The 57671-nt window shown below is 71.5% G+C and carries 41 protein-coding genes and 1 other RNA gene (1 of these 42 only partly in view); 18 read left to right on the forward strand and 24 right to left on the reverse strand.

Features of this window, described 5'->3' with window-relative positions; genetic code table 11:
• Positions 1 to 66: 66 nt before the first annotated feature.
• The 5 genes from ssrA to ftsE all read right to left on the reverse strand — a co-directional run bounded on the left by ssrA (position 67) and on the right by ftsE (position 4113).
• Positions 67 to 472, reverse strand: a transfer-messenger RNA (tmRNA) gene (gene ssrA / locus ACPT94_RS22570).
• 130 nt (positions 473 to 602) lie between these two features.
• Complete coding sequence (smpB, locus tag ACPT94_RS22575; protein ID WP_360345716.1) at positions 603 to 1145, reverse strand: SsrA-binding protein SmpB; 543 nt, start codon at positions 1143 to 1145, stop codon at positions 603 to 605.
• 80 nt (positions 1146 to 1225) lie between these two features.
• Positions 1226 to 2395 (reverse strand): S41 family peptidase, encoded by a 1170-nt coding sequence (locus tag ACPT94_RS22580; RefSeq protein ID WP_360345636.1) that lies wholly within the window; start codon positions 2393 to 2395, stop codon positions 1226 to 1228.
• A gap of 68 nt (positions 2396 to 2463) precedes the next feature.
• Entirely contained in the window at positions 2464 to 3381 is a 918-nt protein-coding gene (gene ftsX / locus ACPT94_RS22585) for a permease-like cell division protein FtsX (RefSeq protein WP_360345638.1), read from the reverse strand.
• Positions 3382 to 3423: 42 nt separating this feature from the next.
• The gene (gene ftsE / locus ACPT94_RS22590) at positions 3424 to 4113 is read right to left on the reverse strand and encodes a cell division ATP-binding protein FtsE (RefSeq protein WP_004000799.1); all 690 of its coding nucleotides are present in this window, start codon (positions 4111 to 4113) and stop codon (positions 3424 to 3426) included.
• Between the two features lie 244 nt (positions 4114 to 4357).
• Here ftsE and ACPT94_RS22595 point away from each other — a divergent pair, with 244 nt between their 5' ends.
• Positions 4358 to 4549 carry a hypothetical protein gene (locus tag ACPT94_RS22595; protein ID WP_189943196.1) on the forward strand — a complete coding sequence of 64 codons (192 nt, stop codon included), beginning with the start codon at positions 4358 to 4360 and terminating at the stop codon, positions 4547 to 4549.
• A 90-nt stretch (positions 4550 to 4639) separates the two neighbouring features.
• Here ACPT94_RS22595 and ACPT94_RS22600 read toward each other — a convergent pair whose 3' ends face one another.
• From ACPT94_RS22600 to ACPT94_RS22615, 4 genes are all read right to left on the reverse strand, one after another.
• Complete coding sequence (locus tag ACPT94_RS22600; RefSeq protein WP_425246680.1) at positions 4640 to 5596, reverse strand: hypothetical protein; 957 nt, start codon at positions 5594 to 5596, stop codon at positions 4640 to 4642.
• Positions 5597 to 5907: 311 nt separating this feature from the next.
• A complete protein-coding gene (gene prfB, locus ACPT94_RS22605; protein WP_425246681.1) occupies positions 5908 to 7014 on the reverse strand; it encodes a peptide chain release factor 2 in 1107 nt (368 codons plus the stop codon).
• Positions 7015 to 7161: 147 nt separating this feature from the next.
• Positions 7162 to 8415: a serine/threonine-protein kinase gene (locus tag ACPT94_RS22610; RefSeq protein WP_360345642.1), complete on the reverse strand. Its 1254-nt coding sequence runs from the start codon at positions 8413 to 8415 to the stop codon at positions 7162 to 7164.
• Between the two features lie 372 nt (positions 8416 to 8787).
• Positions 8788 to 10479, reverse strand: coding sequence for a serine/threonine-protein kinase (locus tag ACPT94_RS22615; RefSeq protein ID WP_360345644.1), 1692 nt, complete (start codon positions 10477 to 10479; stop codon positions 8788 to 8790).
• 392 nt (positions 10480 to 10871) lie between these two features.
• On the opposite strand from ACPT94_RS22615, the gene ACPT94_RS22620 reads away from it, so the two are divergent.
• From ACPT94_RS22620 to ACPT94_RS22650, 7 genes are all read left to right on the forward strand, one after another.
• The gene (locus tag ACPT94_RS22620; RefSeq protein ID WP_425246682.1) at positions 10872 to 14489 is read left to right on the forward strand and encodes an FHA domain-containing protein; all 3618 of its coding nucleotides are present in this window, start codon (positions 10872 to 10874) and stop codon (positions 14487 to 14489) included.
• Between the two features lie 333 nt (positions 14490 to 14822).
• The gene (locus ACPT94_RS22625) at positions 14823 to 16202 is read left to right on the forward strand and encodes an ABC transporter substrate-binding protein (RefSeq protein WP_425246683.1); all 1380 of its coding nucleotides are present in this window, start codon (positions 14823 to 14825) and stop codon (positions 16200 to 16202) included.
• Positions 16203 to 16209: 7 nt separating this feature from the next.
• Positions 16210 to 17553: a carbohydrate ABC transporter permease gene (locus ACPT94_RS22630; protein WP_425246684.1), complete on the forward strand. Its 1344-nt coding sequence runs from the start codon at positions 16210 to 16212 to the stop codon at positions 17551 to 17553.
• The gene (locus tag ACPT94_RS22635; RefSeq protein ID WP_425246685.1) at positions 17550 to 18431 is read left to right on the forward strand and encodes a carbohydrate ABC transporter permease; all 882 of its coding nucleotides are present in this window, start codon (positions 17550 to 17552) and stop codon (positions 18429 to 18431) included. The genes ACPT94_RS22630 and ACPT94_RS22635 overlap by 4 nt, the downstream gene beginning before the upstream one ends.
• A gap of 163 nt (positions 18432 to 18594) precedes the next feature.
• Positions 18595 to 20844, forward strand: coding sequence for a bifunctional glycosyltransferase/CDP-glycerol:glycerophosphate glycerophosphotransferase (locus ACPT94_RS22640; RefSeq protein WP_425246686.1), 2250 nt, complete (start codon positions 18595 to 18597; stop codon positions 20842 to 20844).
• A 63-nt stretch (positions 20845 to 20907) separates the two neighbouring features.
• Positions 20908 to 23115, forward strand: coding sequence for a bifunctional glycosyltransferase/CDP-glycerol:glycerophosphate glycerophosphotransferase (locus ACPT94_RS22645; protein ID WP_425246687.1), 2208 nt, complete (start codon positions 20908 to 20910; stop codon positions 23113 to 23115).
• A 4-nt stretch (positions 23116 to 23119) separates the two neighbouring features.
• Entirely contained in the window at positions 23120 to 25369 is a 2250-nt protein-coding gene (locus tag ACPT94_RS22650; protein ID WP_360345658.1) for a bifunctional glycosyltransferase/CDP-glycerol:glycerophosphate glycerophosphotransferase, read from the forward strand.
• Between the two features lie 92 nt (positions 25370 to 25461).
• On the opposite strand, the gene ACPT94_RS22655 is transcribed toward ACPT94_RS22650, so the two are convergent.
• Together ACPT94_RS22655 and ACPT94_RS22660 are read right to left on the reverse strand one after the other, a co-directional pair.
• Positions 25462 to 26811 (reverse strand): hypothetical protein, encoded by a 1350-nt coding sequence (locus ACPT94_RS22655; protein WP_425246688.1) that lies wholly within the window; start codon positions 26809 to 26811, stop codon positions 25462 to 25464.
• 268 nt (positions 26812 to 27079) lie between these two features.
• Positions 27080 to 27493 (reverse strand): organic hydroperoxide resistance protein, encoded by a 414-nt coding sequence (locus tag ACPT94_RS22660; RefSeq protein WP_360345662.1) that lies wholly within the window; start codon positions 27491 to 27493, stop codon positions 27080 to 27082.
• A 121-nt stretch (positions 27494 to 27614) separates the two neighbouring features.
• Here ACPT94_RS22660 and ACPT94_RS22665 point away from each other — a divergent pair, with 121 nt between their 5' ends.
• Positions 27615 to 28112 (forward strand): MarR family winged helix-turn-helix transcriptional regulator, encoded by a 498-nt coding sequence (locus tag ACPT94_RS22665; protein ID WP_360345664.1) that lies wholly within the window; start codon positions 27615 to 27617, stop codon positions 28110 to 28112.
• Here ACPT94_RS22665 and ACPT94_RS22670 read toward each other — a convergent pair.
• Entirely contained in the window at positions 28060 to 29589 is a 1530-nt protein-coding gene (locus ACPT94_RS22670) for a glycosyltransferase family 39 protein (RefSeq protein WP_425246689.1), read from the reverse strand. The genes ACPT94_RS22665 and ACPT94_RS22670 overlap by 53 nt on opposite strands.
• Before the next feature lie 116 nt (positions 29590 to 29705).
• On the opposite strand from ACPT94_RS22670, the gene ACPT94_RS22675 reads away from it, so the two are divergent.
• The 3 genes from ACPT94_RS22675 to ACPT94_RS22685 all read left to right on the forward strand — a co-directional run bounded on the left by ACPT94_RS22675 (position 29706) and on the right by ACPT94_RS22685 (position 33046).
• Complete coding sequence (locus tag ACPT94_RS22675; RefSeq protein ID WP_425246711.1) at positions 29706 to 30974, forward strand: glycosyltransferase 87 family protein; 1269 nt, start codon at positions 29706 to 29708, stop codon at positions 30972 to 30974.
• A 141-nt stretch (positions 30975 to 31115) separates the two neighbouring features.
• Entirely contained in the window at positions 31116 to 32096 is a 981-nt protein-coding gene (gene galE, locus ACPT94_RS22680; RefSeq protein WP_425246690.1) for a UDP-glucose 4-epimerase GalE, read from the forward strand.
• Positions 32097 to 32116: 20 nt separating this feature from the next.
• Positions 32117 to 33046: an ADP-ribosylglycohydrolase family protein gene (locus tag ACPT94_RS22685; RefSeq protein ID WP_425246691.1), complete on the forward strand. Its 930-nt coding sequence runs from the start codon at positions 32117 to 32119 to the stop codon at positions 33044 to 33046.
• A 129-nt stretch (positions 33047 to 33175) separates the two neighbouring features.
• Here the strand turns inward: ACPT94_RS22685 and ACPT94_RS22690 are convergent, their stop codons facing one another.
• Together ACPT94_RS22690 and ACPT94_RS22695 are read right to left on the reverse strand one after the other, a co-directional pair.
• Positions 33176 to 33820: a LuxR C-terminal-related transcriptional regulator gene (locus ACPT94_RS22690; RefSeq protein ID WP_360345672.1), complete on the reverse strand. Its 645-nt coding sequence runs from the start codon at positions 33818 to 33820 to the stop codon at positions 33176 to 33178.
• Between the two features lie 39 nt (positions 33821 to 33859).
• A complete protein-coding gene (locus tag ACPT94_RS22695; protein ID WP_425246693.1) occupies positions 33860 to 34486 on the reverse strand; it encodes a TetR/AcrR family transcriptional regulator in 627 nt (208 codons plus the stop codon).
• Positions 34487 to 34825: 339 nt separating this feature from the next.
• On the opposite strand from ACPT94_RS22695, the gene ACPT94_RS22700 reads away from it, so the two are divergent.
• Positions 34826 to 35743 carry an ABC transporter permease gene (locus ACPT94_RS22700; protein WP_360345676.1) on the forward strand — a complete coding sequence of 306 codons (918 nt, stop codon included), beginning with the start codon at positions 34826 to 34828 and terminating at the stop codon, positions 35741 to 35743.
• On the forward strand, positions 35736 to 36572 hold the full coding sequence (locus ACPT94_RS22705) for an ABC transporter ATP-binding protein (RefSeq protein WP_360345678.1): 837 nt from the start codon (positions 35736 to 35738) through the stop codon (positions 36570 to 36572). Before ACPT94_RS22700 ends, ACPT94_RS22705 begins: the two co-directional genes overlap by 8 nt.
• Before the next feature lie 146 nt (positions 36573 to 36718).
• Here ACPT94_RS22705 and ACPT94_RS22710 read toward each other — a convergent pair whose 3' ends face one another.
• Positions 36719 to 41665, reverse strand: a complete 4947-nt coding sequence (locus ACPT94_RS22710) for an NAD-glutamate dehydrogenase (protein ID WP_425246694.1) — start codon at positions 41663 to 41665, stop codon at positions 36719 to 36721.
• A 584-nt stretch (positions 41666 to 42249) separates the two neighbouring features.
• Between ACPT94_RS22710 and ACPT94_RS22715 the strand changes: the two genes are divergently transcribed.
• Positions 42250 to 42816, forward strand: coding sequence for a DJ-1/PfpI family protein (locus ACPT94_RS22715; protein ID WP_360345682.1), 567 nt, complete (start codon positions 42250 to 42252; stop codon positions 42814 to 42816).
• A 57-nt stretch (positions 42817 to 42873) separates the two neighbouring features.
• On the opposite strand, the gene ACPT94_RS22720 is transcribed toward ACPT94_RS22715, so the two are convergent.
• Both ACPT94_RS22720 and ACPT94_RS22725 read right to left on the reverse strand, forming a co-directional pair.
• The gene (locus ACPT94_RS22720) at positions 42874 to 43536 is read right to left on the reverse strand and encodes an HAD family hydrolase (protein ID WP_360345684.1); all 663 of its coding nucleotides are present in this window, start codon (positions 43534 to 43536) and stop codon (positions 42874 to 42876) included.
• A 77-nt stretch (positions 43537 to 43613) separates the two neighbouring features.
• A complete protein-coding gene (locus ACPT94_RS22725) occupies positions 43614 to 44129 on the reverse strand; it encodes a DUF6912 family protein (protein WP_425246695.1) in 516 nt (171 codons plus the stop codon).
• A gap of 342 nt (positions 44130 to 44471) precedes the next feature.
• Here ACPT94_RS22725 and ACPT94_RS22730 point away from each other — a divergent pair, with 342 nt between their 5' ends.
• Entirely contained in the window at positions 44472 to 45086 is a 615-nt protein-coding gene (locus tag ACPT94_RS22730) for an Rv3235 family protein (protein WP_425246696.1), read from the forward strand.
• Between the two features lie 113 nt (positions 45087 to 45199).
• On the opposite strand, the gene secA is transcribed toward ACPT94_RS22730, so the two are convergent.
• Positions 45200 to 48013, reverse strand: coding sequence for a preprotein translocase subunit SecA (secA, locus tag ACPT94_RS22735; protein ID WP_425246697.1), 2814 nt, complete (start codon positions 48011 to 48013; stop codon positions 45200 to 45202).
• Positions 48014 to 48295: 282 nt separating this feature from the next.
• Between secA and ACPT94_RS22740 the strand changes: the two genes are divergently transcribed.
• Positions 48296 to 48895: a GNAT family N-acetyltransferase gene (locus tag ACPT94_RS22740; RefSeq protein ID WP_425246698.1), complete on the forward strand. Its 600-nt coding sequence runs from the start codon at positions 48296 to 48298 to the stop codon at positions 48893 to 48895.
• 147 nt (positions 48896 to 49042) lie between these two features.
• Positions 49043 to 50212: a winged helix-turn-helix domain-containing protein gene (locus ACPT94_RS22745; protein ID WP_425246699.1), complete on the forward strand. Its 1170-nt coding sequence runs from the start codon at positions 49043 to 49045 to the stop codon at positions 50210 to 50212.
• A 105-nt stretch (positions 50213 to 50317) separates the two neighbouring features.
• On the opposite strand, the gene ACPT94_RS22750 is transcribed toward ACPT94_RS22745, so the two are convergent.
• The 6 genes from ACPT94_RS22750 to mtrA all read right to left on the reverse strand — a co-directional run.
• Positions 50318 to 51064, reverse strand: a complete 747-nt coding sequence (locus ACPT94_RS22750) for a response regulator (RefSeq protein WP_360345696.1) — start codon at positions 51062 to 51064, stop codon at positions 50318 to 50320.
• A 205-nt stretch (positions 51065 to 51269) separates the two neighbouring features.
• Positions 51270 to 51962: a ribosome hibernation-promoting factor, HPF/YfiA family gene (gene hpf / locus ACPT94_RS22755; RefSeq protein WP_360345698.1), complete on the reverse strand. Its 693-nt coding sequence runs from the start codon at positions 51960 to 51962 to the stop codon at positions 51270 to 51272.
• A 315-nt stretch (positions 51963 to 52277) separates the two neighbouring features.
• Entirely contained in the window at positions 52278 to 53216 is a 939-nt protein-coding gene (locus ACPT94_RS22760) for a ComF family protein (RefSeq protein ID WP_425246700.1), read from the reverse strand.
• A 132-nt stretch (positions 53217 to 53348) separates the two neighbouring features.
• A complete protein-coding gene (locus ACPT94_RS22765) occupies positions 53349 to 55181 on the reverse strand; it encodes an LpqB family beta-propeller domain-containing protein (RefSeq protein ID WP_425246701.1) in 1833 nt (610 codons plus the stop codon).
• Complete coding sequence (mtrB, locus tag ACPT94_RS22770; protein ID WP_360345704.1) at positions 55171 to 57234, reverse strand: MtrAB system histidine kinase MtrB; 2064 nt, start codon at positions 57232 to 57234, stop codon at positions 55171 to 55173. Before mtrB ends, ACPT94_RS22765 begins: the two co-directional genes overlap by 11 nt.
• Before the next feature lies 1 nt (position 57235).
• Positions 57236 to 57671 carry the 3' portion of a two-component system response regulator MtrA gene (gene mtrA, locus ACPT94_RS22775; RefSeq protein ID WP_187283109.1) on the reverse strand. It continues 254 nt past the right edge of the window, so only the last 436 of its 690 coding nucleotides appear in the window; its start codon lies off the right edge, out of view — the gene reads right to left on this strand; the stop codon is at positions 57236 to 57238.

Consider the following 57671-nt stretch of genomic DNA (forward strand, 5'->3'; position numbering starts at 1 on the left):
CCCCCGCGGGGTGGGGGGGGGGGGGGGTGGGGGGGGGGCCCCCCCCCCCCCCCCCCCACCTCCATCTCGTGGAGATGGCGGGAATCGAACCCGCGTCCAACGGTGCGGAACCAGGGCTTCTCCGTGTGCAGTTCGCTGTGATTTTCTCGGCCCCGGCGATCACGCGAACAAGTCGCCGACGGGCCCAGTCACTGTTTGGTTTCCCTCTTCACCCCGTGACCGGGATCAAGGTTTAGTTCCCTAGCTGATGCCAGGATCCGGGTCGGGAACGAGCCCGGGCTGACACTCCCTTAAGTAAGGGGCAGTTGCCTAGCTACCTGAGATCAGGCGGCGAGGGCGAACTGCGTCGCCTTGGGAGAATCGCTCTTGATAGTGGCGATTATTTTTTTCGGCCTGTGGTTTACGAGATCATGGCCGCTTCCTCGACACGCTTCCCCTGCTTCGACAGCCGCTGTCGAAACCGATCATCCCCATGTTGATTTTTCAATCCCTCCGCAGAGGGCCCGCACCCGCTGTGGAGTGCAGGTGCCATCGTACGTGACCAACGCACACCGATGCCAGCGTATTCCCGGGTGCCGGGATCCGCCTGCCGGGCGACCGGCCTACGCGCCCCGCTGCCGCCGCTTCGCCGCCGCGATCGCGCGGTCCGTGTCCCGGCGGTCCTGCTTCTCGCGCAGGGTCTGCCGCTTGTCGTACTCCTTCTTGCCTCGCGCCAGCGCGATCTCGGCCTTCGCGCGGCCGTCCTTGAAGTACAGGGCGAGGGGCACGATCGTGTGACCCGTCTCCTCCGCCTTCACCGCCAGCTTGTCGATCTCCTCACGGTGCAGCAGCAGCTTGCGCTTGCGGCGCGCGGAGTGGTTGGTCCAGCTGCCCTGGCTGTACTCGGGGATGTGGGCGTTGTGCAGCCACGCCTCACCCCGGTCGATCTGGACGAAGCCGTCGGTCAGCGAGGTCCGCCCCTGACGCAGCGACTTCACCTCGGTGCCGGTGAGGACGAGCCCGGCCTCGTAGGTGTCGATGATCGCGTAGTCGTGCCGGGCCTTCTTGTTCTGGGCGACGATCCTGCGCTTGCCGCCCTTCTCGCCGTCCTTGGCTTTGGCGGCCGCCCCGCCCTGCTTGGGCTGGGACTCCTTCGGTACGTACATTCCCTTGCTCATAGTCCCGCCATTTTCGCACCTGGAGGGGGCTGGAGGGAAAGCCGATTACGCCATGGCCGCAAGGTCGCTCAGGACGCGTCGCCGAGCCCGCTCAGCACGGTCTCGGCCCGCTCCAGCGCCCCGTCGTCGGCCTCCAGGTCGGGGGTGATGCCGGTGCCGTCGACGCCGTGGCCGGAGGGGGTGCGGTAGTGGCCGACGGTCAGCTCGGCGACGGAGCCGTCGGGCAGCCGGTTCGGCATCTGGACCGAGCCCTTGCCGAAGGTGCGGGAGCCCACGACGACCGCGCGGCCGCGGTCCTGCAGGGCGCCGGTGAGCAGTTCGGCCGCGCTCATCGTGCCGCCGTCGACCAGCGCGACCAGCGGTCTGGTGGTGTCGCCGCCCGGCTCGGCGTGCAGGGCGCGCTGCTCGCCCTCGACGTCGTAGGTGGCGACGAGGCCGCCGTCGAGGAAGGCGGAGGCGGTGGAGACGGCCTCGGTGACCAGGCCGCCGGAGTTCCCCCGCAGGTCGAGGACGATCCCGGATCCGGCCGGGGCCCGGCGTACGGCGGTACGGACGGTGTCGCCGACGCCCTTGGTGAACGCGGCGATCCTGATGACGGTGACGCCGTCGGCGAGGCTGCGCACGGTGACCGAGCCGGTGGACAGCCGGGCCCGGCGCAGCGTCTCGGTCCACGCGCGCGTGCCGCGCTCCAGGCCGAGACGGACGGTGGTGCCGGCGGGCGCGTCCTCGGCGTCACCGCGCAGTAACGAGACGACCTCGGTGACCGGGCGCCCGTCGACCGCCTGCCCGTCGACACTGCGCAGCCGGTCACCCGCGCGGATCCCGGCGACGGCCGCCGGCGACCCGGACTGCACCTTGGTGACCTCGATCCGGCCGTCCCGCTCGCGCCGCGCCTCCAGGCCGACGCCGGTGTACCGGCCGTCGAGGGACTCCGCGAACTCCTCGTACTCGCCCTCGGAGTACACCGCGGCCCACCGGTCCCCGCTGCGGCTGACAGCCCGCTCGGCGGCCTCCAGGGGCGACTTCCCGTCGGCCATCGCCTCCTCGGCGGCCCTGGTCACCGCCTCGGGATCACTGAGGGAGGCGGCGGCACGAGCCTCGCCGGACGCCCTCCCGCGACCGTCCCCCGGCAACGAGCCGGTCGCCGCGCCCGCGACGAGCACACTTGCGAACACCAGGGTCAGGGCGGCCCCACGGCCGAAGCGGCGGGAGGGACAGAACGGGTCACGGCCTGACATGGCGGTGAGTCTAGGGGAACGCGAAGGGGCCGCACGGTCGCTTGCCCGTACGACCCCCTTGGCATGCGTCACACCTTGAGGTACTTGCGCAACGCGAAGAACGCGGCCAGCGCGGGCATCAGCAGGCTGGTGGCGAGGATGAGCGGAAGCTTCGTGAGAACGGCGTCCCAGCCGATGAAGTTGATCAGATTCAGCTTCTCCGACAGGGCCAGACCGTGGTCGATGATGAAGTACCGCGCGATCACGAGGAATCCGCAGGCGACCGTGCCGCCGATGAGACCCGCGACCGCGGCCTCCGCGATGAACGGCGCCTGGATGTAGAAGCCCGAGGCGCCGACGAGCCGCATGATCCCGGTCTCACGCCTGCGGCTGAACGCCGAGACGCGCACGGTGTTGACGATCAGCATGAGGGCCACGACGAGCATCAGCGCCATCACGGCCCGCGCGGCCCAGTTCATGCCGTTGAGCAGCCCGAAGAGGTTGTCCAGGATCCCCTTCTGGTCCTGCACCGACTGCACCCCGTCCCGCCCGTCGAAGGCGGTCGCGATGACCTGGTACTTCTCCGGGTCCTTCAGCTTGATGCGGTACGACTCCTGCATCTGGTCCGGGGTGAGGGAGGCGGCCAGCGGGGAGTCGCCGAACTGCTCCTTGTAGTGCTTGTAGGCCTCGTCCTGCGACTCGTAGGTGACCGAGTCGACGACCGACATCTTGTCGAGGTCGGACTTGATCTGCTTCTTCTGGTCGTCGGTCACCGCGCCCTTGGCGCAGTTGGGGTCGGACTCGGCGTCGCTCTTGTTGCAGAGGAAGATCGAGACGTTGACCTTGTCGTACCAGTAGCCCTTCATCGTGTTGACCTGGTCGCTCATCAGGAGCGAGCCGCCGAAGAGCGCCAGGGACAGGGCGACGGAGACGATGACGGCGAAGGTCATCGTCAGGTTGCGACGGAGACCGACACCGATCTCGGACAGTACGAACTGGGCACGCATGGCGTGTACTCGAGGCCTTTCCGTGGACGTCTGCGGGGTCGATCAGTGCTGGTAGCCGTAGACGCCGCGTGCCTGGTCGCGGACGAGGCGGCCCTTCTCCAGCTCGATGACGCGCTTGCGCATCTGGTCCACGATGTTCTGGTCGTGCGTCGCCATCACCACGGTGGTGCCCGTCCGGTTGATCCGGTCGAGCAGCTTCATGATGCCGACGGAGGTCTGCGGGTCGAGGTTGCCGGTGGGCTCGTCGGCGATGAGCAGCTTGGGCCGGTTCACGAACGCCCGCGCGATGGCCACCCGCTGCTGCTCACCACCGGACAGCTCACCGGGCATCCGGTCCTCCTTGCCGCCGAGCCCGACGAGGTCGAGCACCTGCGGCACGGACTTGCGGATCTCGCCGCGGGACTTGCCGATGACCTCCTGCGCGAAGGCGACGTTCTCCGCCACCGTCTTGTTCGGCAGCAGCCGGAAGTCCTGGAACACCGTCCCCAGCTGGCGGCGCATCTGCGGCACCTTCCAGTTGGAAAGACGCGCGAGGTCCTTGCCCAGCACGTGCACCTGACCGTGGCTGCACCGCTCCTCGCGGAGGATCAGCCGCAGGAAGGTGGACTTACCGGAGCCGGAGGACCCCACGAGGAACACGAACTCGCCCTTCTCCACCTCTAGGGAGACATCCCTGAGTGCGGGGCGGGTCTGCTTGGGGTAGACCTTGGAGACGTTGTCGAATCGGATCACGGATGCACCACGGGTCGCCGGGGGTAGATGAGCGTGACCATACGCGAACCGGGTACGCATGCGCAGGCACCGGTTGCGGTTGCGCGGGGCTTGTGCGCTTTTGTACCGGACAGCCTTCGAAAGGGGCCGAGGCCGACGGCCGCGCAACCTCCGGAGGAACCTGGCACAGTGGTGAGGGGGAACGTTCGCGCTCGCGTGAGCGTTGTGTACATGGAAACCGGTGGGGTGCAAGGAGGGCGAGCGCATGACGTACGACCGGCTGGTGTGCGCTAACTGCGCGGCGCCCGTGAGCGAGGGCCGGTGCCCCGTGTGCCGCGCGAACCGCGAGCGGATGCAGCAGGAGAACTTCTTCGCGGGTCTCAACCCGATGGCGCTGATCGCGCTGCTGGCGGTGCTGGTGGCGGCGGTGGCGCTGCTGGCCCACCAGACCGCGTAACGACGTCGTACGACGCCGAAGGGGCCCGGAGCAGGCAAGCTCCGGGCCCCTTCACATGCGCGCGCACGGTGCGTACGAACGCGGCTACCGTCAGGCAGCCGCCCCGCCACGACCCTCGACGAGACGCGGCAGCACACGGAAGCCGATGCCGCCGGCGATCATCGTCGCGGCGCCGATGACCAGGAAGGCGGTCTGCCCGGCACCGGTCTCGGCCAGCTCCTTGCCACCACCCTGGGCGGCCGCGTCGGAGGTGGAGTCGGAGGTGTCGGTCAGCGCGGAGCTGCCGGCCTCCTGCACGGAGGTGCCGTCGGGGGTGGTGCCCGAACCACCGGTGGAGGAGGAGCCGCCCCCGGTGGTGGCGGAACCGCCGGTGGAGTCCGAACCGCCGGTGGAGTCGTCGCCGCCGGTGCCGCTGGAGGAACCGGAGGAGCTGGTGCCCTGCGAGGAGCCGGAGGACGTGCCTGTGGAGGTGCCGGTGGAGGTACCCGTCGACGTGCCCGTCGAGGTGCCCGTGGACGTACCGGTCGACGTACCCGTGGACGTACCCGTCGAAGTACCCGTGGACGTACCCGTCGACGTACCGGTGGAGGTACCGGTCGACGTACCCGTCGAGGTGCCCGTGGACGTACCCGTCGAAGTACCGGTCGAGGTGCCCGTGGACGTACCGGTCGACGTACCCGTCGAAGTACCGGTCGAGGTGCCCGTGGAGGTACCGGTCGACGTACCCGTCGAGGTGCCCGTGGACGTACCCGTCGAAGTACCGGTCGAGGTGCCCGTGGACGTACCGGTCGAGGTACCCGTCGAAGTACCGGTCGAGGTACCCGTAGACGTGCCACCGGGGTCGCATTCCGGGCCCGTGCCGATCTGGCAGGGGTCGGGGTCGCCCGGCGCCTTGTCGCCCGCGCCCGTCAGGGTGTCCACCAGGCTGCTCGCGCCACCCTCGTCCCCGGCGGCCGAGGCAACGCCCGCCACCGTCAGCGAGGCGCCCGCGGCGATCACGGCGCCGGCGGCAATGCGCGCGACCCGGATCCGCGTCTTCTTGGTCATATGGTTGCTACCCCCAGTAGCCGAATTGTCGATGAGGCCGCGCTCGGGGCGGTGATCGACGGAGGTAGTGGTAGCTGAGATGTAGCTGAAGCCCCCCGGTTCACATGCGCCCCAGAGATACGCATGCCACGCTTCACCCTTCCCATTTTTCAAAGCAACGTCAAGGTCATTGCGTACGCAATGTCCAAGTCGGCACGCTTTGCCGGGAGTTGGATCTGTGATTGTGATGCAAAACCCAGACATCACGGGATCGGTGGCGAAGAAAAAAGGCAACCGCCCCTACTTCAGGGGCGGTTGCCTTGTCGACAAACCTACTTCTCCTGCTGCTTGCGCCAGCGAATCCCGGCCTCCAGGAACCCGTCGATCTCACCGTTGAACACGGCCTCGGGGTTACCGACCTCGAACTCGGTACGCAGGTCCTTGACCATCTGGTAGGGGTGCAGGACGTACGAACGCATCTGGTTGCCCCAGGAGTTGCCGCCGTCGCCCTTGAGGGCGTCCATCTTGGCCTGCTCCTCCTGCCGGCGCCGCTCGAGCAGCTTCGCCTGCAGAACGTTCATGGCGGTCGCCTTGTTCTGGATCTGCGACCGCTCGTTCTGGCAGGAGACGACGATGCCGGTGGGGAGGTGCGTGATGCGCACCGCCGAGTCGGTGGTGTTGACGCCCTGACCGCCCGGGCCGGAGGACCGGTAGACGTCGATGCGCAGCTCGGACTCGTCGATGTCGACGTGGTCGGACTGCTCGACGACGGGAAGGATCTCGACACCCGCGAAGGATGTCTGCCGGCGCCCCTGGTTGTCGAAGGGCGAGATGCGCACGAGCCGGTGGGTGCCCTGCTCGACGGAGAGCGTCCCGTAGGCGTAGGGGGCCTGCACGGAGAAGGTGGTCGACTTGATGCCGGCCTCTTCCGCGTAGGACGTCTCGATGAGCTCGGTCTTGTAGCCCTTCTGCTCCGCCCAGCGCAGGTACATCCGCTGCAGCTTCTCGGCGAAGTCGGCCGCGTCGACGCCACCGGCCTCGGCGCGGATGTTGACGAGCGCCTCACGGGAGTCGTACTCACCGCTGAGGAGCGTGCGGACCTCCATCTCGTCCAGCGCCTTCTTGACCGCGGTGAGCTCGGACTCGGCCTCGGCGCGGGTGTCCGGGTCGTCCTCCTCCTCGGCCATCTCGAAGAGCACGGCGAGATCGTCGATCCGCCCCCGCAGCGCCTCGGCCTTCCTGACCTCGGCCTGCAGGTGGCTCAACTTGCTGGTGATCTTCTGCGCCTCGTCCGGGTTGTCCCACAGGGACGGCGCGGCCGCCTGCTCCTCGAGCACGGCGATGTCTGCCCTCAGCTTGTCGAGGTCCAGAACGGCCTCGATCGACTCCATGGTCGAGGAGAGGGACTTGAGCTCTTCGGATACATCGACGACTGCCACGCCTCCAGCGTAACGGCTCCGCCGAGCGGGCAGTGCCGGGCGACCGCCGCCACCGAGGCACCGGCCCCGGTACGGCCCCCGCCGGGGGCGAAGGGGCGGAGCCCCTGGGGGACGGGAAAGGTAAGGGCGGCGGGGGCGGAACCCCTCTCAGGGCGACGCCGGCGCCGAGTTCTTCGTGTCCTGCGGGCTCGCCCCCGCATCGTCCCCCGACGTCACCGCCCACGTCCCGACCCCCACCGCGGCGACCAGCGCCACCGCCGCCGCGCCGAGCGCGATCCGCCGCCGTCGCGCGGACGCACGGTTGCGGGCGGAGCCGGGTCGCGGCGCTCCCGCCGCCCGCGGCACCCGAGCCGTCCCGTGCGCCCCACCCGCCAGTTCGTCCGGCGCGGGCACCCGCATGGACGTGTGCGTGTCCCGGTTGGAGTCGGGCCTGGCCCCGGGAACCAGCGGCACCGACCCCCGCCGCACGCCCGCGGCCGAGGAGGACGCCGGGGACGGCGCGGCCTCGTCCGGCTCTCCCCGCGTCCCCTCCTCCGCCGCCTCCACGTCCGGCTCGTCCACGTCCAGCGGCGGCATCCCCGCAAGCGTCGGCAGCTGCTCCCGCAACCGCGCGGCCAGCTCGGAGGCCCGCAGCCGGGAGGCCGGCGCCTTGGCCAGGCACTGCACGAGGAGCTGCCACAGCTCGTCCGGGATGCCGGGGAGCGGGGCGACGCTCTCCGTCACGTGACGGCGCAGGACCGCGCCCGGATGCCCGCCGCCGAACGGCGTGAACCCGGCCAGCAGCTCGTACAGCACGGTCGCCAGCGCGTAGATGTCCACGGAGGCGCGCGGCGGAAGGCCCTCCACGATCTCCGGGGCGAGATAGTCCGGCGTACCGATGATCTTCGTCGCGCGCGTCCGCTTCGGGGTGTCGATCAGCTTGGCGACCCCGAAGTCGGTGAGCAGCGCCCGGTGCGAACCGCCGGGACCGAGCGGGCCCTGCATGTCCAGCAGCACGTTCTCGGGCTTGACGTCCCGGTGGACGACCCCGGCCGCGTGCGCGGCGGCGAGGCCCTCGGCGACGTCCGCCACGATGGCCACGGCGGCCTCGGGGGCGAGGCGCCGGTCACGGTCGAGGCGGGTGCGCAGATCCGTACCGCGGACGAGGTCCATGACCAGCGCGAGGTCGTTGCCGTCGACCACGAGGTCCCGTACGGAGACCACGTTGGGGTGCTCCAGGCCGAGCAGGGCGGTGCGCTCCTGCACGAAGCGGCCCACCAGCTCCTCGTCGGACGCGAGGTCCTCGCGCAGCAGCTTGATGGCGACGGGTCCGTCCGGCCCCTCGCCCAGCCACACCGTGCCGGCGCTGCCCCGCCCCAGGATCTGGTGGGCGGTGTACCGGCTGCCGATCTTCCGTGCCAAGACTGCTCCTACCGACGCGTGTTGCCGACAAAAGTACGCGTCCGGAGAGCCAACCTTCACCGCGGAGACGGAAATCACCCGCCAGGTGTCGACAAATCCCCAAACTCACGGTCGGGTTCCGTCGCACGGCAAGGCTCCTGGGCCCCGCCAGGCGCCCTGAGCCATCAGGTGCTGTCAGCCGTCAGGCCCCTGAGCAGTCAGGCGCCGTCAGCCGTCAGACCCCCTGAGCCGTCAGTTCCGTCAGGCGCCCGCCCCGCGCACGTCCCCGCCCCGCGCACGTCGACGCATCCACTGTCCCGAAAGGCGCCCCGTTTTCTTCGGGCATCCGTGTCCCGCCCCAGGCACTCCGTCCCGTCAGGAGCCCCGGTCCCGTCAGGCGCCCCCCGAGCCCCCGCCCAGGTCGCCGATCCACCCGGTGACCTTCTCGAACCAGTCGCCGAGCTGCTCCCAGTAGCCCTTGCCCGTGCCGATCCAGTCCTGGAGCGGGCTGAACTCCCAGACCAGCCATCCGGCCACGACCAGGATGACGATCGTGAACAGGCAGCCCTTCAGGCAGCCGAGGCCGGGGATCCTCATCGGGTTGGCGCTGCGCTGCCGCGGCTCGCGCGGCGGCCGGGGCTCCGCCGCCGGACGCTGCCGGGGCTGCGGCTGCTGCGGCGGCGGGGCGTACCGCTGCGGCTGCTGCTGGGGCTGCTGCGGCGGCGCGTACTGCTGCGGCTGAGGCTGCGGGTGGCCGTAGCCGCCCTGCGGCTGGGGCCGCTGCTGCGGCCTCGGCTGCTGCTGGCGCGGCTGCTGCTGCGGGCGGGCTACCTGCCGCTGGGGGCGGCGGCGCAGCGGGTCCTCGCCGGGGTCCAGGTACTGGACCTGGGTCTGCTCGTTGCGGTCGCGGGCCGCGCGCAGCTGCGTCTGCCAGGGGTGCGGCTGCTCGGGCTGCTGCCCCTGCTGGCCGGGCTGGTGCGGCGGCACCGGCGGCAGGACGGCCGTCGGGTCGGCCGCGCCCGCCGGGCCCCCGGTGTGGGGCAGGACGGCGGTGGGGTCGGCGGCGCCCGGCGGGTTCCCGGGGCCGGAGGTGTGCGGGAGCACACTGGTCGCGGCGTTCGGGTCGTACGCGCCCCCGGGGGCACCCTGGGGGGCGCCCGGTACGGTCGCGGGCGCCGGGTCGGGCGCGAGGAGGTGACCCACGCCCTCGGCGGCGGCGATCTGCAGGGAGTTCGCGTGCACCCCGATGCCCTCGGCGACGACGCGCAGCCCGCGCGCGAGGTTCTCCGCGCTGGGGCGCTCGTCGGGGTTCTTGCGCAGGCAGCGCTCGATGACCGTCCACAGCGGGTCGGGCACCGTGGACGGGCGGCGCGGCTCGGCGCTGAGGTGCTGGTGCAGGACCTCCAGGGCGGAGCCGCCGCCGAAGGGCGGACGGCCGGTGACGAGCTCGTACAACAGGATGCCGGCGCCGTAGACGTCGACGGCGGAGGTCTGCGGGCGGCCCTCGGCGGACTCCGGAGCGACGTACGCGGGCGTGCCGACGAACTCGCTGGTGCGGGTCAGGCCCGGGGAGTCGGCGAGGCGGGCGATGCCGAAGTCGGTGAGCAACGGGTGCATCTCGCCGCCGTTCTGCATCAGCAGGACGTTCGCCGGCTTCAGGTCGCGGTGGACGACGCCGTCGGCGTGGCTCGCGGCGAGCGCGTCGGCGATCTGCGCGGTCAGCAGGGCGGCGCCGACGGGCGTGAAGGGGCCGTTCTCGCGCAGGTAGCGGTGCAGGTCGGGGCCGTCGACGAGGTCCATGACCAGCGCCAGCAGATCGCCCTCGACCACCAGGTCGCGGACCCGGACGATGTTCGGGTGCGTCAGGCGCAACAGGACGGAACGCTCCCGGAGGAAGCGCATCACGACATCGGGGTCGCTCGCGAGCTCTTCCTTGAGGACCTTGATCGCGACGGTCTCCCCGGGCTGACCGGGCACGGCCGCCTCGGCGCCCGCGGTCTCGCGCTGGCGGGCCCGCCAGACGGTGCCCGTGGCGCCGCGTCCGAGCGGCTCCTCAAGGAGGTACTTGCTCCCTACCGGACGCACGTCATGCGCTCCCTGCTGCTTGCTTGCGATCTGTTCGGACCCACTTGTTCCGACCCACTGTAGTGCCGTGCCACCGACACCGGCCTGTCGTCTTCCTCCGGGCTTCCTGTGGGCCCTGTGTACGGTTACGCGCCCCTTCCCGTCCATGTTCGAAGGAAAGACGCTCGCCTCGGTCCGTTGGTTGCCGGAGACGGACGTGACCGATCTCAAGCGGGCGTCGGTGGGTCACCTGTCAGGCACTTTTGCGGGCAGAGCCGACCAATCAAGATCACTTGTCTCCCGGTGACGGGCGCATTGTCAGTGACAGGTGCGAGGATGCGTGCAGTACTGGCCGACGTGCTCGTGTGGGGTGGGGGAAGTCCGCGCCCGGGCAGAAGGGACCGCTGACGGCGATGCAGATCCGGCTGACCGTCGTAGACCCGCAGACCCCGCCCGCCGAGGCGCGGGGCCGTGCCGCGAGCTGCGACGTGCTGGTCACCGCGCCCGCCGGCACGGCTCTGGCCGCGGTGGCGTCCGCCCTCGCCGCGGCGGTCTCCGGGGAGGGCGGCGCCGCTCCGTCCGGCGGAGCGCAGCCCGTGCTGTACGCGGGCGGGGAGCGGCTCGACGCCGGGCGCTGCACGCTCGGCGAGCCCCCGTTGATCGACGGCGCCGTGCTGTCGCTGGGCGCCCCGGCCGACCCCGAGCCGCATCCGGAGGTCGACGACGCCCCGGCCCGGCTGGACGTCGTGGCGGGCCCGGACGCGGGCGGGGTGCATCTGCTGCACGGCGGCCAGATCCGCGTCGGCCGCTCCGCCGACGCCGACGTCCCGCTCGACGATCCCGACGTCTCCCGTCTGCACTGCGCGGTGACCCTCTCCCCCGACGGCCGGATCACGGTCGCCGACCTCGGCTCCACCAACGGCACCACCCTGGACGGCACCCCCGTCGGGACCCGCCCCCTGCGCCTTGCTCCCGGCGCCCTGCTCAGGGTCGGCGAGTCGGCCCTGCGGCTGGCTCCGCCCGGAGGGCCGGGCGCGCGCGTGGCGACGACTCCGGACGGCGAGGGACACGTCCGGGTGCCGTGCGGGGACGCGGAAGCCGGTGACAGCCCGGCGCCGACGTCGGGTGCGGCACACGCGCGCGGGCCAGGCGACAGCAGCGGCGGAGACCGGGCCGGCGCTCCCGACTCCGGGGGGCACACGCGCGTGCCCGGCGACGGGCGCTCCGAAAGCGACGGCGGCAGGACGGGCGCGGCCCACGCCCCCGGCGGCCCGGGTGACGCGAGCGCGTCCCCTGCGGGCGTGCCACGCGACGAGGCCATCGCCGCCCCCGCCGGGCCGGCCGGGCCCACCGGCCACACCCACGGCACGGTCGACTGGACCGGCTCCGCCCCCACCCGCGGCGACCGCCCCGACAAGGCCGGGGACGTGCCCCTCGTGCCGGGCCAGGGCGGCGCTCCCCGCATCGAGAGCCGCGGGGACGCCCGGCCCCCGTCGCGGGCCGACGGCTCCGGCGACACCCACGCCGGCCGCTCGGGCCTCGGCTCCTTCACGACGACGCCCGAGGCCCGCGGCCCGCACACGCCCACGCCCCGCGCCGAATCCCCGGCCGCCGCCCCGCCCGGCGGCGCCCATGGCTCCCAGGGTCCCCACGCCCCGTACGACTCCCGCGACGACGCGGGCGGCAGCGCCTCCCGTCGCAAAGGCACGCCCCTGCGCGGCACCGACGTACCGCAGGGCCTGCGCAAACGCGGTGGTCTGTCCGCCTGGGCCCGCCGTCTGACCGGCGGACGCGGCAGTGACCAGGAGACGGCCGCACCGGAGCCCTACGCCGAGGAGGCGGCCGGCGCCACGGCGGTGCCGTCGGCCGGCCCGGCCGCCCCCATACCGGACACCTGGCCGGACCCGGCCACACTGCTGCTGACCGCGCTGGGCCCGGGCCCGCGCCTGTGGGAGCGCGGGCCGCGGCACCCGGAGGCCCTCGCGGTCCGGCTCGGCACGGCGGACCGGGCGGCGCCCGACGGCTCGGGGCTGCTGCCCGCCGTACCGGTGACGGCGGGTCTGCGCGAGGTCGGTGCGCTGGGGCTGGCCGGGCCGCGCCCGCGCCTGGCCGGACTGGCGCGCGCGGTGCTGGCCCAGCTCGCCGCGCTGCACTCCCCGGACATCCTCGAGATCGTCCTCATCAGCACGGACCGGGCGCGTTCCGAGGAGGAGCGCACCGCCGAGTGGTCCTGGCTGGGCTGGCTCCCCCATCTGCGCCCCGGACACGGCCAGGACTGCCGCCTCCTGCTGGCCTACGACCGTGACCAGGCCACCGCCCGCGTGGACGAGCTGCTGCGCCGTCTGGAGGACCACCTCACCGGCGCCGGCACCGCCGCCCCCGCGCCCGTCTCCCCGCCCCGGAGCACCGGCCGCCGCCCCTCCTGGGCGCTGGCGGACGACTCCGCCGACGGCTTCCCGGGCCCGTACACGGTCGTCGTCGTGGACGGCGACCCCGGCGGCGCCGACCTGCGCGAGGCGACGGCCCGGCTGGCGGCGGCGGGCCCCCGGGCCGGCATCCACGTCGTGTGCCTCGCCGAGACGGCCGCCGCCTCCCCCGCCTCGCCGGTGACGGACACGTACGAGGCGGCGTGTGCGGCGGCGCCGACGTTCCGGGCGTGCGGTGCGGTCGCGCTGCTCAGCGGGGACGTGGCGACCGCGCTGCGGCTGCTGCGGGTCGCACCGGCCGGCTCGGACGCGGAGCGGCCCGGCCCGGTGGGCCACGGCACCGTCGGTGCGGTCGACGCGGTCTCCCCGGCCTGGGCGGAGCGCTTCGCGCGGGCACTCGCCCCCCTGCGCCCGGACGGCACGGCCGACGGCGAGCGCCCCACGCGCGTGTCGGCACCGCTGCCGTCGTCGGCGCGCCTCCTCGACGAACTGGGCCTCGCCCGGGCGACGCCCGCCTCCCTGATGGCCCGCTGGGCGGACGCGGCCGACGACACGGAGGCACTGGGCGGCCGGGCCTGGGCCGTCCTCGGCGCCGGACCACGCGGCCCGGTCTCCGTGGACCTGGCCGCCGAGGGCCCCCACCTGCTGATCGAGGGCCCGCCCGGCAGCGGGCGTACGGAGCTGCTGCGGGCGGTCGTCGCCTCGCTGGCCGCCGCCGAGCGCCCGGACCGGCTGGGCATCGTGCTGCTGGACGGCCGGGACACCGTCGGCAAGGGCGGCGGAGGCCATGGCGACGGCCTGCGCGTCTGTACGGACGTACCGCATGTCACCACGCATCTCACCGCCAACGACCCGGTCCGGATGCGGGAGTTCGCGCAGTCGCTGAGCGCCGAGCTGAAGCGGCGGGCCGAGTTGCTCGGGCGGTCGGACTTCGCCGAGTGGCACACGCACCGCGCGGTCTCCGGCCGCATCGTCCCGCAGCGCCGGCCGAACGGCCCCGCGGCCGGCGCCGCCGACCTCGACACCCCGCCCAGTTCGACCCTGCGCCTGCGCCCCGGCGCGGCGGCCCGGCAGCGGACGGAGGCGGCACCGCCGCTGCCCCGCCTCGTGGTCGTCGTCGACGACCTGGACGCCCTGGTCTCCCCTGCCCTCGGCTCCCCCGGCCGGCCCGCCGCGGGCTCCGTCATGCGGGCGCTGGAGGCGGTCGCGCGCGACGGCGAGCGGCTCGGCGTGCACCTGGTGGCGGCGGCCGGCCCGGGAGGCCGTACGGCGGAGTCGGAGCCCGCCCGCCGGGCCACCCTGCGGATCACCCTGGAAGCCCACGGCTCGGGCGCGGACGAACCCGCTCCCGGCCGAGGCCGTCTGCAGGGCGCGGACGGCCGTCTCACCCCGTTCCAGGGCGGCCGCGTCACCGGCCGCATCCCGCGCACGGCGACCCTGCGTCCCACGGTGGTCCCCCTGGAGTGGCACCGCATGGGCGACCCCCCGGCCCGCCGGCCCGTCCGCGAACTGGGCAACGGCCCGACCGACCTCGCCCTGCTGGCGAGCGCGCTGGAGCGGGCGGCCCGCGAGGTGTCGGCGGCGGAGGTGCCGTCGCTGTTGTAGCGCGGTCCCCCGGCCGGCGCCGTGCCGCCGCGCGCTTCCCGGCGTTGCGGCGCGTGCGCCTCTCAGCGCCGGGCGGGCGCCCTGTTCCAGCACCGGTCGGCGGGAGACAGCCCGTGCGGCACCGGTGGACGAGTCCGTTCAGGTTGGAGCGGGCGCCCGGGGCGCGGGTCCTCGGCGACGCCCGGGCAAAGACATGTGCACCCTGCAGTCACGACGCGGTCACGATCTCCCGCTTGACAGGGCACGCGTACTTGCCGACCCCAGGCACCCGGCGTAGACCGGTGCCACGGGACAGCGCTCGAACGTTCGACGAGGACGAAGAACGGGGAAGTGATGCGCAGCACGAGCCACACCATCCGGACACGCAGGACCGTGAAGGCAGCCGCCGCGCTCCTCGCGGGAGCGCTCGCGCTCTCGCTCGGCGCGTGCGGCGGCGACGACGACAAGAGCGGCGGAACCGAGAAAAGCCCGGCCGAGGAGTCGGGCAGCACCCTCACCCTTCCCAAGCTGAACGGCACGACCCTCGAGGTCGCCGCTGTGTGGACCGGCGCGGAGCAGGCCAACTTCAAGAAGGTGCTCGCGGAGTTCGAGAAGCGGACCGGCGCCAAGGTGACCTTCGTGCCGGCGCAGGACCCGATCATCAACTTCCTCGGTTCGAAGGTCGCGGGCGGCCAGCCGCCGGACGTCGCGATGCTTCCGCAGCCGGGCGCCATCAAGCAGGCCGTGGACAAGGGGTGGGCCAAGCCCCTCGGCGCCGAAGCCCTGAAGGAGGTACAGAAGAACTACTCCCAGGGCTGGCAGGACATCGGCAAGATCGACGGCAAGCAGTACGGCGTCTACTACAAGGCCGCCAACAAGTCGCTGATCTGGTACAACGCCAAGGTCTTCGAGAACGCGGGGGCCGCCGAGCCCAAGACCTGGGACGAACTCCTCACCACCGCGCAGACGGTCTACGACTCCGGTGTCACCCCGTTCTCCGTGGGCGGCGCCGAGGGCTGGACCCTCACCGACTGGTTCGAGAACGTCTATCTCTCCCAGGCGGGCCCGGAGAAGTACGACCAGCTCGCCCAGCACGAGATCAAGTGGACGGACCCGTCCGTGAAGGCGGCGCTGACCACGCTCGCGCAGGTCTGGGGCAAGAAGGACTACGTGGCGGGCGGCGCGGCCGGCGCGCTGCAGACGGACTTCCCGGCCTCGGTGACGCAGGTCTTCACCGGCGGCGACCAGCCGAAGGCGGCGATGGTCTACGAGGGCGACTTCGCGCAGGTCAACATCGGCCAGGCGGGCGCGAAGGTCGGCACGGACGCGAAGGTGTTCCCGTTCCCGACCGTGGGCGACACCGCGCCCGTGGTCTCCGGCGGTGACGCGGCGGTGATCCTGAAGGACTCCAAGGGCGCGCAGGCCCTGGCGACCTTCCTGGCCTCGCCGGACGCGGCGGAGATCCAGGCGAAGCTAGGCGGCTACCTCTCGCCGAACAAGAACGTCGACTTCTCCGTCTACCCGAACGACGTGCAGCGCAAGATCGCCCAGTCGCTGATCAAGGCGGGCGACGACTTCCGCTTCGACATGTCCGACCAGGCCCCGCAGGCCTTCGGCGGCACGCCCGGCAAGGGCGAGTGGAAGGACCTGCAGGACTTCCTGAAGAACCCGACGGACGTGGCCGGCATCCAGGCGAAGCTGGAGTCGGACGCGGCGGCCGCGTACGGGAACTGAGCCGGGGATGAAGTCGGCTGCGGCGGCGGGGGTTCCTGGAGCCCCCGCCTCTCCTCGCTCGCGCAAGAGCGTGACCGGTACCCGAAGGACGGTGGCAGCGCTGTTCCTGCTGCCCGCCCTGGTGCTGCTGGGCGCGCTCGTGGTCTACCCGATCGGGTACTCGGTCGTGCGCAGTTTCTACGACCAGTCCGGCGACGGCTTCGCCGGCGTCGACAACTACAAGGCCCTGTTCACGGACGACGGCATCCGTACGGCGCTGAAGAACAACGTGATCTGGGTGGTGTTCGCGCCGACGGTCGCGACCGCGCTCGGTCTGATCTTCGCGGTGCTGACCGAACGGGTCCGCTGGGGGACGGCGTTCAAGCTGGTCGTCTTCATGCCGATGGCGATCTCGATGCTCGCGGCCGGCATCATCTTCCGGCTGGTCTACGACCAGGATCCGGACAAGGGCGTCGCGAACGCGGTGTGGGTCGGGGTGCACGACACGTTCGCGCAGTCCTCGGCGTTCCCCAAGGCCCACCCGGGCCGGGAGTCGCCGCTGAAGCCGGACGGGGGCGGCTTCGTCACGAAGGCGACCGTCTCCGTGGGCGACTCGGTCGCCCTGCCCCTGGTCGGTGTCGCCCCCGACCAGATGCCCGACGACGCGAAGCGGGCCGCCCAGGCACAGCCCGAACCGGGAAAGGTCACGGGCACGGCCTGGCAGGACTTCACCCGCGGCAAGGGCGTCGGCCGGCTGGGCCAGGTCGACGCGTCCGAGCTGGGCTACCCGGGGATGCGGATCGAGGCGGTCAAGGACGGCAAGGTCGTCGCGTCGACGAAGGCCGCCGACGACGGCACGTTCACGCTCCCCGCGGCGGCCGACGGGGCGCAGTTGCGGTTGCCGGCGAGCAACTTCAAGGAGCCGTACAACGGTCTGGACTGGCTCGGCCCGTCGCTGGTCACCCCGGCGATCATCGGGTCGTACATCTGGATGTGGGCGGGCTTCGCGATGGTGCTGATCGCGGCCGGGCTGGCCAGTGTCCCGCGGGAGCTGATGGAGGCGGCGCGGGTCGACGGGGCGAACGAGTGGCAGGTGTTCCGCAGGGTCACGGTGCCGCTGCTCGCGCCGGTCCTCGCGGTCGTCGTCGTCACCCTGATGATCAACGTCCTGAAGGTGTTCGACCTGGTGTTCATCATCGCGCCGGGCTCCTCCCAGGACGACGCGAACGTGCTGGCGCTGGAGCTGTACCGCAAGGGCTTCTCCGAGGACCAGCCCGGCGTCGCCAGCGCGATCGCGGTGTTCCTGCTGCTGCTGGTGATCCCGGTGATGTGGTTCAACATTCGCAGGCTGAGGCGGGAGGTGCGGCGATGACGGCCTCCGTCGAGACCGTGCGGGCGAAGCAGTCGCTGGGCGCGAGCATCGTCGAGAAACTCGGCGGCGGCCTGGTCCGTGTCTTCCTGGTCGTCGTCGGCCTGTTCTGGCTGGTGCCGACCATCGGCCTGCTGATCTCCTCGCTGCGCTCACCGGAGGACATGAGCGCCAGCGGCTGGTGGACGGTCTTCTCACAGCCGTCCCAGCTCACCGTCGACAGCTACGAGAAGCTGCTGGAGAACAGCGACATCACCCACTCGATCGTCAACACCGCGCTGATCACCGTGCCGGCGACGGTCCTGGTCGTCGTCATCGGCTCGCTCGCGGGATACGCGTTCGCGTGGATGGAGTTCCCGGGCCGGGACTGGTGGTTCCTGGGCGTGGTCGGCCTGCTGGTGGTGCCCGTGCAGGTGGCGCTGATCCCGATCGCCGAACTGTTCGGCAAGATCGGCCTGTTCGGCTCCGTCCTCGGCGTGATCCTCTTCCACGTGGGCTTCGGCCTGCCGTTCGCGGTGTTCCTGCTGCGCAACTTCTTCGCGGAGATCCCCCGCGAGCTGCTGGAGGCGGCCCGCCTCGACGGCGCCGGTGAGCTGCGCCTGTTCGCGCGGGTCGTGATGCCGCTGGGCGGGCCGGCGATCGCGAGCCTGGGCATCTTCCAGTTCCTGTGGGTGTGGAACGACATGCTGGTCGCGCTGGTGTTCACCAACGCCGACAGCCAGCCGATCACGGTCGCCCTGCAGACGCAGGTACGGCAGTTCGGCAACAACATCGACGTGCTCGCGCCCGGCGCGTTCATCTCGATGGTGATCCCGCTGGCCGTGTTCTTCGCGTTCCAGCGGCAGTTCGTGTCCGGCGTGATGGCCGGCGCGGTCAAGTAGGCGGCGCCGCGCTCCAGGGGGCGGGCCGTCACCGGTCCGCCCCTCGCCGTTCACCCGGCGTCCCCCGAATGACGTAGGCGGACGTAACCAAGTCACTCCATCGGCCGTTGCGGGGCACGGGCCCGAAAGTGCCTACCGCCCGCGCCGACCCATGGATGTCACCTTGCCCAGGTTCAGTGTCATCGTCCCCGCGTACAAGGTTCAGGCGTATCTGCACGAGTGCCTCGAGTCCGTGCTCTGCCAGTCCTACCCGGATCTGGAACTGATCGCCGTCGACGACCGTTCGCCGGACGCCTGCGGCGAGATCATCGACGAGTTCGCGGCCCGGGACCCGCGAGTGCGTCCCGTGCATCTGCCGGAGAACGTCGGTCTGGGCCGGGCGCGCAACGCGGGTCTCGCCGAGGCGACCGGCGACTACCTGCTGTTCCTGGACTCCGACGACACGCTCACCCCGGACGCGCTGCACGCGATCGCCGGCCGGCTGAAGGAGACCGACGAGCCGGACGTCCTGGTCTACGACTACGCGCACACGTACTGGACGGGCGAGGCGGAGCGCAACAAGTTCTCCGCCCATCTCACCGAGCAGGGCCCGGCGCCCTTCCGGCTGGAGGACCGGCCGGGGCTGCTCAGGGTGCTGATGGTGGCCTGGAACAAGGCCTACCGGCGGGAGTTCGTCGAGCGCGCCGGCCTGACCTTCCCGTCCGGCTACTACGAGGACACCCCCTGGACGTATCCGGCGCTGATGGCCGCCGAGTCGATCGCGACCCTGGACCGGGTCTGTGTGCACTACCGCCAGCGCCGCCGGGGCAACATCCTGTCCACCACCAGCCACCGGCACTTCGACGTCTTCGACCAGTACGACCGGGTCTTCGCGTTCATCGAGGAGCGGCCCGAGCTCGCGCGGTGGCGGCCGGTGCTGTTCCGGCGCATGGTCGACCACTTCACGACGGTCTTCACCAAGCAGGGCCGCCTTCCGCGGGGCGCGCGCGCCGAGTTCCTGCGCCGGGCGCGCGCCCACTACCGCCGGTATCGCACGCCCGGCGCGCCCGTCCCACTGCGCTCCCGGCTGCGCCACACCCTCGTCCACCTGGGCCTGCACCGCACCTACCGGGCCATCCAGGTGGCCGCGACCCTGCGCCGCCGTACGCACAAGCTGGCCACGAAGCTCGTCCGCGCCCTGCGGGCAGGCCTCCTCCAGGCGCACTACCGGATCCAGCTGCGCCTGCCGCTGCGCGCCGACCGTGCCGTCTTCGCCGCCTACTGGGGGCGCGGCCACGGCTGCAACCCGGGCGCGCTGGAGACCGCGTTCCGTACGTTCGCGCCACAGGTGCGCACGGCGTGGATCGCGCGCCCGGAGCACGAGGACACGGTCCCGCCGGGCCCGCGCCGCGTGCGCCCCGGCACGGCCGCGTACTGGACGGCGCTGGCCCGCTCCAAGTACCTCGTGAACAACGTCAACTTCGACCGCCGTCTGGTCAAGCGCCCCGGCCAGGTGTTCGTCCAGACCCAGCACGGCACCCCCCTGAAGCACATGGGCCTCGACCTGCAGGAACACCCGGCGGCCGCCGGCGACATGGACTTCGAGGAGCTCCTGAGGGGCGTCGACAAGTGGGACTACGTCCTGTCCCCCAACCGCCACACCACCCTGACCTGGGAGCGCGTCTACCCCGGCACCTACACGACGCTGGAGTACGGCTATCCCCGCAACGACGTCTTCCAGCAGGCGACGGCCGCCGACGTCGCCCGCGTGCGCGAGACGCTCGGCATCCCCCACGGCTCGGTCGCGATCCTGTACGCGCCCACCCACCGCGACTACCGCCGCACCCAGCGCACCACCCTCGACCTGGAGCGGATCCTGCGCCGGCTGGGCCCGCGCTTCGTGATCCTCGCGCGCGCCCACTACTGGCAGCCCGGCGCCCTGTCCCGCGGCGGGCGCGTCCTCGACGTCTCCGGCCACCCGAGCGTGGAGTCCCTCTGCCTGGCCGCGGACGCCCTGGTCACCGACTACTCGTCGATCATGTTCGACTACGCCAACCTGGACCGCCCGATCGTCATCCACGCCGACGACTGGGAGGCCTACGACGCGGTCCGCGGCACCTACTTCGACCTGAGGGCCTTCCCGCCGGGCGCGGTCGCCCGCAGCGAGGACGAGCTGATCGACATCTTCGCCACCGGCCACTGGCGCGGCGCCCGCTCCGCCCGGCTGCGCGCCGCGTTCCGCGAGCGGTTCTGCCCGTACGACGACGGACACGCCGCCGAGCGCGTCGTACGGCATGTGGTGCTGGGCGAGACGGAGCAGCCGCCGGTCGTGCCGCTCGGCGAGCGGCGGCCCGTGCCGTCGGCGCTCGCGTGCTCCTCGCCCGCCACCGTGCCGCATCCTTCCGGCCCACCCACCGTCACCGATCCCCTCTGAGGGCCGTTGGCCCGTACGGCTGCCTGAGCCGATCCTCAGGACCCTCGACAGAGAAAGAGCAGAATGCCCCGCTTCAGCATCATCGTCCCGACCCATGAGGCCGTGGGCCGGCTCTCCCAGGCGCTCGACTCCGTCCTCGCCCAGTCCTTCGGCGACTTCGAGCTGATCCCGGTCTGCGACGCACCCGACTCCCTCGCGGCCTCGGTCGTCGCCGGACACGCCGGGCGGGACTCCCGCGTGCTGCCGGCGCAGTCACCGCCCTCGGCCGGGCTGGCCGGGGCGCGCAACGCCGGCATGCGGGCGGCGGGCGGCGCCTACGTGCTGTTCCTCGACGGCGACGACGTACTGGTGCCGGGCGCCCTGGCGGCGCTGGACGCCCGTCTCGACGAGACCGGTGACGTCGACGTCCTGTACTTCGAGCACGAGCGGACACACTGGTGGAAGGGCGAGCCGTCCAACCCGGCCGCGGCGCTCCTCGCCGGGACACCGGCGGGTGTCTTCTCCCCCCTCCAGGCGCCCCGGGTGACCGGCGTGCAGCTCCCGGCGTGGAGCGCGGCCTACCGCAGGGCGTTCCTGACCGCCCAGGAGCTCACCTTCCCCGACGGGCACTTCACGGACGTCGGCTTCGGCGGCCTGGTCACCCTGCGCGCCGAGCGCCTGGCGGTGCTGCGCTCCGTCGTCGTACGGCATCTGCTGCGCCGGCAGGGCAGCCGCCTGGAGAGACCGGGCGAGCACCACATGGAACTCCTCGACCAGACCGAGCTGGTGCTCACCCGGGCCGCCCGGCAGCGGCTCGCGCGGGAACGGTCGGGTCCGCTGTTCGAGCAGCTCTTCGCCGCCGTGCTCAGGACGGCCGCGCATCCGGAGCGGCTGCCCCGCCGACGGCGCGCCTTCTTCCGGCGGGCGAGCCGGCTGTACCGGCGCCACCGGCCCGCCGGTTTCCGCCCTCCGGGAGGCAGCCTGGGGGTGCAGCACCGGCTGCTGGCGGCCAGGGCGTACACGGTGTTCCGTGCGCTGCGGGGCGCCAACCGGGCCGCGGCCCGGGCGCTGCAGCGTGTGCCCCGCCCGCGCGGGCTGCGCACGCGCCTGCTCTACCGGCGCGAGCTGCGCCGGCCCATCGACCCGAACCTCGCCGTGTACTGCGCGTACTGGGGCCGCGGCTACGCCTGCAACCCGGCCGCGATCCACGCCAAGGCGCAGGAACTCGCCCCGCACATCCGTTCGGTGTTCCTCGTCGAGCCCGAGGCGGTGGCGACTCTGCCGCAGGGCGTCGACCACGCGGTGATCGGCAGCCGCCGCTACTGGGAGGTGCTGGCCCGCGCCAAGTACCTGATCAACAACGCCAACTTCGAGGGGGCCGTCGTCAAACGCCCCGGCTCGGTCCACCTGTCCACCCAGCACGGCACCCCGCTGAAGAAGATGGGCGTCGAACAGGCCGAGTACCCGGTGGTCGCCGCCGCCACCGGCAGCTTCGACCGTCTGCTGAGCCGGGTCGACCGCTGGGACTACAACCTCAGCTCGAACCGGCTATCCACGGAGGTGTGGGAGCGGTCCTTCCCGTCCTCGTACGAGATGCTCGAGTACGGCTATCCGCGCAACGACGTCTACTACACGGCGTCGGCGGCCGATGTGCGCCGCGTCCGCGCGCGGCTCGGCGTCCCGGAGGGCCGCGTCGCGGTCCTGTACGCGCCGACGCACCGCGACTACCAGGCGGACTTCGCCACGCGACTGGACCTGCGGGCCCTGTGCGACGCCCTCGGGGACGACTTCGTGGTCCTGCTGCGCGCCCACTACTTCTACGACGACGACCGCGCCCGCCCGCGCGACGAACGCGTGATCGACGTGACGGGGCACCGCTCGTCCGAGGACGTCTGTCTCGCCGCGGACGCCCTCATCACCGACTACTCGTCGATCGTGTTCGACTACGCCAACCTCGACCGGCCCATCGTCGTGTACGCCGACGACTGGGACGTGTACCGCGAGACCCGCGGTGTCACCTTCGACTTCCTCGGCTCCCCGCCCGGCCCGGTCGCCCGCAGCGCCGAGGAGCTGGCCGACGTCTTCCGCTCCGGTCGCTGGGCCGGGGCGGAGGCGGCCGGGCTGCGCGCCCGGTTCCGGGCCCGGTTCTGCGAGTTCGACGACGGCCGTGCCGCCGAGCGCGTCGTCCGCCGGGTGCTGCTCGGGGAACCGGCCCAGGCCATCGAGCCGCCCCTTCCGCTTGCGTACCGCACGCCCGCGCCCGCCGCCGTGACGACCGCTTCGAGGAGCTGACCCCGTGCCCCGCTTCAGCATCATCGTCCCCGTCTTCAAGGTCCAGGGTTTCCTTCGCGCATGCCTGGACTCCGTGCTCGGCCAGTCGTTCGCCGACCTCGAGGTGATCGCCGTCGACGACTGCTCGCCCGACGGCTGCGGGGCGATCCTCGACGAGTACGCGGCGCGCGATCCACGGGTGAAGGCCGTGCACCTGCCGGAGAACGTGGGCCTCGGCCGCGCCCGCAACGCCGGCCTGCCGCACGCCACCGGCGACTACGTCCTCTTCCTCGACAGCGACGACCGGTACACGCCGGGGCTGCTGCGGGCGGTCGCCGACCGGCTCGACGCGACCGGCGACCCCGACATCCTGGTCTTCGACCACGTACGCACCCACTGGTGGGGTCGCGGGGGCCGCAGCGACGCCGCCGGGCTCCTCGAACAGGCCGGCACCGGCACGTTCAGCATCCGCGAGCACCCCGAGTACCTTCGGCTGTTCCTGGTCGCCTGGAACAAGGCGTACCGGCGGGACTTCTTCCTCCACCACGGCTTCCAGTACCGGCCGGGGCTGTACGAGGACGCCCCGGTCACCTACCAGGCGATGGTGACGGCGGAGCGGATCGCCTGCCTGGACCGGGTGGGGGTCGAGTACCGGCAGCGGCGTCAGGGGGCGATCACCCGCACCCCGGGACGCCGGCACTTCGACATCTTCGAGCAGTACGAGGGGCTCTTCGCCTTCCTCGCCACGCGGCCCGGCCTCCACTGGGCCCGGCCGCTGCTGTTCGAGCGGGCCCTGGACCACATGCTGTTCACGCTGGCCCGCCCGGAACGGGTGCTGCGCGGCGACCGCAAGGCGTTCCACCGGCGGATCCGGGCGTTCTACCGCAGGTACGTCCCCCGGGGCTTCGCCCCGCCGCGGGACTCCCGCCGTACGGAGATCCGGCTCCTGGCCGTCGCTCCTTTCCGTGTCCATCTCGCGGTCGGTGCGCTGCGGCGCGCGGGCGGAGCGGCCGGGAGGCGGGCGCAGCGGCTGCGGGAGGCGGTCGCCCGGCGGATGAAGCGGTGCTGGTACCGGATCCAGTTGAGGCGTCCCCTCGACCCGCGTCTCGCCGTGTACTCCGCCGGGCACAGCCGTGCCGTGAACGGCGATCCCCTCGCGATTCACGCCCGGGCCGCCGAGCTGGCACCGCACATCCGGGGCGTGTGGGTCGTGCAGCCCGACGCGGTGGGGCTGCTGCCGCTGGGCACGGACCACGTGACGACGGGATCCTGGCGCTACTACCGGGTGATGGCCCGCGCGAAGTACTGGATCAACAACTGCAACTGGGCCGGTGACCTGGTCAAACGCCCCGGCGCCGTCCACGTCCACACGCATCGGGGCACCCCCGTCAAGTACATGGCGCTGGATCTCCTCGACCGTCCGGGCGCCCGGCACGGCACGGACGTCCGGGGCATGCTCCGCCGCAGCGACCGGTGGGACGTCAGCCTGGTCGCGAACCGGCACTCGGAGGAGATCTGGCAGCGGGCCTACCCCTGTCACTTCACCTCGCTGCGCAGCGGCAGCCCCCGCAACGACGTCCTGGTCCGGGGCGACGTCGGGCGTGCGGCCAGGGTGCGTGACGGGCTGGGCATCGAGCCGTTCGAGACGGTCGTGCTGTACGCGCCGACACCGCGCGACTACCGCAGGGGCCGTCATGTCTGGCGGGTCGACCTGGAGGAGCTGGCCGCCTCGCTCGGCGCCGGGCACAGGCTGCTGGTGCGGCTGCATCCGAGTCTGGCCCGCCATCACGAACGGGCGCTGCTGCTGCGGGATCTGCACCGCCGGGGCGCGCTGACCGACGTCACCGACGAGCCGCACGTCGAGGACCTCATGCTGGCCAGTGACGCCCTGGTCACCGACTACTCGGCCCTGATGTTCGACTACGCCCACCTCGACCGGCCCATCGTCGTGCACGCCGACGACTGGCCCGCGTACCGGGCGGCCCGGGGCGCCTACTTCGACGTCACCGCCGAGCCGCCGGGCCATGTGACCCGGTCCGACGAGGAACTCGCGAAGGTGTTCACGTCGGGCGCCTGGCAGGACGCGGAGTCGGCCCGGCTGCGCAGGGCGTTCCGCAAGCGCTTCTGCGAGTACGACGACGGGCGGGCCGCCGAGCGCGTCGTACGGCAGGTGCTGCTGGGCGAGGCGCCGACAGCGGCCGGCGGCGGCGACCGGGCGGTGCTCACGATCCCGTCGGCCGGCGACCGCTCGGCACGCCAGCCCGAGTTCAGCTGACCCGACCGCCGGCCCGAGTCCGGCTGACGCGACCGCGATCCCGAGTACAGCGGGCCCGGCCGCGCCTGGGCGGGCCGCGGCCGGGCGGGGGTTCAGCGCGAGGCGGCTTCGGCCGTCGGCGTCCGGCGGCCCGGGCGCGGGGGCCGGACCGCGTCCGGTCCCCTCCTGCCGTACCGTCGCGCATGGCTCTCGACCAGGAGCGGAATGCCGCACACGGGAAGCAGCATCGCCATCACCATCAACCGCGGCCCCATGGACGTCTCGGGATGCCCGGCCTGGTTCACGACGCCCGCGACGGCGATGCCGACGATCAGACAGCCGAACGCACGGTGGTGGCGGAAGGCTCCCCATGCCCCGGCCGCGAGGAGCAGCAGCACCAGCGGATGGACCAGCGCGTCGCGCAGCCATTCCCGCCAGAAGGCGACGCTCAGGCGCAGGAACTCGGACAACGGATCGGGGACCATGCTCCTCGTGTAGTGAACGGTCAGCAGGTCCTGGAGACTCGACCGGGTACCCGGCAGTCCGAGGACGGAGACGACGAGCTGAAGGGCCACCGCGAAGGCGGCCGTCACGGCGAGGACCGCGCAGTGCGGCCGTGAGATCTCACGCCGCCGTACCCGGCGCACACCGACGAACAGTGCGGTCACCGCCGCGATTCCGGCGACGGCCAGCAGGGTCTGCGCGTATTTGACGCAGGCCGCGCCGGCGAATGCCGAGACGGACAGCGCCGTTCCCGACCGGATGTGCCCCTGCAGCGTACGGACGCATCCGGCGAGGGCGGCGAGGAGGGCGCAGAGCAGCAGCCCCTCGCACAGGGGCAGCATGGCCTCCTTCCCCGTCGGCAGCGCGTAGTAGAGAACCTGGCCCAGCAGGGCGACGGGAACGCAGACGCCCAGCATCCGCAGGATCAGGACCACGAGGCCACTGGCCAGGACCGTCGCCACGAGGGACGCCGCCCACAGGCCGAGGACCAGGCCGAACACCCGGGTGAACGGGATCGTGTACAGGGGGTATCCGGGTCTGGTCGCGAAGATCTCGGAGACGCGCGGATGGCTGAACAGCGCCATGTATCCGGTCACGTCGGTGCGTGCGGCGTTCCGTGCGACGCGGCCCTCCATCGCCTTGCGGCATTCGCGCTGGGCGGCCAGACCGGCGTCGTTGTCCCGGTAGTGCGCGAGATCCGCGCTCGCCTTCCGCGCGGACCCGACGCGCACGCTGTCGCAGAAGTACTCGAGCGCTCGCCGGGAGGCCTCCTCCCGGCCGACCCCCTGCAGCATGTAGCTGTGCGCCACGTACTGACGGGTGTCCATGGCGGCACGCCCCTGGATCTGCGCCGACTGCGCGCCGGCGAACAGCAGGGCGAACACGAAGAACCAGAAAAGGAGCAGACGCCGCTCGCGGGGCGCCGACGGCGGTCCAAGGAGCCTCTCAGTTCTCCACATGGTCGATTGGCCTATCACGCCCGTCGACCCGATCCCGCCGGGAACGCGCTCCGGCCCCGTCCCCGCCGCCGAGATCCCCCGCGCGGCCCAACCCGCACGGGCGACCACGCGCGCGCGTGCCGAGCCCGGCCCGGAACGCGGCGGCCGCGCCGCCCCGTGCAGGAGGGGCGGCGCGGCGGATCGAACCGGCGGGCCAGGACGCCGTGGAGCCGTGCGGCTTGGAGTCCGTGGAAGGCCCTGAGTCCGTAGCGCCCTGAGGCGCCGGGGACTACTCGATGACGAGCTCGACCGGGACGTTGCCGCGGGTGGCGTTGGAGTACGGGCAGACCTGGTGGGCCTGCTCGACGAGCTTGCGGCCGGTCGCCTCGTCCACGGTGTCGGGGAGCTCCACACGCAGGGTCACCTTGAGCGCGAAGCCCTCGCCCTGCTTGCCGATGCCGACCTCGGCGGTCACGGCGGCGTCGCTGACGTCCACCTTGGCCTGACGGCCGACGAGACCGAGGGCGCTGCCGAAACAGGCGGCGTAACCGGCGGCGAACAGCTGCTCCGGGTTGGTGCCCTGCCCGTTGCCGCCCAGCTCCACGGGCATGGCCAGGGCGAGGTCGATCTTGCCGTCGTTGGAGACGGCGCGGCCCTCGCGGCCGTGGGTGGCGGTGGCGACAGCGGTGTAGAGCGCGTCCATGGAAAACCATCCCTCTCAGATCACGTTCCGGCGGCCCGGTCCGGCCGCCTCACGAGCCCCAAGTAGAGCACACAATTCAATTGCACACAACTAAATGGCGGGCAAGAGCTACCCTGGGGACATGACCGTCACCCCGTCCCACACCGTCCGGGAGAACGCCACGGAGGACTGGCTCCACCTGGACCGCCAGATCTGCTTCTCCCTGCACGCCGCCTCGCGCGCCTTCAACGGCGTCTACCGAGTGATCCTCAAGGACCTCGGACTCACCTACCCGCAGTACCTGGTGATGCTGGTCCTGTGGGAGCAGGGCACCCAGCCGGTCAAGAAGCTGGGCGAACACCTGCGCCTGGACTCCGGCACGCTCTCGCCGCTGCTCAAGCGCCTGGAGACGGCCGGACTCGTACGACGCGAGCGCAGCGCCCGCGACGAGCGCTCGGTGGAGGTGCGGCTGACCGACGAGGGCGTCGCGCTGCGCGACCGGGCCCTGGAGGTGCCGCGCAGGATCGTCACGGCGACCGGCCTCGACATCGCCGAGATCGGCGCCCTGCGCGAGCGCCTCGACCAGCTCACCGTGGCGCTGGACGCCGCGGCGGCTCGAGAAACGCCGGGGAACCGGTAGCCGGGCGGCGGACGTAGAGCCGCAGGGTCACGCCGTCCCGCACGGACTGCCACCTGGGGACGAACCACTCCCCCACGGTCACGAGTTTGGCGCGCTCGGTCAGGTCGTGCGGATACCAGCGCGTGCCCAGTGTGTACGGTTCGGCGACAACCCACAGCCGGTTCACCGCGGCGAGCCGGCGCCGCAGTTCCCCGGGGCCGACCTCGCGGCCGTACAGCGTGCCCGACCTGTCGCCGGGCGCCTGCAGCGCCAGATCGCGCACCCCCCGGAACCCCTTCGGGTACGCGAGCGCCGCGCGCCGCCCGAGGGACGGCAGGAACAGCACCGGGTCCCCGGGGCGGACCTCACGGGCGGCCAGGGCGGAGACCGAGGCGAGGTTGTCGGGGCGGTGGGCAGGGGTGCGGTAGTGGCGGTGCAGGGGCAGGACGTGGAGGAAGACGAGGGTGACGGCGAGGACACCCGCGACGGTGACGGCCGGTGAGGGCAGCCGGCGCCCGGCGATCCGGGCCAGCCGGTCGGCGCCGGCCGCGATCAGCAGCGGCGCCCCCGCCAGGGCGTACAGCACATACCGGTCGTGGTACAGGGGCCTGACCTGCGACAACAGCATCAGCAGCCCAGGCGGCACCATCATCAGCGGCGCCGCGAAAGCCGCCGCGCGCCCGGCCAGGCACCCCACCGCCATCAGGACCAGGCACCCCCAGAACACCACCCCCCGCGGCCCCGCGGCGAAGCTGCGCACCAACCGCTCCCCGCTCTCCCAGTCCGGCGCCGACAACCACCCCACCTGCGCCGACTGACCCCGCGACACCAGCACCAACGGCAGCAGTACGACGACGACCGCCCCGGCCGCCTGCCCCCACTGCCGCCACACCGCCCTCGGCACCCGCAGCAGCGCGAGCGTGACCGCGTGGGCGCACAGCACGAGCACCGCCAGCTCGTGCAGCAGACCGGTCACCGCGACGGCACCGCCGTACAGCCACCACGGCCGCCCCGCCGGCCCCGGCCGCCCTTCCACGGCCCGCACCAGCAGCAGCGTCGCGCCCGCCGCGCCGGCCGCGACCAGCGCGTACGACCGGCCCTCCTGGGCGTAGTGGCCGGCCAGCGGGTTCACCGCGTACAGCAGGCCCGCCCACAGGCCGACGCGCGGCCGGCCCAGTCGTACGCCGAGGGCGGCGACCAGGCCCGCGGTGGCGGCCGCCGCGACGACCGACGGCAGACGCAGCGCGATCTCGCCGGGTCGGACGGCGAGGACGGCGTGCATGAGGAAGTAGTACAGGCCGTGCACCGCGTCCACGCCCTGCAGCAGCCGCCAGATCTGCGGCACCGTGCGCCGCGCGACCTGGAAGGTGACGCCCTCGTCGCGCCACATGGCGCCGCGGTTCACTCCCCACAGGCCGATCACGAGCATGACGGCCGCGGGGACGGCCACCGCCACGACCTCCGTACGGCCGGTTTTCCTCGTCTCTCCGCTCACCACGCACCCGATTCTGTGCTGCCCGCGAGCGATTACAGATGATTGACGGCATTTAAGCACTTTCATGTCATTCGCCGGACTTACTATCCGACGTGATGAACATCGCCCCGAATGCCGTGATGTCCGCCGTGAGAGCACCCCTGACGCCACGTCGTCACTTACTCGCCCTCGGCGTCGTCTGGCTCACCACCCGCGCCCTGATGCTGTGGCTGCTCGCCCACGACGCCACGCTGCCGCGGCTGGGTGAGGGCCGTGTCGCGCGCGAGGTGTGGCACCTGTACCACCACTGGTACGGCGTCCTCACACACGGCGCCTTCCCGGCGGACGACCCGCTGTGGCAGTACCCGCCGGGCGCCGGCCCGCTCCTGCTGTCGCCCGCGCTGCTGCCGGGCCTGACGTACTTCCAGGCGTTCGTCGCACTGACCCTCGCCGCCGACGCCGTGACCGCGCTCGCACTGACCCGCGCGGGAACACGCCCCGGCCGCTCCCTGCGCGGGGCCACCCTGTGGACCGGCGGCCTGCCCCTGCTGCTGCACGTACCGCTCGCCCGCTACGACGTGCAGGTCACCGCACTCGCCGTGCTGTCACTGCTGGCGTTGCCACGCTCCACGCGCGCGTGCGGCGCCCTCGCGGCACTGGGGGCGCTGGTGAAGGTGTGGCCGGCGCTGGTGCTGATCGGGATTCCGAAGGGGCGCAAGGGGCCGGGCATGACGTCGGCCGCGGTGACCGCCGCCGCGCTCCTCGCGCTCCTCACCGCCCTGTTCGACAACCCGTTCGCGTTCCTGCGTCACCAGGGCGGCCGGGGCGTGCAGATCGAGTCGCTCGGCGGCACCGTGCTGCTGCTGGCGACCCGCACCGGCTGGCCGGGCGAGGTGCGCTACCAGTACGGGGCGATGGAGTTCACCGGCCCGTACGTCACCCTCGTCGCCGACGCCTCCCTCGCCCTGACCGCCGTCGCGTTCGGACTGCTGCTCCTGTGGCGGCTGCGCCGCCGGCACCGGACGCCGGCCACCCCGTACGACGCCGCGCTGAGCGCCGTACTGCTGTTCACGGTCACCAGCCGGGTCATCAGCCCGCAGTACATGATCTGGCTGATCGGCCTGGCCGCCGTGTGCCTGACGTCCCGGCACACCACGCAGCGCCCGGTCGCGGCACTGGTCACGGCGGCGACCGCGGTGAGCGCGGTGGTGTACCCGGCGCTGTACCACGAGGTCACCACCTGCACCTGGACCGGCGTGACGCTGATGCTCGCCCGCAACGGGCTGCTGGCCGCGGCCGCCGCGCTGTCCTTCACCCGCCTGTGGGGCGCGGCCGCGGCACCTGCCGGGCAGGACGCGGTGAGTTGTCCACAGGTCCTGCGGGAGCGGCCGGTGCCTGCTTCACTGTGAGACAGGTCCATCACGGTCCAACCGGATCAATACGGTCGACTGCGGGCAACCGTGGGCGACTGGGGTCCGGCGCGGATGAATCGCGCTCGCTCATGGATGAAACGCACGACCACGAGGCCGACCGACGAGGGGAGGTCACGAGTGACCTGGTTGATCACCGGCGGCGCCGGCTACATCGGGGCGCACGTCGTACGGGCGATGACCGAGGCGGGCGAGCGGGCGGTGGTCTACGACGACCTGTCGACGGGCGTCGCCGAACGCGTACCGGGCGGCGTGCCGCTGGTGGAGGGCTCGACGCTGGACGTGGCACTGGTGGCCCGCACACTCGCCGAGCACGAGATCACCGGCGTCGTCCATCTGGCGGCGAAGAAACAGGTCGGGGAGTCCGTGAACCGGCCCCTGCACTACTACCGGCAGAACGTGGAGGGCCTGAGAGTCCTCCTCGGGGCAGTCACCGAGGCCGACGTCCCGTCGTTCGTCTTCTCCTCCTCGGCCGCCGTCTACGGCATGCCGGACGTCGACCTGGTCACGGAGGAGACCCCCTGCGTGCCCATATCACCCTACGGCGAGACCAAGCTGGCCGGCGAGTGGCTGGTCCGCGCGACCGGCCGGGCCACGGCCCTGTCCACGGCCTCGCTGCGCTACTTCAACGTGGCCGGCGCGGGGCGACCGGAACTGGCGGACGTCGGCGTCTTCAACCTGGTCCCCATGGTCTTCGAACGCCTCACGGAGAACGCGCCGCCGCGCATCTTCGGCGACGACTACCCCACCCCGGACGGCACCTGCGTACGCGACTACATCCACGTGGTCGACCTGGCCGAGGCCCACGTCGCCGCCGCCCGCGCCCTCCAGTCCTCACCGGGCCTCGGCCTCACCCTCAACATCGGCCGCGGGGAGGGGGTCTCCGTCCGCGAGATGATCGACCTCATCAACGCCGTCACCGGCTACGACCGCCCGCCCACGGTCACGCCGCGCCGCCCGGGCGATCCGGCCCGCGTGGTCGCCTCCGCCGACCGCATCGCCACGGAACTGGACTGGAAGGCCAAGTACGACATCCAGGACATGATCACTTCGGCCTGGGAGGGGTGGGTGCGGCTGCATCCGGAGGCGGCACGCGCGTGACGGGATGAGACGCTGGCCCGGTGATCGATCCCGTGCGTGCCGTGGGCGCCGTCGTCGGTTCCGCCGTGGGGGACGCGCTGGGCGCGCCCTTCGAGTTCGGGCCGGAGGGGGCCTTCTCCGCCCGCTTCCCGTCCGCCGGGCACGGCGGTGAGATGTGCGGAGGCGGCGGCTGGGACCCGGGTGAGGCGACCGACGACACGCAGATGGCGGTGCTCGTCGGGGAGTCCCTGCTGGAGTGCGGCGGGCTGGAACCGGCGGACGTCTTCCGGCGGTTCCAGCGGTGGGCGGCCGCCGAGCCCAAGGACATCGGCCTGCAGACCGAGGCGGTCCTCAGCAGCGGCGACCCGTGGGACACGGCCGCCGCCCTGCACTTCCAGGTCAGCCAACGGGCGGCGGGTAACGGCGCGTTGATGCGGGCCGCCACCTCCGGCGTGTACTTCGCCCGGCGGGGCCGCGCCGCCACCATGGACGCCGCCCGCCGCCTCGCCGCGCTCACCCACGGCGACCGTGCGGCCTGGGAGGGCACCGCGGTCTTCCACGAGCTGCTGCGGGTCGCCCTGACGGGAGCCGACCCGCTGGCCGCGCTCCCGGACATCCTGGCCGAGGTCCACCCCGACCACCGCGCCCGCTACGCCACCGTCCTCGCCCCCGACTGGCACCCCGACCTGGCCACCGAGTTCAACGGGGCCGTCTGGCCCTGCCTCGGCTCCGCCGTCTGGGCGCTGCGCACCACCACCTCCTACGAGGACGCCGTCCGCGCCGCCGTCGACCTCGGGGGCGACACGGACACCGTCGCCGCGGTCACCGGCGGCCTCGCCGGCGCGGTGCACGGCGCCGCCGCCGTCCCGCGGCGATGGACGCGGGTCCTGCACGTCCCCTTGCCCGGCTTCGGCGCACGAGTCCTGCGCGTGGAGGAGCTGACCGAACTGGCGCGGCGGCTGAGCGGCTAGGACCGTCCCTTCGGGGGCGGGGGACGGGCACCACGGCGCCCGGCTCGGTGCCGGCGCCGCGTCGGCGGCCACGGCCGGGCGCGTGCCGTCGTACGGCGACAGCGCCGCCCGGGCGCCCAACCGGGCCGCCTACGCGTTGTTGAGGTACGCCAGCACCGCCAGCACCCTGCGGTGGCCGCTGTCGCTCGGGGGGAGGCCCAGCTTCAGGAAGACGTTGCCGATGTGTTTGCTGACCGACCGCTCGGTGATGACGAGAGTGTTCGCGATGGTGGCGTTGTCACGACCCTCGGCCATCAGCTTCAGCACCTCGCGCTCGCGCGGGGTGAGGGAGTCCAGCGGCGAGTCCTTGCGGCGGGTCATCAGCTCGGTGACGACCTCGGGATCGAGGGCGGTCCCGCCGGCGGCGATCCGCTCCAGCGCGTCGAGGAACTCGTCCACCCGGCCCACGCGGTCCTTCAGCAGGTAGCCCACGCCGCTCGCGCCCCCGCCGAGGAGTTCGGCCGCGTACGCCTCCTCGACGTACTGGGACAGCACCAGCACCGGCAGGCCCGGGATGCGCTCGCGGGCCTCCAGGGCGGCCCGCAACCCCTCGTCACGGAAGCCGGGCGGCATCCGGACGTCCAGCACGGCCACGTCCGGCCGGTGCTCCAGCAGCGCCGGCAGGATCTCGGGGCCGGAGCCGGCGACGGCCACCACCTCGTGCCCGGCCGACGTCAGCAGCAGGACAAGACCCTCCCTGAGCAGGGCGTTGTCCTCGGCCATCACGACTCTCATGCCACCTCGACCCCGGTCACGGCGTCCCGAGCCCTCCGCTCACAGCGCCTTGATCGCCTCGGCGGTGGCCCGCGCCAGCGCGCCCAGGTACCCCTTGGGCAGCTTCGGGCTGCGTATCACCACCGCACGCCAGTAAAGCGGGCCCGAGATCAGATCGAGCGCCAGCTCGTCGTCCAGGTCCTCGCTCACCTCACCGCGCCGCGTCGCCGCCGCCACGATCTTCAGGGCGACACCCTCCTGCCCGTCGCGCAGCGCCTTCTGCATCGCCTCGGCGATCTCGGGGTTGCGGGCCGCCTCGGCCTGGAGGTCCGGGATGATCTGCGAGGCCACCGGATGGCGCAGCGCCCGTGACGTCACCTCGTACAGCACCCGCAGGTCGCTCTCCAGGCTCCCCGTCTCCGGCGCCGGCAGGCCCTGTACGGCGATCGCCGAGACGATGTCCAGTACGAGGTGCAGCTTGGAGCGCCAGCGCCGGTACACGGCGGTCTTGCCCACGCCGGCGCGCCGGGCGATGCCCTCGATGGACATGCGCGCGTAGCCGACGGTCGCGAGTTCCTCGAACACGGCCGCCCGGATGGCTTCGGTCACATCCTCCCGGAGCACGGCCGCTCCCGCGGGGGTCCGGCGGCGCGGACGCGTCTGGTGCCCGTCGGCGTTCGTCGTCATGCGGAACAGCATAGGGCGTTACGACGATACGGGCCCGTCCCCACGTGTGACGTGCGGGGATGTCGCGACGGGACGGTGCCGTCGCCGCGACGGGACGGTCTCGTCCTCGGGACGGAACGATCTCGTCCACACGACGGAAAGGTATCGGCGCCGCAACGGGACCGCGCCGCCGTGACGACGAAACGGTTGCGTTCCGACGCCGACTCGGCCTACGCTCACGTTGCGACGATACGGTCCCGTTCCGACGTAAGAAAACGTCAAGAGAACCGTAAGAAGACGCCGGTCGATCGGCGGCGAGCCGAAACGCACACCCCCCTCCCCCGAGTGAAAGCAGCGGATGTGAGCCAGGTCCTCCACACACCGCCCCAGACGCGGCCCGCGGTCCACGAAGACCTCGCGGCCCTCGCGGCCCGGCACGGCCTCAAGGTCAGCGGTGCCCGCCCGCCCCTGCCGGAGTACATCCGCCAGCTGTGGGAGCGCCGCCACTTCATCACCGCGTTCGCCACCGCCAAGCTCACCGCGCAGTACAGCCAGGCGAAGCTCGGCCAGATCTGGCAGGTCATGACCCCGCTGCTGAACGCGGCGGTGTACTACTTCATCTTCGGCGTCCTGCTGGAGACCAAGAAGGGCGTGGCGGACTTCATCCCGTTCCTGGTCACGGGCGTGTTCGTGTGGACGTTCACGCAGAGCTCGATCATGACGGGCACCCGGGCGATCTCCGGCAGCATCGGCCTGGTGCGGGCCCTGCACTTCCCGCGGGCGACACTGCCGATCTCGTTCTGCCTGCAGCAGCTGCAGCAACTGCTGTTCTCGATGGCCGCGCTGGTGATCATCCTGTTCTGCGTCGGCGTTCCGCCCGCGCCCTCCTGGATCCTCGCGGTGCCCGCCCTGGCGCTGCAGTTCGTCTTCAACGCGGGCGTCTCGATGATCCTGGCCCGCCTCGGGGCGGAGACGCCGGACATCGCCCAGCTGATGCCGTTCATCCTGCGCACCTGGATGTACATCTCGGGCGTGATGTGGAGCATCGACAACCTGATCAGCAAGCACCACGGCATGCCGGCCTGGGTCGGCGACCTGCTGCGGGCCAACCCGGCCGCCGTCTACATCGACCTGATGCGCTTCGCGTTGATCGACACGTTCAAGGCGAGCCAGCTGCCCCCGCACGTGTGGGCCTGGGCGACCGGCTGGGCCCTGGTGGCCGGCGTCGGCGGTTTCATCTACTTCTGGAAGGCTGAGGAGACGTACGGCCGTGGCTGACAACGCAAGGCTCACCGAGCCGACCGACGAACCGATTCCCACCGTCATCGCGGACGGCGTCGACATCGTCTACCGGATCAACGGCACCGGCTCCGGCCGCGGCTCCGCGACCGCCGCCCTCAACCGCATCCTGCGCCGCAAGCAGGCCGAGAAGGCCGCGGGCACCCGCACCGTGCACGCGGTCAAGAACGTCTCCTTCGTCGCCTACAAGGGCGAGGCGATCGGTCTGATAGGCACCAACGGCTCCGGCAAGTCGACGCTGCTCAAGGCGGTCGCGGGCCTGCAGCCGGTGGAGCGCGGCAAGATCTACACCGACGGCCAGCCCTCCCTGCTCGGCGTCAACGCGGCCCTCATGGGCGACCTGACCGGCGAGCGCAACGTCTATCTCGGCGGCCTGGCGATGGGCATGTCCCGGGAGCAGATCAGGGAGCGCTACCAGGAGATCGTCGACTTCTCCGGCATCAACGAGAAGGGCGACTTCATCTCCCTGCCGATGCGCACCTACTCCTCCGGCATGGGCTCCCGCCTGCGGTTCTCCATCGCGGCCGCCAAGGACCACGACGTCCTGCTCATCGACGAGGCGCTGTCCACCGGTGACGCGAGGTTCCAGGCGCGTTCGGCGGAGCGCATCAAGGAGATGCGCGCGCACGCGGGCACCGTCTTCCTCGTCAGCCACAGCAACGCCGCCATCCGCGACACCTGCGAGCGGGTGCTGTGGCTGGAGCGCGGCGAGCTGCGCATGGACGGCCCGACGGAGGAGGTCCTGCAGGCCTACGAGGAGTTCACCAGCGGCAAGCCGAAGAAGCCCGCCCCGACGCCCGCCGCCTGACCGGACGGGCCGGCCGGACTGGCGCCGGGCAGACACGAGGGCGCCCCCCGAACCGTCGGGGGGCGCCCTCTTGCGTCCCTACGGACACCGCGTCCCTGGGAACGCGTCACGCCGACGGACGCCACATGCCCACGGACGCCACATGTCTACGAATGCGTCCGCAGCAGCGTCCGCATCGTCCGCATCGCCACGGACAGGTTGGCCAGGTCGAACGTCTCCGACCCCTGGATCTCCTCCAGCGTGGTCCGCGCCCGGCCCAGGATCGCCGCGTTCTTCTGCTCCCAGGACTTGAAGCGCTGCTCGGGCGTCGAGGTGCCGTTGCCGACGGCCAGGACGTCCGCGGTCAGCGCCGCGTGGGCCGCGTACAGGTCCTCACGGATGGACGCGCGGGCCATGGACTGCCAGCGGTCGGCGCGCGGCAGCTCGATGATGCGGTCCATGAGCTGCGTGATGTGCAGCCGGTCGGCGAGGTCGTAGTACACCTCGGCGACGTCCAGCGGGTCCTTGCCCATACGGTCGGCCACCGACACGATGTCGAGCGCCGGGAAGGCGGACGAGAACCCGGCCACCCGCGTGGCGAGCTCGTCGGGCACGCCGGCGCCCGTCAACTCGTCGTAGATCTTCTGCCACCACTCCAGGTCAGCGCCGCGCAGCAGCTTCGTCAGCTGCGACCAGACCTGCTCGACGCGGTCGGCGAAGAAGTCGACGGTCTCGGCGAGCTGGAGCGGCTGCGGCCGGTTGTTGAGCAGCCAGCGCGTGCCGCGCTCGACCAGGCGGCGCGAGTGCAGGCGGATACGGGTCTGCACATCGGCCTCGACCTGGTTGTCGAGGGCCTCGACCGCGTCCCACACGGGCGCCGAGCAGAAGATCGCCCGGGCCGCGGTCTGCGCCCGCACGATCTCCTCGAGCGAGGCGCCGGTCTCCTCCCGCAGCCGGTGCAGGTAGGTCGTACCGCCGGTGTTGACCGTGTCGTTGACGAGGACGGTCGTGGTGATCTCGCGGCGCAGCGGGTGGTGCTCGATCTGCTCGGCGAACTGCTCGCGCAGCGCCGTCGGGAAGTACGCGTACAGCAGACCGCGCAGGTGGGGGTCGTCGGGCAGTGAGGTGTGCAGCAGCTCGTCCGACACCGTGATCTTCGTGTAGGCCAGCAGTACGGCCGTCTCCGGGCCGGTCAGGCCGTGACCGGCGCCGAGGCGCTCGCGGATCTGCCGGTCGGTGGGCAGGAACTCCAGCGCCCGGTCGAGGTGGCCCTCGCGCACCAGATGGCGGATGAAGCGCTGCTGGGCGTGGAGCATGTCCTTGGACTGGGCGAGGGCGTTGGCGATGGCCGTGTTCTGCGCGTAGTTGTTGCGCAGGACGAGCCGGCCGACCTCGTCGGTCATCTCGGCGAGCAGCTTGTTGCGCTGCTTGACCGTCATGTCGCCCTCGGTGACCAGGCCGTTGAGCAGGATCTTGATGTTCACCTCGTGGTCGGAGGTGTCCACGCCCGCGCTGTTGTCGATGGCGTCCGTGTTGATCCTGCCGCCGCCGCGGGCGAACTCGATCCGGCCGAGCTGGGTCAGGCCCAGGTTGCCGCCCTCGCCGACGACCTTGACCCGCAGGTCGGCGCCGTCGACGCGGATGGCGTCGTTCGCCTTGTCGCCGACGTCGGCGTGCGACTCCGTGCTGGACTTGACGTACGTGCCGATGCCGCCGTTCCACAGCAGGTCCACCGGCGCCTTGAGGATGGCCTTCATCAGGTCGGCCGGGGTCAGCTTGGTGACGCCCGCCTCGATGCCGAGGGCCTCCCGGATGTGACTGTTGACCGGGATCGCCTTCGCCGTGCGGGGGAAGACACCGCCGCCGGCGGACAGCAGTCCGGTGTTGTAGTCGGCCCAGCTGGAGCGGGGCAGCTCGAACAGGCGGCGGCGCTCGGCGTACGAGGTCGCCGCGTCGGGGTGCGGGTCGATGAAGATGTGCCGGTGGTCGAAGGCGGCGACCAGGCGGATGTGCTCGCTGAGCAGCATGCCGTTGCCGAACACGTCACCGGACATGTCGCCGATGCCGACGACGGTGAAGTCCTCGGCCTGTGTGTTGACGCCCAGCTCCCGGAAGTGCCGCTTCACGGACTCCCAGGCGCCGCGGGCGGTGATCCCCATGCCCTTGTGGTCGTAGCCGGCGGAGCCGCCGGAGGCGAAGGCGTCCCCGAGCCAGAAGTCGTACGACTGGGCGACCGCGTTGGCGATGTCGGAGAACGTCGCGGTGCCCTTGTCGGCGGCGACCACCAGGTAGGTGTCGTCCTCGTCGTGCCGGACGACGTCGGCCGGCGGCACGACCTCCCCGGCGACCATGTTGTCGGTGATGTCGAGCAGCGCGGAGATGAAGGTCTTGTAGCTGGCGACGCCCTCGGCCATCCACGCGTCGCGGTCCACGCCCGGGTCGGGCAGCTGCTTGGCGACGAAGCCGCCCTTGGCGCCGACCGGCACGATGACGGTGTTCTTCACCATCTGCGCCTTGACCAGGCCGAGGATCTCGGTGCGGAAGTCCTCACGCCGGTCGGACCAGCGCAGACCACCGCGCGCGACCTTCCCGAACCTGAGGTGCACGCCCTCCACCCGCGGCGAGTACACCCAGATCTCGAAGGCGGGGCGCGGCGCCGGCAGGTCGGGGATGGCCTGCGGGTCGAACTTCATGGACACGTAGTCGTGCGACGTGCCCTCCGCGGTCCGCTGGAAGAAGTTGGTGCGCAGGGTCGCCTTGATGACGGTGAGGAAGGACCGCAGGATCCGGTCCTCGTCGAGGGAGGCCACCTGGTCGAGGGCGGCGTCCAGCTCCTCCAGGAGCGCGTCGACGATCTCCAGCCCGGCGCGCTGCCGCTCCGGCGACATCCGTGCCTCGAACAGCGACACCAGCAGCCGGGTGGTGTGGACGTTCGTGCGGAGGGTGTCCTCCATGTAGTCCTGGCTGAAGGTGGAACCGGCCTGCCGCAGGTACTTGGCGTACGCGCGCAGCACCATCGCCTGCCGCCAGGTCAGCCCGGCGCCCAGCACGAGGGCGTTGAAGCCGTCGTTCTCCGCCTTGCCGGTCCAGGTGGCGGCGAACGCCTCCTGGAACCGCTCGCGCCCGTCGTCACCGAGGTAGTCGCCGTTGGCGCCGCTCAGCGCGCGGGGCAGGCGCAGACCGAAGTCGTAGATCCAGGAGACGCTGCGGTCGGCGGAGCGCAGCTCGTACGGCCGTTCGTCGATGACCTCGACGCCGAGGCGGTTGAGCACGGGCAGCACGGCCGACAGGGAGATCGCGTCGCCCCTGCGGTAGATCTTGAAGCGGCGCTCGCCGGGGCCGGCGCCCACCGGTTCGTACAGGCTGAGGGCGAAGTTCTGCTCCTCGGTGAGCCGTTCGAGGTGCACGAGGTCGGCGACCGCGGAGCGCGGGGTGTGGTCGGCCTTGTAGCCCTCGGGGAAGGCGTTGTTGTAGCGGCGCAGCAGCTCCGCGGCCCGCTCCTCGCCCAGTTCGGCGGTGAGCGCCTCGGCGAACGCGTCGGCCCAGGAGCGGGCGGCCTCGACCAGCCGGGCCTCGATGCGCTCCTTGTCGCTGTCGGACAGCTCGGGCAGTTCGGTGCCCGGCGGGACCCGCACGACGAAGTGCAGACGGGAGAGGATCGACTCGGTGTTCCAGGCGGTGAAGTCGACGCTGATGCCGCCCAGTTCCTCCTTGAGGATGTCGATGATGCGCAGCCGGACGCCGGTGGTGTAACGGTCGCGGGGCAGGTAGACGAGGGCGGAGTAGTAGCGCCCGTACTCGTCCTGCCGCAGGTAGAGGCGCAGCCGCCTGCGCTCCTGCAGGTAGAGAACGGACGTGACGATGGACCGGAGTTCGTCCACCGGCGTCTGGAACAGCTCGTCGCGCGGGTAGGTCTCCATGATCTGGAGCAGGTCGCGTCCGTCGTGGCTGTTGGGCGAGAAGCCGGCGCCCCTGAGGACGGCCTCGACCTTGCGCCGGACGACCGGGACCCGCATGACGGACTCGGTGTAGGCGGCGGAGGAGAACAGGCCGAGGAAGCGCCGCTCACCGACGACGTTGCCGTCGGCGTCGAACTTCTTGACGCCGACGTAGTCGAGGTAGGACGGCCGGTGCACGGTGGCCCGGCTGTTGGCCTTGGTCAGCACGAGCAGCTTGTGCTCGCGTGCCTTGGCGCGGGCGTCGGCGGGGAGCCGCTCGAAGGAGGGGCTGACGGGGTGGCTGTCGCCGCCGGCGTGATGCGGGTCGGAGCGCAGGATGCCGAGGCCGGTGCCGGGCACGGCGGCGAGGGAGTCGTCCTCCCGCAGCTCGTACTCCCGGTAGCCGAGGAAGGTGAAGTGGTCGGCGGCGAGCCAGCGCAGCAGTTCCCGGGCCTCCTCGACGTCGGGCGAGGGCAGGTCGGCGGGGACGGGCTCCTCTTCGAGCCGGTCGGCGATCCGCACGGCCGCCTCCCGCATCTTCTCCCAGTCCTCCACGGCCTCACGGACGTCGGACAGGACGCGCAGCAGGTCGGAGGTGATCTGCTTGAGGTCGGCGCGGTCGGTCTCGCGGTCCATCTCGACGTGGATCCACGACTCGACGTGCGCGTCGTGCGGAAGGTCCCGGGAGGCGGGCGCGGCGGCGAGCACCTCGATGAGCTTGCCGGTGACATCGCGGCGGACGACGATCTGCGGGTGGACGACGAGGTGGATGCCCCGCCCCTGCCGGGTCAGCTCGTTCGTCACCGAGTCGACGAGGAAGGGCATGTCGTCGGTGACGACCTCGACGACGGAGTGGCTGCAGGTCCAGCCGTTCTCCTCGACGGTCGGGGTGTGGACGCGTACGTTCGCGGTGCCCTGTGGCCGGTTCTCGGCCAGCCGGTAGTGGGAGAAGGCAGCTCCGAAGATGTCGACCGGGTCGCGGTCGGTGAGGTCCTCCGGAGCGGTGTGCAGGTAGTAGCGCTGGAGGAACGAGAGCACGGAGTCGTGGTCCGGGATGCCCGGACCGTCCTCGCCCGTCGTCCCAGTCGGTAGGTGCCCCCCGACCGGACTGTTCTCAGCGACCCGGGCCGCCCTCTCGAGCAACTCGGCCTTGGCTTCGTCCAGCTTGGTCTGCATTGTCCTCTGACTCCTGTCGCGCGCCGTTGCGTGACGTAGAAGGAAGTACGGTCTCTTCCCCTGCGGCTCGACGCCACGGCCCGGGATCTCCGGTCTGCTCCGACGCTATGCCGCAAGGTGAGATGAGCGGGGGGTTATCAGCCATTCTCGACGCTCCCCGGCGGTGTGACGCTGCTCTCTGCGCCGCCTTCTTCCGGGGTGTGTGCGGCATCCCGGGGGTCGTTGCGACCCCGCCCCGCCCGCGAGGACCAGCGACTGCCGCCCGGCCACGGATGTCGTCCGAGGTCACCGGGCGCGGGGCAGGGGCAACAGCGCCCCCGCGAGATATCGCGCTGATCACGCCACCAAGGCTATCGCTCCCCACGGGGGGCCCGTCATGAGCCGTATGTGTACAAAACAGGGGGTGGAAGTTTGACGTTCTGCACAGGGGCGGGGCCGGGGGCGGTGTGTGAAGGGGGCCTTGCGAAAAGTCGCCGCGCGCCCCGCCCCGGAGGCACTCTGAAAGCAGCCCACCTCTTGGCAAGGCCGCCCCCAGGAGGCACGTTGCCAATGAAGAGCGCCCGCACCGAGAGGAGCCGCCCGACATGACCGCGAAAATCCTCATCGTCACCGGCGACGCAGCGGAGTCCCTTGAGGTCCTCTACCCCTACCAACGCCTCCGCGAAGAGGGCTACGACGTCCACATCGCGGCCCCCACCCGCAAACAGCTCCGGTTCGTCGTCCACGACTTCGAGCCCGGCTTCGACACCTACACCGAGAAACCCGGCTACACCTGGCCCGCCGACCTCGCCTTCTCCGAGGTCGACCCCGGCCAGTACGCCGCCGTCGTCATCCCCGGCGGCCGCGCCCCCGAGTACCTTCGCAACGATCCCGAGCTGCGCAAGATCCTCAAGTCGTTCTTCGACGCGGACAAGCCGGTCGCGCAGATCTGTCACGGCCCCCTCCTCACCGCCGCGACCGAAAGCCTCCGCGGCCGCCGCGTCACGGCCTATCCGGCGCTGGAGCTGGACATGCAGACCGCCGGCGCCACCTTCCAGGACAGCGAGGCGGTGGTCGACGGCACCCTGGTCTCCTCCCGCGCCTGGCCGGACCACCCGGCCTGGATGCGTGAGTTCCTCACGGTCCTGCGCGCCAAGGCACCGGTGATCTGACCCACCCACCCCGCGACCGCTGCCGGTGCGGCGCCTCCAGAGGCGCCGCACCCCTTTTCACGCGGCTGTCCGCTCCGCCACCTCGACGGCCTCCTCCAGCGTGTCCACCACCGGCACCCCCACCGCCTCGAGACTGGCCCGGCTGTGCGATCCGCCGGTGTACAGCACGGCCCGCGCGCCCACGTGCAGCGCCGCGACGGCGTCGTCGGCGGCGTCCCCGATCACCACCGTGCGCTCCGCCTCGACCCCGGCCAGCGCCTGGAGGTGGCGCACCATGTGCTCCGCCTTGCTGCCCCCGGACGGCCCGGTCCGCCCGTCGACCCGCAGGAAGTGCGGCTCGATCCCGAAGCCGCGCACCAGCGGCACCAGTTCGTCGTGGACGTACATGCTGAGCAGGGACTGACTGCGGCCCGCCGACCGCCATCCGGCGAGCAGCTCGGCCGCCCCCTCGGTGAGCCCGCACCGCACCCGGTGCTCGGCGTAGTACCGGTGGAAGACCTCGTCCATGACCTCCCACTCGGCGTCCGTGGGCAGTCTGCCCATCAGCCGCTCGTAGAACTGGGGCACCGGCACGCAGTACAGCGCCCGATAGCGCTCCAAGGTGATCGGCTCCAGCCCCAGCTCGGCGAACGCCGCGTTCGTCGCCCCGATGATCGCGTCGTTGTCGTGGAACAGCGTGCCGTTCCAGTCCCACACGATGTGCCCCGCTGACTTCCCCATGCCCGCAAACGTACCCGCCGCCACTGACAATCAGGAGAACGCCGGCTCGACGACACAGCTCGTCACCGGCGACGACCTCAGCCCCCGGAGCCCACGAGGTGGGGGATCTCCTGCGTGGCGAACCACAGCAGCTCATGGTCCTCGGCGCCGTCCACCACGAACTGCGCGTCGTCGTCCCCGCCGTCCGCCGCCGCCAGCGCGTCGGCCGCGGCCGCCACGTCCGTCTCCGCGTCACCGGCGTCGACATGCACCGAGGCGGCCTTGGCCAGCGGTACGGCCCCGGCGACCCGCACCTCGCCGAGCGCCGCCGGGTCGAGGCCCCGGTCGGGGTCTGCCGCGGCCGCGCCGTCGGGTACGTCGACGGCGACCACGACCCGCCGACGCGGCGCGCCGGGGTCGGCCGCCAGCAGCCGCAACGAGGCGAGCGCGGCCCGGCTGAGGGCGGCGTACTCCAGTTCCTCGATGTCGTCGGAGAGGTACCACTCGCGCAGGGCGGGCGTGACGGCGTACGCGACGAGCGGCCCGGACCCCAGCTCTCCCGTTTTGTGCGCCTCGGCGAGACCGGGGAGGGTCAGGGGGACATAGACGCGCATGATGGGCCGCTCTTTCCTGGTCGGAGGTCTCCGCTCGCGCCCCGGGGAGGTCTTGTCAGGTCCCGCCCCTCCCGGAGGGCCTTCAGGATACGTGCGGGAGTCCCCTTTCGGGTCCCCGCCCACACCCCGGAAAGCGTCAACCCCAGGCCTCGGAACTCACCCCCCACACCCCTCCTTCCCGCGGTTTTCCCACCCCCGACCACCCTGATAGGTGAATCTCCCCGGACCGCCACCGCGACCGTCCGCTTCCTTGCCGTCACACACCGCGTCCCCGTACAAGATCAGCACCGCAAGTTACCGCCCGGTAGAGACATTGGCCGGGCCCAGCGAACGGGGACACCCATGAACAAGGTCATGACGAGGACCCAGCGCACCCCCGGCAGCCGCCCGCCGGGCCGCCGCGACACCCGCCGCCCCGCCGACGCCCCACCCCGCACCCCGGGCGGAACCTCCCGCACGACACCCACCGGCGGCCGCCCACCGGCCTCACCCGGCGGCTCCCCACGCACCCGCCCCACCGACAACCGCCCGGCGACCGCCCCCACCCTCCCCTCACCGTCCCGCACACCCGACCCCGCCCGAAGCCCACGCGGGTCCCTCGCCCAGCAGCCCCAGCCCCGCCCCACCGACCTCTTCGCCGACCGCCTCCTCGCCGTCCTCAGCGGCCAACGCCCCGTCCACTACATGCTCCGCCACACCATCGGCCGCGCCTACGACGACCTCGCCCACCTCGCCGAACGCGGCCCCCTGCGCACCGCCCACGGCACCCGCCCGGTCGTCCGCGACATCGGCTACTTCGTCCCCCGCCCCGGCGCCATCGAGGCCTTCGCCCGCATCGGCGCCGGCGACCGGCTGCGCGCGATGGCCTTCCGCCTGGAACTCGGCCCCGACCGCCGCTGGCGCTGCACCGCCGTAGAACTCGGCGGCCCCCGCAGGCCCCAGACCGCCGACGACTGACCCCGGCACAAGCCGAAGGGCCGGACCACCCTCAGGTGACCCGGCCCTCAAACCCACAGACCAGCCCCGCAGCCCCCTACTTCTGGTGCTGCCGCTTCCGGCCCTTCCTACGACTACTTCTTACGACGCCGCCCGGCCTTCGCCTGCTTGCGCCGCTCCGCGCGCGTGAGACCGTCGGCCTCGGAACGAACCGGCTCCTCGTCCCCGACGAAGTCGCCCTCGATGGTGCCGCCCTCGCCGTCCACCGTCGGCGCCGAGAAGTGCAGGTTCCGCCGCTGCGGGACGTCCAGCCCCTTGGCACGGATCTCCGGGCGCCCGCTCGCCTGCGCCGGCACCGCGTCCTGCTTCTCCATGTCGACCGGCGCGGCGTCCTCGACCGGAACCTCCTCGACCTGCTGCTCGACCTGGACCTCCAGGTTGAACAGGTAGCCGACGGACTCCTCCTTGATGCCGTCCATCATCGCGGTGAACATGTCGAAGCCCTCACGCTGGTACTCCACCAGCGGGTCCTTCTGCGCCATCGCGCGCAGACCGATGCCCTCCTGGAGGTAGTCCATCTCGTAGAGGTGCTCACGCCACTTGCGGTCCAGCACCGACAGCACGACCCGCCGCTCCAGCTCACGCATGATCTCGGAGCCGAGCTGCGCCTCCCGCGCCTCGTACTGCTCGTGGATGTCGTCCTTGATGGACTCGGCGATGAACTCGGCCGTCAGACCGGCCCGGTCACCGGCCGCCTCCTCCAGCTCGTCGATGACGACCTTCACCGGGTAGAGCTGCTTGAAAGCGCCCCACAGACGGTCCAGGTCCCAGTCCTCCGCGAAGCCCTCGGCGGTCTCCGCGGCGACATACGCGTCGATCGTGTCGTCCATGAAGTGCTGGATCTGCTCGTGCAGGTCCTCGCCCTCCAGAACCCGGCGCCGCTCGCCGTAGATGACCTCACGCTGCCGGTTGAGGACCTCGTCGTACTTCAGGACGTTCTTACGCGTCTCGAAGTTCTGCTGCTCGACCTGCGACTGCGCGGATGCGATCGCGCGCGTGACCATCTTGTTCTCGATCGGCACGTCGTCCGGCACGTTCGCCATGGACATCACGCGCTCGACCATCTGCGCCTTGAACAGCCGCATCAGATCGTCACCGAGCGACAGATAGAAACGGGACTCACCCGGGTCGCCCTGACGGCCGGAACGACCACGCAGCTGGTTGTCGATACGACGCGACTCGTGCCGCTCGGTGCCCAGCACGTACAGGCCGCCGAGCTCCTCGACCTCTTCCTTCTCCGCCTTGACGGCCTGCTCGGCCTTCTCCAGAGCAGCCGGCAGGGCGTGCGCCCACTCCTCGATGTGCTCCTCGGGGTCGAGGCCGCGCTGACGCAGCTCCGCCTCGGCGAGGTCCTCGGGGTTGCCGCCCAGCTTGATGTCCGTACCACGACCCGCCATGTTCGTGGCCACGGTCACCGCGCCCCGGCGGCCGGCCTGGGCGACGATCTGCGCCTCACGCTCGTGGTGCTTGGCGTTCAGCACCTCGTGCTGGATGCCCCGCTTGCTGAGCTGCTGCGACAGGTACTCGGACTTCTCGACCGACGTCGTACCGACGAGGATCGGCTGGCCCTTCTCGTGCTTCTCCGCGATGTCGTCGACGACCGCCTCGAACTTCGCGACCTCGGTGCGGTAGATCAGGTCCGACTGGTCCTTACGGACCATCGGCTTGTTCGTCGGGATCGGCACCACACCGAGCTTGTAGATCTGGTGGAACTCGGCGGCCTCGGTCATCGCCGTACCGGTCATGCCGGAGAGCTTGCTGTAGAGGCGGAAGAAGTTCTGCAGGGTGATCGTGGCGAGCGTCTGGTTCTCGTCCTTGATGTCCACCCCTTCCTTCGCCTCGATCGCCTGGTGCATGCCCTCGTTGTAACGGCGGCCGGCGAGGATACGGCCCGTGTGCTCGTCGACGATCATGACCTCGCCGTCGATGACGACGTAGTCCTTGTCCTTCTTGAAGAGCTCCTTCGCCTTGATGGCGTTGTTCAGGTAGCCCACCAGCGGCGTGTTCACCGACTCGTACAGGTTGTCGATGCCCAGCCAGTCCTCGACCTTGGAGACACCGGCCTCGTGGATGGCGACCGTGCGCTTCTTCTCGTCGACGTCGTAGTCGCCGGTCTCCTCCAAGCCCTTCAGCGGGTTGCCGGCCTCGCCGCGCTTGAGGCGCGTCACCAGCTTCGCGAAGTCCCCGTACCACTTCGTGGCCTGGTCGGCCGGGCCAGAGATGATCAGCGGCGTACGGGCCTCGTCGATGAGGATGGAGTCGACCTCGTCGACGATGGCGAAGTTGTGCCCGCGCTGGACGAGTTCGTCCTTCGACCACGCCATGTTGTCGCGGAGGTAGTCGAAGCCGAACTCGTTGTTCGTGCCGTACGTGATGTCGCAGCTGTACTGCTCGCGGCGCTGCGCCGGCGTCATGTTCGCGAGGATGCAGCCGACGCTCAGGCCCAGGAACCTGTGGACGCGGCCCATCATCTCCGAGTCGCGCTCGGCCAGGTAGTCGTTGACCGTGATGAGGTGCACGCCGTCACCGGAGATGGCGTTCAGATAGGCGGGCAGCGTACCCACCAGGGTCTTGCCCTCACCGGTCTTCATCTCGGCGACGTAGCCCATGTGCAGGGCGGCACCGCCCATCATCTGCACGTCGTAGTGACGCTGGCCGAGGACACGCTTGGCCGCCTCACGCACCGTGGCGAACGCCTCCGGAAGCAGGTCGTCGAGGCTCTCACCATCGGCGTACCGCTGCTTGTACTCATCGGTGAGGGCCCGCAGCTCGGCGTCGGAGAGGTCGACGAAGTCCTCTTCGATGGAGTTGACCTGGTCCGCGATGCGGTGCAGCTTGCGCAGGATCTTGCCTTCGCCTGCACGCATGATCTTCGAGAGGACGGACACGGGGGTTGGTCTCCTTGCCGGTCGGGCCTGGGACGGTCGGTTTCCATTTGACTTACTGAGCAACGGCCATCGTATGCGAGGACCCCACCACGCCGGGAGGCCTGGCACGACGAGGACCGCGCTCAGCCGCGCACGGCCTGGATTTTCCTTCTTCACAGGGGACAACGGCCGGAGCGCGCGGATGGTGCCGGATCCGGCAAACGAATTGAGCGAATTGTGATCGCCTGCTCACGCACCGCGAAAACATGGCGCCCACGCGGCACCTTTGCACAGAATCAGCCGATGGAGCCCGTCACCCTCCCCACCGCCCGCCTCGTCCTGCGCCCGCTCGGCCCCCAGGACACCGACGCGGTCCACGCCGCCGCCCAGGACCCCGACATCCAGCGCTGGACCACCATCCCCTCCCCCTACCTCCCCGAACACGCCCGCAGCTTCACCGAACAACTGGCCCCGGAAGGCTGGGCCAACGGCTCGATGTTCACCTTCGGCGTGTTCCTCCCCGACCACACCCTCACCGGCGTGCTCAGCCTCACAATGCGCTCCCCGGGCACCGCCGAGGTCGGCTTCTGGGCCACCAAGGAACACCGCGGCCACGGCTACACCACCGAGGCCACCCTCACCGCCTCCCGCTGGGCCTTCACCGACCTCGCCGTCGACCGCGTCGAATGGCGCGCCGAAGTAGGCAACACCGCCTCCCGCGCGGTGGCGGAAAACGCCGGATTCACCCTGGAAGGCACCCTGCGCTCCGCGATCAGCAACAAGGGCGTACGCCGAGACTGCTGGGTGGCCTCCCTCCTCCCCTCGGACCTCGGCCTGCCCTCAACGGCGCCGTACCTGCCCGCGCCGACAGATACGGCCGACGCCCGACGGGGGCGAGCCTGAAGGCGCCGGCCGGAACATCTGCCTCTCCCCGCGCCCGGTGAGCGAGGGCCGACGAAATCGCCCTCGCCCCTACTCCCACCGCACCCACCCCAGCCCAAAACCCCAGCTCACCTCGCACTGTCAGACCCGTCCCCTATCGTGCGCACCATGACGACGCCGCGCCCCGCACAGCTCTCCGCAGACGAAGCCCGCCGCATCGCTCTACGGGCACAAGGCTTCCTCGGCGCCCCCGACCGCAGAGCCGGCGTCCGCGGCGTCCTGCGCCACCTCGGCGCCGTCCAACTGGACACCATCTCCGTCCTCGCCCGCTCCCACGAACTCATCCCGTACGCCCGCCTGGGCGCCACGGGCCGCAAGACCGTCGAGGACGCCTACTGGAAAGGCACCCACGCCTTCGAGTACTGGTCCCACGCCGCCTGCATCCTCCCCATCGAGGAATGGCCCCACTTCGCCTTCCGCCGCCGCGCCTACCGCAACCGCCCCCACTGGAACCACCCCCTGCCCGACGGCACCTACGACCAGGTCATCAAGCAACTGAGCACCGAAGGCCCCCTCACCGCCACCGAGTTGGGCGGCGCGAAGAAGACCAGCGAATGGTGGGACTGGTCCGGCACCAAGGTCGCCGTGGAACGCGCCCTGATGTACGGCGAGGTGGTCTGCGTCGAACGCCGCGGCTGGAAACGCGTCTACGACCTCGCCGAACGCGCCGTCCCCGCCGACCTCCTGCACGACGAACTGGACGACACCGAATGCCTGCGCCGTCTGGTCCGCCTGGCCGGCCAGTCCCTCGGCGTCGGCACCCGCGCGGACATAGCCGACTACCACCGCCTCAAGGGCGAACAGGTCGACGCGGTGATCGCCGACTCCGGCCTGGTCCCCGTCACCGTCGAAGGCTGGGGCAAACCGGCCTGGGCCGACCCGGCAGCCCTGGAGACAGCACCCCGCGGCCGCCACCGCACCACGCTCCTGTCCCCCTTCGACTCCCTCATCTGGGAGCGGGCCCGCACCGAGCGCATCTTCGGCTTCACCCACCGCCTGGAGGCGTACGTCCCCAAACCGAAGCGGGTCTACGGCTACTTCGCGATGCCGGTGCTGGCCGGCGGACAACTCGTCGGCCGCGTCGACCCGGCCCGCGAGGGCCGCACCCTCGTCGCCAAACAGGTCACCCTGGACAGCGCGAAGGCCGTCCCCGCGGTGGCGCAGGCCCTCATCGAAGCGGCGACCTGGGTCGACTGCACGGACGTACGCGTCGAACGCGTGGACGCCCCGGAACTGCGCGAACCCCTCACCACGGAACTCGCCCGCGCCCTCGCCTGAGCCCCACCAGGGCCACCGGGACCGCTGAGACCACCGAAGCCGCTGGAACTGCCGGAACTGCCGGAACCACCAGAACTACGGGCTTCCCCCCGGAACGACCCGGAACTACCGAATCTCGAGGATCTTCTCCCGCATCGCGTACACCACCGCCTCCATCCTGGAGTGCAGCTGCAGCTTCTCCAGGATGTTGCGCACATGGTTCTTCACGGTGTTCTCGGAGATGAACAACTCCTTGGCGATGTCCCGGTTGTTCATCCCCGTAGCGACAAGCTTCAGCACTTCCAGCTCACGGTCCGTCAACCGCGGCGCCGGAACGAGCCGGCGCTCATCGGTCCGCTGGATCATCGACTTGAACTCGGTGAGGAGTTTCGACGCCATGGACGGACTGATCTGCGACTGCCCGTCCGCCACCGCGCGAATGGCCGTCGCGACCTCGTCCGTGGAGATCTCCTTCAGGAGATATCCCGTCGCGCCCGCCTTGATCGCTTCATAGAGATCGGCTTCCTCATCGCTGATCGTCAACATGATGATCTTCGCGCTGGGAGCCACCTCCTTGATGGACGTGCACGCCTCGATACCACCGCGCTTGGGCATCCGCACGTCCATCAGCACGATGTCCGGCAGCAGATCGGCCGCCTTTTCCACGGCCTCTGCGCCATCGCCCGCCTCACCCACGACCTGGATGTCCTCCTCGGCCGCGAGCACGATCTCCAGTCCGCGACGGAACAAGGCGTGATCGTCCACCACAAGGACTCTGATCGGCTCCTTGCGGGGAGTTCCCGCATCCGGGCCCATGCCGACGACGCCGTCGTCGGCATCCCCGTCACGCATCGGTCCGAAGCTGTCCGCCATCGTTCCTCCCCCTGAAGGCTGCGGCCGTGGTCCTGTGCCATCGCCAACGCAAGGCAACGACCCAACGGTTGAGCCGTTGCCCGCCATGATTCCATGTCCGGACGACAACGCGGTGACAGAGCGGCGCGCGAAGGGGTCGCACACGGATGCCCCTGGGGGCGCAAGGGCGCTCCAGGGGCACCTGCTGGGCTGCCACCGGGCCGGGTCAGCCGCCCAGCGCGCCACCCGCCTCGGGCGAGTGCGCGTTGGTGACCATCGTGTCCGTCCTGAGATGGATCACGCCGTAGTCGTAGGCGTGCCGCCGGTAGACGACGCTGGGTTCCTTCGTCTCGGAGTCGACGAAGAGGTAGAAGTCGTGCCCGACCAGCTCCATCTCATAGAGGGCCTGGTCAAGGGTCATCGGTGCGGCGACGTGGGTCTTCTCGCGCACCACGAGGGGACCGTCGCCCTGCACCTCCAACGAACCGATCTTCTTGGTGGGCACGCTGTCGGACTCGTCGGCCGGGACGGGACGGCCGTTGCCGCTGAGGGTCGCGACGCCTGGGACGTGGTCGGGGACCTCCGCTGCCGAGAGCCGGCGTGCGCCGCGTCGCGTGTAGCGCTTGTCATGCTGCTTGCGCAGCTGGGCGTCCAGCTTCTCCGCCGCCAGGTCGAGTGCCGCGTACGGGTCGCTGGCCGCTGCCTCCGCCCGGATCACCGGACCGCGGGAGCGGAGCGTGATCTCCACTCGGTCGCTCCGGTCGGCCTGTCGGGGGTTGGGCTCCTTGGACACCTCGACGTCGAGGCTGATCACCTTGGCATCGAGCCTCTGGATCTTCTCCAGCTTCAGCTTCTCGGCCACGTGCTTGCGGAACCGCTCGGGCACCTCGGTCTTGCGGCCCTTGACGACGACGTCCACGCAGAACTCCGTTCCCGGATCGCTCCGCGTCAGCGGCGGAGCATCTCCCTTTTGCACCAGGATCCGGTGAGCACCGGAACCTCGGACTCGGTGACTTCCACCTCCTCCTCCCCCATGGGCGAGATCTCCACCCCAGGTGCTGCGGGTGATTGCCGAAAACCGCAGCACGGCATTCGAAATTGAGAGGTGTGGCCTGCGGCTTTCCCTCACAACCGAACATATCTCGCCCGGACGGATGTCGTCACCCTCTACTGCGGCGTACCTCCGTTCAGGTGAAAAGGCCTTCTCATTACCTGCAACGACTCAAGATCCCCCTCAGTTCCGGTTTATTTCGAAAGAGTCCGGCGGCGCTGCGACGACGGCCGCGCACACCACGTCACCAGCGACAGCCAAGCCCACCGGCCCGGCCGGCAACCGGCCCGCGCCTCCCTCCCGCGCTCCGGACCGACGTACCCCTCTGCCTTCCCGAGTGACGCCCCCGTACACAGCCGCCGCCCCTTCATCACGCTCCGTCCACACGACCGCCCCAGCTCCGGCCACCCCTGCCGCGCACCGCTCCGCCGCGACCGCCGCCCGCACGGCCCGCGCCGCCTCCGCGAGAGACGCACCCGTCGTCACGAGGTCGTCGACGAGTACCACCGAACCGCCGCACAGCAACCGCGCGCCACCGGGCACCACCACCAGCGCGCCCACCAGGTTCTCCAGCCGCTGCCGGGAGTTGAGCCCCGACTGATCGGCCACCACACGCCGCTGCCGCAACACCGCGGCCACCCGCACCGACACCCCCGCCCTGCGCAACTCACCGGCGGCCGCGAGAGCGATACGACGGGCGGGGTCGTGGCCACGGGCTCGGACGGCTTTGGGGGCGGAGGGGACGGGGACGAGGAGTACGGGACCGGGTCCAGGTCCGGATCCGGGGGGTGGGGGCCCCTCCCCCACCCCCACCTCCCCCCACCCCAACCCCACCCGCACCGCCCCCGCCAACGCCGTCCCCAACGGTCGCGCCAGCGCCAGCGCCCCGCGTTCCTTGTGCGCCAGCAGCACGGCCCGTACCTCGTCCGCGTACCGGGCCGCCGCGTGCACGGCGGGCAGCCCGGGCGGCTCGGGCAGCGGCCGCACCCTGCGGGGAGTGCTCCCGCCGAGCGCGGCGCGGCATGCGGGGCAGAGCACCGTACGGGCCCGTCCGCAGCCCGCGCACTCGGCCGGCAGGACCAGGCCGGTGAGTTCCTGCCACCACCGCCGAACGCCTTCCACACCCACCACTGTGCCAACACGGGCAGGGACCGGCCACCCCTGTGGAAAACCGCCTGTGGACAACTCGGCGGATCCGACAGGAAGCAGGTCAGCCCATTGTGACGAGCGAATCAGCGCGGGAAGGCACGCAGGTCACCCCGGGTAGAACGCGACCGAGGCGGCCTCCTTCAGCGTCCGCCACCCGCTCCCCCCGGGCAGCCACAGCAGCCCGTCCTTGGAGGTCGCGAAGAGCGGGGCGTCGCTGTCCTCGGAGGCGGCGATGCTGGTCACCTCGGTGAGGCCGGGCAGGGTTCCCGTCTCGGGGATGGAGCCGTCGCACTGCACGTACTGCACCTGCTCGACCCCGCCGGCTTCGCGTCCGACGACGACGAGCCGGCTGTCCCCGGCCCAGGAAACGGTCGTGACCTTCTCCAGGTCGGGTGTCGCGGAGCGCAGTTCCTGGACGGAGACGGTGGGCCGGCCCCCGTTCTTGTCCCGTTCGATCCGCCCGATGAGCAGGGACTGCTTGCCGCCCTTGTCCACGACGAGCGCGATCCGGACGCCGTCGGCGGCCACCCGTACGGCGTTGATCCGCCCGTCCAGCCCCGGGGTGAGGACGTCCACGGGCCGGCCGCCGCCCTTCTCCAGAAGGAGCAGCCGAGGCGCGGCAAGGTCGCGGTCGGCGATCCACAGGTCGCCCTGCGCGTCCCAGCTGGGTGTGGTGAGCCGGTCGGCCTCGGTCCTGCCCTTGCTCTCCAGGACGGGTTCGGTGAGGGCGCGGTTCGTGACGGTCGAGGTGACGTAGAGGGCCTTGCCGTCGAGGGTGACTCCGGCGGCGCTGCGTTCGTCGCGGGCCACGGCCACGGAGCGCAGTTCCTTGCTGCCGTCGCCGAGCGCGCCCGCCACCGGTTCGGGGTCGGCGCTGTTGCCGCCGCTGTTGGTCATCCGGACAAGCCGGTGGTGGCCGTCGATGAAGTACAGGTGGTCGGGGGTCATCTCGGCGCCGCGTTCGGCCACGGCCGTGGCCCGGTCCTCGCGGAGGACGCACAGTTGTCTGCCGCCTGCCCGCAGCTCGACCTCGTCGACCGTCGGGGTGAGGCTCTGCACCGTGAACAGCAGCTGGGCGGCCATTTCGTCGCACTTGCCGTGCCCGATGCCGGCCGCCTTGTCGTTGAGCGGCACGGTGAGTCTGTTCTGGTCGTCGGGGGTGAGCGAGGGGGCGCCCTTGGACAGCGCCGTGCCGGTGGGAAAGCTGGACCTGACGACGGGCCGCAGCCAGCTGGTGGGTCCGTTGAGCACGGAGCGCACCATCTGGGTCATGGGGTCGACGCGTTCCCGCACGTAGACGGGGTCGGCGACGGCCATGGGCTGCCCGGAGCCGGCGGAGATGGTGTCGGTGGCGAAGTAGTACTTGTTGACGGACATGTAGTTGCGCTGGAAGTCCGACTTGCCCATGACGACGCCTTGGGGCAGGGCGTCGATGCGCCACTGTCGGGTCTTCTTGTCGCGTGTGAGGTGCACGGTCTGGCTGTAGTCGCCGGAGGCGGGCGCGTACGACTGCTGTGCGTCGACGGTGGCGACCTTCGTACCGGTCAGGGTGTAGCTGAGGTCGTTGCCCTGCTCGCGGCCGCCGGAGCGGTCGGATTCGGCTCCCGGCCCGTCGGCGAGGACCGTGGTGGAGCGCTCGGGCTCCCATCGCTGGGCGGCGCGGGTGGTCAGGTACTGCCGCGCCGTCGAGTAACGCGGGTCGTCGCTGGTGAGCGCTTCGAGGAAGCCCTGGACGATCTCGTTGGGCTGTGCGTCTTCCCGGGGCGGCATCGCGAACACCCGCACCTGCGTGTCCTGGCGGGGAGTGGAGTCGACGCCCCGCAGATCCCCGCTGTCGGGCATGGAGGCGCACCCTGCCAGCAGTACGACGCCGCAGGTGGCGTACGCCGCCGCGCGCGCACGCGCGCGCCGGTGGCCCCCTTGGCGGTCAGCGCCCACGGAATGCCTCCCCTTGCTCGTCCGTACCGTCGGATCCCGCGTCCGTCGTCCGGTCCGGTGTCTCGCCGCGTGCCGTCCTCGTGGCGGGTGGGTCGTCCTGTCGGCGTGCGCCGGAGGCGGGCCGTGGCACGACGCGTGCACCGTTGCCGGGCAGTGCCGTGGGGTCGGCCGTGGGGGCGACCGTGGCCAGCCGGGGCGCGAACGAGGCCCGCTGCTCACCGGCGGGCTGCACCGGCACGGTGGCGCTCTTCTCGCCTCCGCCGCGCGGCAGGCCGGCGTCGTCGAGTCCGCGGTTGCGGCGCGAGTCCTTGGGTTCCAGGGGTATCGGTGAACCCCGTAGCGGTTCGTCGGCGGTCCTGGGCAGTGTGAGCCGGAACTGCGAGCCGCCGCCCGGTTCGCCCCAGGCCTGGAGCCAGCCGCCGTGCAGCCGCGCGTCCTCCAGGGCGATGGACAGGCCCAGTCCGGTGCCGCCGGTGGTACGCGCGCGTGCCGGGTCGGCCCGCCAGAAACGGCTGAACACGCGGGTGGCCTCTCCCGGCTTGAGGCCGACGCCGTAGTCGCGTACGGCGACGGCGACCGCGCCGCCGGCCGCGGCGAGTTTGACGATGACGTCCCTGCCTTCGCCGTGCTCGACGGCGTTGACGACGAGGTTGCGCAGGACGCGTTCCACACGGCGCGCGTCGGCTTCGGCGACCACGGGTTGCTGGTCGCCGAGGACGCGTATGGTCGTGCCCTTGCGCTCGGCGAGCGGCGCGGCTCCGCTGACGACGCGGCGCACGACCTCCCGCAGGTCGATCGGTTCGGCCTCGAGGGCGGCGGCTCCGGCGTCGAAGCGGCTGATCTCCAGCAGGTCGGCGAGCAGCGACTCGAAGCGGTCGAGCTGGTCGGCGAGGAGTTCCGCGGACCGTGCGGTCACCGGGTCGAAGTCCTCGCGTGCCTCGTGGATGACGTCGGCGGCCATGCGCACGGTCGTCAGCGGTGTCCGCAGTTCGTGGGAGACGTCGGACACGAACCGTCGCTGCATCCGCGACAGGTCCTCCAGTTGGTTGATCTTCAGCTGGAGGTTCTGCGCCATCTTGTTGAAGGCCTCGCCGAGCCGCGCGATGTCGTCCTCGCCGGTGACCTTCATCCGTTCCTGCAGGCGTCCGGCGGACAGCCGCTCGGCGATCCCGGCGGCCATCCGCACGGGCGTGACGACCTGCCGCACCACGAGCCACGCGATGGCTCCGAGGAGTACGACGACGAAGAGTCCGGCGGTCGCGAGGGTGCCCTTGACCAGGCTGAGGGACTTCTCCTCCTGGGTGAGCGGGAAGAGGTAGTACAGCTCGTAGGGGTTGTTGTTCGGGTCGTTGACCTGCTTGCCGATGACAAGGGCCGGCTGGGACTCCTTGTCCTGGAAGTAGATGATGCGTGTGTAGCTCTGGGCGGCGCCCGTGCTGGTGTTGACACGGATGCGCAGGGCTTCGGGGACGCTCTTGTTGGGGTTGACATCGCCGGAGGCGCGCGGCCCGCGCCCGCCGCCGGCGATGTCGCCGGGGGGCAGCGTCACGACGTCGAAGGCGCCTTGGCCGCCGCTGGAGAGCGACGACACGAGCTCGCTCATCCACTGGATGACGTTCTGCGAGGAGCCGCCGTCCACCGCGGTCCCGTCGCCGGCGGCCGCGCCGGCCGCCTCGTCGGCTTTCTGCTTGGCGACGGCGAATCCGCCGGCGGCCTGGCTCTGGGAGGCCTTGACCTTGGCGTCGAGCAGCCCGTTGCGCACCTGTCCGATGACGACGAAGCCCAGCAGCAGGACGACGCCCAGCGACATCAGCAGGGTCGTGACGACGACCTTGAGCTGGATGTTGCGCCGCCACAGCCGCATGACGGGCAGAAGCGGCCGGCGCACCCAGCGCAGCAGCAACCGCAGGACCGGGCTGTTGTGGACCCCGCCGCGCAGCAACCCGCCGTCGAAGAGGAGCCCGAGGCGCGAACCCGCCGGCTTCCGGCCGACAGGCCGCTCCGCGCGGGCTCCGGACCGGCCGGGCGCCGAAGCGGCACTGTCTCCTGACATGTCAGCTGGGCCCTGCCTTGTATCCGACGCCACGAACAGTCACCACGATCTCCGGCCGCTCCGGGTCCTTCTCGACCTTGGAACGCAGCCGCTGCACATGCACGTTGACCAGACGGGTGTCGGCCGCGTGCCGGTAGCCCCACACCTGTTCCAGCAGCACCTCGCGGGTGAACACCTGCCACGGCTTGCGCGCCAGCGCGACCAGCAGGTCGAACTCCAGCGGGGTCAGCGCGATCGACTGCCCGTCCCGCTTCACGGAGTGGCCGGCCACGTCGATGACGAGGTCACCGATGGCGAGCTGCTCCGGCGCGGGCTCCTCCGACCTCCGCAGCCGCGCCCGGATCCGGGCCACCAGCTCCTTCGGCTTGAACGGCTTCACGATGTAGTCGTCGGCGCCCGACTCCAGCCCCACGACGACGTCGACGGTGTCGCTCTTG

The sequence above is a fragment of the Streptomyces aurantiaciflavus genome (assembly GCF_049808595.1).
Classification (GTDB): domain Bacteria; phylum Actinomycetota; class Actinomycetes; order Streptomycetales; family Streptomycetaceae; genus Streptomyces.

Bases quoted from the DNA above. Each gene is read 5' to 3' on its own strand.
- smpB (WP_360345716.1), bottom strand. From the start codon at position 1,145: ATGTACGTACCGAAGGAGTCCCAGCCCAAGCAGGGCGGGGCGGCCGCC.
- ACPT94_RS22580 (WP_360345636.1), bottom strand. From the start codon at position 2,395: ATGTCAGGCCGTGACCCGTTCTGTCCCTCCCGCCGCTTCGGCCGTGGG.
- ftsX (WP_360345638.1), bottom strand. From the start codon at position 3,381: ATGCGTGCCCAGTTCGTACTGTCCGAGATCGGTGTCGGTCTCCGTCGC.
- ACPT94_RS22595 (WP_189943196.1), top strand. From the start codon at position 4,358: ATGACGTACGACCGGCTGGTGTGCGCTAACTGCGCGGCGCCCGTGAGC.
- ACPT94_RS22600 (WP_425246680.1), bottom strand. From the start codon at position 5,596: ATGACCAAGAAGACGCGGATCCGGGTCGCGCGCATTGCCGCCGGCGCC.
- ACPT94_RS22620 (WP_425246682.1), top strand. From the start codon at position 10,872: ATGCAGATCCGGCTGACCGTCGTAGACCCGCAGACCCCGCCCGCCGAG.
- ACPT94_RS22625 (WP_425246683.1), top strand. From the start codon at position 14,823: ATGCGCAGCACGAGCCACACCATCCGGACACGCAGGACCGTGAAGGCA.
- ACPT94_RS22630 (WP_425246684.1), top strand. From the start codon at position 16,210: ATGAAGTCGGCTGCGGCGGCGGGGGTTCCTGGAGCCCCCGCCTCTCCT.
- ACPT94_RS22635 (WP_425246685.1), top strand. From the start codon at position 17,550: ATGACGGCCTCCGTCGAGACCGTGCGGGCGAAGCAGTCGCTGGGCGCG.
- ACPT94_RS22645 (WP_425246687.1), top strand. From the start codon at position 20,908: ATGCCCCGCTTCAGCATCATCGTCCCGACCCATGAGGCCGTGGGCCGG.
- ACPT94_RS22655 (WP_425246688.1), bottom strand. From the start codon at position 26,811: ATGTGGAGAACTGAGAGGCTCCTTGGACCGCCGTCGGCGCCCCGCGAG.
- ACPT94_RS22660 (WP_360345662.1), bottom strand. From the start codon at position 27,493: ATGGACGCGCTCTACACCGCTGTCGCCACCGCCACCCACGGCCGCGAG.
- ACPT94_RS22665 (WP_360345664.1), top strand. From the start codon at position 27,615: ATGACCGTCACCCCGTCCCACACCGTCCGGGAGAACGCCACGGAGGAC.
- ACPT94_RS22675 (WP_425246711.1), top strand. From the start codon at position 29,706: ATGTCCGCCGTGAGAGCACCCCTGACGCCACGTCGTCACTTACTCGCC.
- ACPT94_RS22690 (WP_360345672.1), bottom strand. From the start codon at position 33,820: ATGAGAGTCGTGATGGCCGAGGACAACGCCCTGCTCAGGGAGGGTCTT.
- ACPT94_RS22695 (WP_425246693.1), bottom strand. From the start codon at position 34,486: ATGACGACGAACGCCGACGGGCACCAGACGCGTCCGCGCCGCCGGACC.
- ACPT94_RS22710 (WP_425246694.1), bottom strand. From the start codon at position 41,665: ATGCAGACCAAGCTGGACGAAGCCAAGGCCGAGTTGCTCGAGAGGGCG.
- ACPT94_RS22715 (WP_360345682.1), top strand. From the start codon at position 42,250: ATGACCGCGAAAATCCTCATCGTCACCGGCGACGCAGCGGAGTCCCTT.
- ACPT94_RS22720 (WP_360345684.1), bottom strand. From the start codon at position 43,536: ATGGGGAAGTCAGCGGGGCACATCGTGTGGGACTGGAACGGCACGCTG.
- ACPT94_RS22725 (WP_425246695.1), bottom strand. From the start codon at position 44,129: ATGCGCGTCTATGTCCCCCTGACCCTCCCCGGTCTCGCCGAGGCGCAC.
- ACPT94_RS22730 (WP_425246696.1), top strand. From the start codon at position 44,472: ATGAACAAGGTCATGACGAGGACCCAGCGCACCCCCGGCAGCCGCCCG.
- ACPT94_RS22740 (WP_425246698.1), top strand. From the start codon at position 48,296: ATGGAGCCCGTCACCCTCCCCACCGCCCGCCTCGTCCTGCGCCCGCTC.
- ACPT94_RS22745 (WP_425246699.1), top strand. From the start codon at position 49,043: ATGACGACGCCGCGCCCCGCACAGCTCTCCGCAGACGAAGCCCGCCGC.
- ACPT94_RS22750 (WP_360345696.1), bottom strand. From the start codon at position 51,064: ATGGCGGACAGCTTCGGACCGATGCGTGACGGGGATGCCGACGACGGC.
- mtrB (WP_360345704.1), bottom strand. From the start codon at position 57,234: ATGTCAGGAGACAGTGCCGCTTCGGCGCCCGGCCGGTCCGGAGCCCGC.